The following is a 57,671-nucleotide window of genomic DNA, read 5'->3' on the forward strand; positions in this document are numbered from 1 at the left end:
TGCTCGTCAGCAGGCATAGGCACGTCGCTACCTCGGGGGGCTTTCACGGTAACGAAGCCGAAGAATCCGCGAAAGTCGCCGCGAGCACGCCGGAGACGCCGGCCGGCCCCGCCGGTGCGCCGTCCGGCCGGCGACCGGAAGCCCGGCAAGGGGCGCACGAGGCTGCATTTTTTTGGGTATCGTTCGCCCATCCTTCCGACAGCCACGAGCCCCGCCCGATGCGCCCCCGTTACCCGCTGCACATCCACATCTCGACGCTGTTTCTCGCGCTGATCATCCTCGTCGCCGGGGCCCTCGGCGGGATCGGCTACGGGCTCAGCCGCGAGCTCCTGGACACATCTGCTGCTGATCTGACCGCGCGAATCAGCGAGCACGCGCTGCTCGAGATGCGGCGCATCATCGAGCCTGCCGAGGTGGCCACGCGGCTGCTCAGCCTGCATCGTGCGGCGACCGCTGCTTCGTTCGAGGAACGCCTCGAAAGCATCGGCTTTCTGCGTCAGGCTCTCGACAGCTCGCCGGCGCTGTCCTCGCTGTACATCGGTGACGACGGCGGCAGCTTCTTCCTGCTCGGCCGGATCGGCCAGGGAAGCGCCACCGAGGCCGCCCGCGCGCCGGCGGGGGCCGCCTACGTCGTCCAGAGCATCGAGCGTCGAGGCGCCGTCGCGCGCGGTCGCTTCATCTATCTCGACCACGGGCTCAAGGTGCTCCGCGAGGACGACCGGCCCGATTATCCGGCGACCTACGATCCCCGGCAAAGGCCATGGTTCATCCAGGGGCTGCGCTCGCCGACACCGATCAAGACTCCGCCCTACCTGTTCTTCCCGAGCCAGAGAGTGGGTACGACGCTGGCGCTGCGCACGGCCAATGCCCGGGCTGTGGTCGGTGCGGACATCCTGCTGCACACCCTCGGCAAGACTCTGGCGAGCATGAAGGTCACCCCGGGCAGTGAAATGGCGCTGGTCAACCAGGACGGTTACCTGCTCGCCTACGAAGAACCCGACAGGATCCTGCTGAAAACGGCTCGGGCTGACGGCATGCCGACGCTGGCACGGCTCGACCAGGTCGGCTCGGCCGCGCTGGCGCCGCTGCTCGGCGCGCTCCGGCAGATCGACGACGCCACTCGGCGGGGTTCACGGTTCTCGGTCGACGGCCAGACCTGGCGGGCCTCGCTGAACGCCCTGAGCCTGGAAGGCATTCCCCCGCTCTACCTGGCCATCGCCATCCCCGAGAACGAGCTGATGGCCGGCGCACTGCGACTGATCCGGCACTCGGCAGCGGCGACGCTGCTCGTCCTGCTGCTCGCCTTCCCGTTGACCTGGCTGCTCGCGCGCAGCGTTTCCCGGTCGCTACGGAGTCTGGCGGGAGAAGCCGAGGCGATCCGCCACTTCGAGTTCGCCCACCCGATCGTCCTCGACTCTTCGATCAGGGAAGTCAGCGAACTGGCCATGACCATGGAAGGAATGAAACGGACGATCCACCGCTTTCTCGAAATTACTCAGACCGTTGCCGCCGAACAGAATTTCGACCGCCTGCTGCCCCGGCTGCTGATCGAGACCCTCAGGGTATCGGGCACGCATGCCGGAGTGCTGTACCTGGCCGACGACCAGGAGCTCAGGCCGGCTGCGGCGGTCGATGACCGGGGTAGGCAGATGCCTGCCGACCTGTCTGCGCTCGATGGCGCGAGTGCCGGACCCCTGCTCGGCGCCGCACTCGCCGACGGCATCGCCCGGGCAGCCCGCCTGACCAGCGAGGATCGCACCTGCCTGCGCATGCCGCCTGGCGAACTGCCAGACGCCACGCATGCCATCGCCGTGCCGCTGCGCAGCCGCAAGGGCGAACTCCTCGGTGTAATGCTCCTCTTCTGTGTCGGCCCGACGGACAGCGGCCAGCTCAGCTTTGTCCGGGCGCTGTCGGCGTCGGCTGCCGTGTCGCTCGAAAGCAAGTCCCTGATCAAGGCGCAAAAGGATCTCTTCGAGGCGTTCATCCAGCTGATCGCTTCGGCGATCGACGCCAAGAGCCCTTATACGGGGGGACACTGCGCCCGAGTTCCCGAACTGACCAAGATGCTCGCTCGCGCCGCCTGTGAGGCGACCAGCGGTCCGTACCGGGACTTTGCACTCGGCGAAGACGACTGGGAGGCTGTCCATGTCGCGGCCTGGCTCCACGACTGTGGCAAGGTGACGACACCCGAGTACGTGGTCGACAAGGCGACGAAACTGGAGACGATCCATGATCGAATCCACGAGATCCGCATGCGCTTCGAAGTGCTCAAGCGCGACGCGGAGATCCGCTGCCTGGAAGCCATTGCTCGCGGCGAGAGCGGGCGCGCGGCGCGCGACCGCCTGGACAGCGAGCTCCGGCAGATCGACGATGACTTCGCTTTCGTGGCCAGTTGCAACGAGGGTGGCGAGTTCATGGCCCCGGACAAGGTCACGCGTCTGCAGGCGATCGCCAGACGGACCTGGCTGCGTACGCTGGACGACCGAATCGGCATCGCGGAGGAGGAAAAACGCCGCAAGGCGCAGGCCCCGCGCATGCCCCTGCCGGTCGTCGAGCCCCTGCTGGCGGACAAGAGCGAGCACCGCGTACTGCGCCAGGAGCACGACCGGATTCCTGAAGACAACCGCTGGGGATTCCGGATGAAGGTTCCCGAACTGCTCTACAACCGCGGCGAGCTGTACAACCTGACGACAGGCCGCGGGACGCTCAGCGAGGAGGAGCGCTACAAGATCAACGAGCACATCGTGCAGACACTGATCATGCTCTCGCAATTGCCGTTTCCGCGTCACCTCCGGCAGGTCCCCGAAATCGCCGGCGGTCACCACGAAAAGCTCGACGGGACCGGCTACCCGCGCCGGCTGACCTCCGGGCAGATGAGCCCACTGGCGAGAATGATGGCCATCGCCGACATTTTCGAGGCACTGACTGCCGTAGACCGGCCGTACAAGAAGGGCAAGACGCTCTCCGAGGCGCTGGCGATCATGTCGCGCATGCAGCGCGAGCAGCACATCGATCCGGATCTGTTCGCCCTTTTCCTGCGTGCCGGCGTGCACGCCGAGTATGCCAGACGCTTCATGAGGCCCGAACAGATTGACGCGGTCGACGTCGAGGGCCTGCTCGCCGGCATCGGCCCGAATCCCGGCGTAGGCGAGCAACGGCCTGCAGCCGGACGATCGTGACTGCGACGCCGGATTGCTGAGAGCGGCCGACGAGAGGGCACATAAGCGGCCTCGCTCGTTCGCCTCGGCCGGCGACAGGCCGAGACGGTCTGGCGCGGCGTCGCCCGCGCCAGACGGCTCAGCCGGAGCCCTGCCGTGAGAGCTCAGTTAACGATCAGCAGGCTGTCATCCCATTTCGCGTGCTTCTCGAAGCCGAGCAGTTGCGCGATGGTCGCGGCGATGTTCGACAGGCCGGCCGCGGGGCTCGCCCTGAGCCCGAGTCGGCCACCCGTCACGTTGTCGTAGAGGATCAGCGGCACGGGATTCAGCGTATGTGAAGTCTTGGCCTTGAACGAACCATCGGCGTTCTCGGCCGGCCGCCCGGTCTTCCTGTCGATCTCGTACATCTCGTCGGCGTTGCCGTGATCGGCGGTGATCAGCGCGACCCCGCCGACCGCCTCGATGACCGGCAAGATCCGCGCCAACTGGAGATCGACGGCTTCGATGGCCATCGTCGCCGCCCGGAAGTGACCCGTGTGGCCAACCATGTCCCCGTTGGCGAAGTTGCAGCGCAGCGTCCGGTAGTTCCGGCTGCGCAGCGCCTCGATCATCGCGTCGGCGATCTCGGCTGCCTTCATCCACGGGCGCTGCTCAAACGGCACGATGTCGCTCGGCACTTCGAGATAGGTCTCGCCGTCGAACCTGTTCGAGCGATTGCCATTCCAGAAGTAGGTCACGTGCCCAAACTTCTGCGTTTCGGAACAGGCGAACTGGGTGATGCCCGATCGCGAAAACCATTCGCCCATGGTGTCCAGAATGGCTGGCGGGTCGACCAGGAAACGCTTGGGAAGCTTCAGGTCGCCGTCGTACTGGAGCATGCCGGCGTAGGTCACCCGCGGCACTCGCCGGCGATCGAACCTGTCGAAGCCCGACTCCTCGAAAGCACGCGTGATCTCGGTCGCCCGGTCGCCGCGGAAGTTGAAGAAGACGACCGAGTCGCCGTCCTCGATCGTCCCCACCGGCCGACCCTCGCTGGCGATGACGAACGGCGGCAGATCCTGGTCGTTCGTTCCGGGCAGACGCGCGCGCAAAGCCTCGATCGCCTGCGAGGCGCGGTCGTATTGCTCGCCCTCGCCGAGAACGTGGGTGCACCAGCCTTTCTCGACCATCTTCCAGTCTGCTTCGTAGCGGTCCATGGTGATGTTCATTCGTCCCCCGCCAGAGGCGATCCGGGCGTCGAAGCCGGCAGTGCTGACCTCGGCGAGGAAGGCCTCGAACGGCAGAACGTAATCGAGAGCGCTGGTTTTCGGGACGTCGCGCCCGTCGAGCAGGATGTGAATGCGCACCGCCGGCACGCCTTCTTCCCTCGCCCGCTGGACCATCGCCCGCAGGTGATCGATGTGACTATGGACGTTGCCGTCGGAAAACAGGCCAATGAAATGGATCACCCCGTGCCCGGCCGTGGCGCCGGCGACGATCTCCCGCCAGGCGTTTCCCAGCCAGATCGAGCCGCTAGCTATCGCGTCGGCGACGAGCGCCGCCCCCTGGCTATAGACCTGCCCGGCGCCCAGCGCGTTGTGACCGACCTCGGAGTTGCCCATGTCCTCGTCGGAAGGCATGCCGACGGCGATGCCATGGGCACGCAGAGTGATGTTCGGATACCTGGCGAAAAGACGATCGAGGGCCGGCTTCCGGGCAGCGGCAATCGCGCTGCCCACGTCATTCGGAGCGATGCCGTAGCCGTCCATCACGATCGTCACTACGGGACCCTGGATCCCTGGAAAGGACGCAGACTTCTGCAACATGATGAATTCCTGAGAAGGTAGGGGAGAGTGAAGGAACGCCGCGAGATCCTCGCGAGACCGCAGCATCAAGCTCAGTATACTGCATGGCCGACGCGGTTACCCGGCAGCGAGGTTGTCAGTGAATGCGCTGGGCGAGTCATCTGCGCCATCGGCGGCGCGCTGACGGATTGCTCGCCTGTCGATCTGACAGGGCTCATCGCTGACTCGCTCGCGCTGGGCATCCCGGCGTGCTGGCGACGACTTCTCACAACCCCGTTCAGGATCTCGGGACTTCCGGAATCCCGCCGCCTGGCGGTGCATGACCGAGGCGGTAGCGAATCCTCTTGCGTACGCGGACGCGAACGTGTGCCCCCTTGGCCTGGTGCAGCGGCCGTTGCTTCGACCGGACGCGGCGGCGCCTTCGCCGCTCGCGATAGCTGAAGACCAGCCAGCCAATCTTGCCGGCGAGCAACAACAGAACGAGCACCCAGAACAGCGGATACTGGATCACTTCGCCGAGGAACGCGAAGATTTCGCGAGTGGCCGTGGCCTGGGGAGGCAACGGCTGGCCAGCCATCGGTAGCGCCGCCCCTTGACCAGGCAACGCGCCGACGGCTTTGTCAAAGCGTTCGCCGAAGTCCACCGAGACGTCGGCGTAGCCGACGCTGACCCTGCTGCCAGTGGAGACATGGAAGCCCTCGACCCCGGCGACGGAGAAATTGACCCGGCCGTCGTCGGCTTTGCGGACATCGAGCGAGTCGGCAATTTCGCTGGCCAAGGTCTCCTGCAACTGTCGGATGGCCAGCGCGAGATCTTCCGCGGGCTGAGGAAGCAGACTCGAGGCAGCGGGGCTCGACCCCGCAGCAGGAGAAGGGTTCTTTCGCGAGGGGCGGCGGTTCTGCGGCCGCAGCGCAGCAGTCAGAGAATCGGCATCATCGAGACTGTCGAGCGAATGCCCCGTGTCGAAGGGCGCTCGCCCCAGCTCCGGTCCATCCGACCAATGGGCTTCATCCCGGCTGGGCAGGCCATCGATCGGTTGCAGCGGACCGGGTGACAGGTCCGCGACGCCCGCTGCCGAAAGTGTGGCGTCGGTGACCGCCTGCGGCGACGCTTCTGCGTCGGTGACCGGGTGCGCTTGACCGGGCCCCGCCGTGACCAGCATCAGCAGCATCCCGACGAGCAGCACCCCACGCCTTCGACCCCGACTCATCCCATCGCTTCCAAACCTTCACCCGATCCTGCCCTGATCTCGCACGAACGCCGCGGCTGGCCGTCGAAAGAGAATGCGGCTCAAGACCGCGGCCTCCTCGCCTCGGCCGCTGCAGCCTGAGCGGACCCGCAGCGCTCGCCCGGCTGTTGTTTGTCGACCGTACTGCCTACAATGGTAATCCAAAGGATGGCAGCGCGTCCCGGGAATTCCGTTGAGCGTCAGATTGAGCCCACCCATACCCACCGCCCCCGGGCTCCGACGAGCTCTCTGCGCCACAGCGCGCTTTTGCTGACCTGTCCGGAGAACTGCCGTGACACGGACTACTCAATCGGTCGGCCCGGTCGCCTGGCACGGCTTGCCCGCGGACGAAGCGGCAGATCGCCTGGCGGCCAGCTTCACCGACGGCCTCGCTGACGATCAGGTGGCCAGCCGCCGTGCGGCCCATGGCGAGAACCGGATCACCCCGCGCCCGGGCAGAAGCCCCCTGCTGCGTCTTGCGCTGCAGTTCGTGCAGCCACTCGTCCTGGTCCTGCTGGTGGCCAGTCTGGTCACCATGCTGCTCGGCGAGTGGGTCGACGCCAGCGTCATTTTCGGCGTCACGCTGATCAATGCCCTGATCGGGTTCATTCAGGAAGGTCGGGCCGAAAGCGCACTCGCCGCCCTGGCCCGCTCGGTGATCAGCGAAGTGACCGTGTTGCGCGGAGGCTCCAAACGGCGCCTTTCCTCGACTGAACTGGTCCCTGGCGATGTCGTTCTGCTGACTGCCGGAGACAAGGTACCCGCTGATCTGCGCCTGTTTCACACCCGGGAGCTGCAGGCGATGGAAGCTGCCCTGACCGGCGAATCGACCGCCGTGGCCAAGCAGGACGAGGCCCTGCCACACGACACGCTGCTTTCCGAACGCAGCAACATGGCTTATGCCGGAACGGTGATGATCAGCGGCCAGGGTTCCGGCGTCGTCGTCGCCACCGGCGATCATACCGAGACCGGCCGAATTTCGCGCTTGATTGCCGAGGCGCCGGACATGCGCACACCCCTCACACGCAAGATGGCCGCGTTCAGCAACTGGCTCCTGCTGGCCATCGGTCTGCTTGCCCTGCTCACCTTCGCCGTCGGCATCTGGCGGGGTGAATCGGTCTTCGCCATGTTCATGGCTGCGGTCGCGCTCGCCGTCGGCGCGATTCCCGAAGGGCTCCCGGCCGCGGTGACGATCACGCTGGCCATCGGTGTGTCGCGAATGGCCAGACGGCGGGCGATCATCCGCAAGCTGCCGGCGGTCGAGACACTGGGCAGCACGACGACGATCTGTTCGGACAAGACCGGGACGCTGACCGAGAACCAGATGACCGTTCGCGAAATCTACGCCGGCGGCGTACGCCTCGTGGTCAGCGGTAGCGGCTACTCTCCAGCGGGCAGGATTGGCGATGGAGCGGCGATCGACGGCGCCCTGCGCGAATGCCTCCTGGCCGGAGTACTGTGCAACGATGCCGGCCTGGGCAAGAGCAGCCGCTCCTGGGAAGTGGTCGGCGACCCGACCGAAGGAGCGCTGCTCGTCGTCGCACGCAAGGCTGGCCTGGACGAGCGGACGCTGCAGAAGATGTTCCGGCGCCTGGACGAGATCCCCTTCGACTCGGCCCGCCAGTACATGGCCACGCTGCACGACATCGAGGGCGTGCGCCTGGCCTACTTCAAGGGAGCGCTCGAGCAACTGCTCGCACGCTCGATCAGCATGCTCGACCGCAAAGGGCAGGCGACGGCGCTGCGTCGCGAGGAAATCGAACAGGTGGCGCGCAGCATGGCGGCCGAGGGTCTGCGCGTTCTGGCCGTGGCCCGCCTGGTCTCGCCATCACTCGAGGCCCTCGATGCGAAGAGCCCCGATCGGGGACTGCAGTTCATCGGGCTGGTCGGAATGGTCGATCCGCCCCGTCCGAAAGCCATCTCTGCGGTACGCACATGCCACTCCGCGGGAATCACGGTGAAGATGATCACCGGCGACCATGCCGTGACGGCGCTGTCGATCGCCCGCCAGTTGGGCATTACGCGCAGTGGCGAAGCAGCGCTCAGCGGCCGCGAACTGGCCGCGCTCGCAGACGACGAACTGCACGCCGCGGTCGCCCGGGTGAACGTGTTCGCGCGAGTCGACCCGGCACAGAAACTTCGCCTGGTCCGCGCACTGCAGAGCAACGGCGAGGTCGTGGCCATGACCGGTGACGGCGTCAACGACGCGCCAGCACTCAAGCAGGCCGACATTGGTATCGCCATGGGTCTCGGCGGCACCGAAGTCGCCAAGGAAGCGGCCGACATGGTCCTGACCGACGACGACTTCGCGACCATCGAGGCAGCGATCGAGGAAGGCCGTGGCGTCTACGACAACCTGGTCAAGTTCATCACCTGGACCCTGCCGACCAACTTCGGTGAAGGACTGGTGATCGTCGCGGCGGTCATCGCCGGCGCCACGCTGCCGATCACACCCTTGCAGATTCTGTGGATCAACATGACCACGGCGGTGTTCCTCGGCCTGATGCTGGCCTTCGAACCGATCGAGCACGGAGTCATGCATCGCCCGCCACGTCCGCCTTCCAGACAGATTCTCGACGCCGCGCTGCTCTGGAGGATCGTCCTGCTCGGCGTACTGCTCCTCGCCGGTTCCTTTGGTCTCTTTCTCGTCGAACTGGCCCAGGGCCACCCGCTGGCCGAGGCACGCACAGTGGCCGTCAATGTCTTCGTCGTCGTCCAGGCGATGTACCTGTTCAACTGCCGTTCATTGAAGTTCTCCGCGCTGCACATCGGTCTGTTCTCGAACCCGGCCGTCTGGTACGGCGTCCTGGTGATGGCCGTCCTCCAGGCGCTGCTCACCTACTGGCCGGTGATGAACCGCCTTTTCGCGACGGCGCCGATCGGGGGGCCCGAATGGCTCGAAATCCTGGCCGTCGGCACACTGGCGTACCTGATCGTCGGCGTCGAAAAGCACTGGCGCAATCTTCGCGCAGACCTGCTCAGGAAGCGTCCGCGAGCGGGGTCACGGTGACCGCGACCTCGAGTTCGTGCGTGTCTCCGCCGAGGATGACCCCGCGCAGCGGTGAAACGTCGGCAAAATCACGGCCCCAGGCCAGGGTGATATGCTGCACATCCGGAAGGAGGCAGTTCGTCGGATCGAAATCCACCCAGTTCCCTTCCCCGTCGCTTGGCGAATAGACCGAAACCCAGGCGTGCGAGGCGTCCGCGCCAACCATTCGCGGTTGCCCCGGCGGCGGATGGGTGAGCAGGTAACCGCTGACATAGCGAGCAGCGAGTCCCAGCGAGCGCAGACAGGAGAGCATCAGGTGCGCGAAATCCTGGCAGACGCCGCGCCGCTCGGCAAGTACCTCGAGAACCGGCGTGGCCACCGTGGTCGCCTCGGGATCGAAGCTGAACTCTTCATGGATGCGGCTCATCAGCGAGTGCACAGCCTCGAACAGCGGTCGGCCGGCGTCGAAACTCTCGCGTGCGTAGCGGGCGAATTCGCGTTTGACACGAACATGCGGCGATTCGAACTGGAAGCGGCTCGCTTCGAGCAGAACCGGCCGCGCGCCGTAAGCCAGCGCGTCGCGAACCGCCTCCCACGCTGGAGACACCGGCAGACAGGTATCGGGTTCGTCTGCGGCACACCGGTGCGTCCCCGTCCCGGAAGCCGACGAGGCACCTTCCGTCGAACGCGAAAAGACGTCGATCGTGCTCTCGGCGTGCACCTGCAGGTCATCGTGAGGGAATTCGAGGGCCAGTTCACGGACCGCATTGCCAAAGCAGTCGGTGCGCTCGCGCACCACGCTCGGCTCGGGCGAAACGCTGATCGCGTGCTCGAGGCAATGTTGCCAGCGACATTCGCGCGGGGTGAGATGGAGCAGCTGGCGCGAGAGGGAAACCGGGCTCTCGTAGCTGTAGCGCGTCTCGTGGAGAACGTGATAGCGGACGGCAGGATGCTTCATCCGGATCACGCGGCGAAGGTCTGCCGGCTGACGTCAGCGACGTGGCTGAAGTAACGCATGGCCAGCCGGTCGGACAACGAGGCAGCGGCAGTCGAGATCGCGTCGAGCAATTCGGCGAGATCCCGGCACGGATCGCAACCACGGCACTCGACAAAGCTCTGCCCCTCGTAGCGGCCAAGGTCGAACGCGTGTAGCCGGCCGAGATGGAGGCGCAGCGTCTCGTCTCGGGGACCGCCGAGCAGACGCGCCTGATTGTCCAGGTAGCGCACGAGAATCTGGACCTGGAAAGCGACCGAATGGGGGTTGCCTTCGTCGAAGACGATCAGGTCGAGCGTCGGCAGAAGCTGTGGCTGAGTCATGTAGCGCGAGCGGTAAGTGATGATGCTGTCGGTCAGTTCGAGCAGCCATTCCAGGCTTCCCGATGCGCGCGTCGACTCGAGGCGCAGGAATCCGGTAATCGCGCCGGCCAGGAAGATCAGACGCTCGATGCGCCGGCCGATGATCAGGAAACGCCAGCCGTCGTCGCGCGTCATGTTGTCCATCGCGAAACCGGCCAGCGACGACGAAGTGAGCAGGACCTGATCGAGAAAAGCCAGGGCGTCGCTGAGCTCGGGATGGGCACCATCGGCAACCGCCTCGCCGTACCGCTTGACCTGGCGTTGCAGGTAGTTGATCGCGTGCCAGTTGTCCAGCGAAAAGCGCTCGCGGACCTGTGTCGCGACCCACAGGAGGCGACGGATGTCTCCGGCAAGACCGGCACTCCATTCGTCGCTGCAGATCGCGGCGAGAACCCGGGTGGCTTGCGGCAAACGGGTATCGGCCACCGGTCGAACCCTGCCGCCCGTAACCTTTTTGTCGGCGTCCCTGGCCTCGACTTCCGGCAGGAGACGGAGCTCGGCAGCCAGATCGACCGCCGAGATCAACGCCGGCAGCGTATCGGCGCCTCCGTCGACGAGCCGGGAGAGTGCAACGCGGAGAAGACGCGAGGTCTTGTCGCAGCGCTCGGAGTAGCGACCAAACCAGTACAGGTTCTCGACGACGCGCGAAGACAGATTGCAGCCGCCGCGCACCAGGTCCGCCTTGCCGACCGACTGCTTGAGGAGACTGAAGGTATTCACCGCCTGCTCGGTCAGCACCCAGGTGTCCTTGCTCGAGCCACCGCGCTGCATCGAAATCACTCGAGCATTGGATGCGCCAGCGACCCGGGTCAGGCCGCCGGGCATCACCACGTGACCCGACGGTGTCGCTGCAACGAACACGCGCAGGCCGACGCCGCGGGGCAGCAGGCGGCGCTCGTGCTGCCTGCTCCAGGTCGGCGCCTGCGAGAAGTTGACCAGTTCCTGCGCGACGTAGGCCTGGGGACGCGCCATCAGACGCTCGATCATCTGCTCGCGCCGGCCGCCAGAGAGCTCATTGCCGAAGACCGGGTCAAAGCGCTGTGAAGGATACGAACCCTTGATCACCAGGCGATCGAGGTGCTCGATCGTGAACTCCAGCGCAGCTCGCTCGCCGCACCACCAGGTGGCCACCGACGGCATCGCCAGTGTCTCGCCGAGCAGCTTCTCGCAGGCACCCGGGAGAAATCCGGGGAGGGCGGGTGACTCGAGCAGGCCGCTCCCGAGCGCGTTGGCGACCAGAACGTTACCGGCGCGGACGGCCTGGAGCAGGCCGGGAATGCCAAGTGCCGAGTCGCTGCGCAGTTCGAGAGGGTCGCAGTAGTCGTCGTCGAGACGGCGCAGGATTGCATGGACTCGCCGCAGGCCACGCAACGTGCGGAGGAAGACACGTGCGCCGCGGACGGTCAGATCATGTCCCTCGACCAGCGGGAAGCCGAGATAGCGGGCCAGATAGGCGTGCTCGAAATAGGTTTCGTTGTATGGCCCCGGGGTCAGCAGGACGATCAGCGGCGCTTCGCTTGACGGAGCAGCCCATGAAGCGAGACTGTCCTGAAAGTCGCGGAAGAAGGAGGCGAGGTGCTCGACGTGGAGGTCACGAAACTGTTCAGGGAAGACGCGACCGACGATCGTCCGGTTTTCGAGCGCGTAGCCCGCACCTGACGGTGCCTGCGTACGATCGGCGATCACCCACCACTGGCCATCGGGTGAGCGCGCCAGATCGGCCGCATAGAGGTGCAGGTAGGTGCCGCCAGGCGGATGGATTCCCTGACACGGCCACAGATAGTTGTTATGACCGAAGACGAGCGCCGGCGGCAGGCTGCCGTCGTTCAGCAGGCGCTGGGAGCCGTAGAGGTCGCCGAGTACCGCGTTGAGCAGCCGGGCACGTTGAGTGACCGCGCTGGCCAGCTGCCGCCATTCATCGGCCGAGAGGATCAACGGCAGCGGATCGAGTTCCCACGGGCGGTCGGCGCCCTTTGGGTCGGCATAGACGTTGTACGTGACCCCGTTTTCGAGAATGCGACGCCGCGCGTAGTCGATCCGATGGCGCATCTGCTCAGTCGTGGCGGCCTCGAGATGAGCGACGAAGCCCTGCCACGATGGGCGAACACCACCGTCTTCGGCGAGCATTTCGTCGAAGCGGTCGGCCTTCCTCGGGTAACTCGAAAGCAGGGTAAGCGACATGCGCAATGCGGACGGGAGCAGGAATTTCGGTGCTCGGGGGTCTTGGGAGCGCCGCAAGTCTAGCGTAAACGGAACGGCGCATTCACCGTCGGCGGAGCGATCCTGCATTTCACCGGCCTGCGCTCAAGGGCGTCGGGCAAGACAGCTGCCGGCCGTAGCCAGTTCGGCGTGGCCGGCCTTGGCTGACCGGCAGAGACTCGCGCCGGCGGCTCCGGTGATCGAGCACAATCATGGATCGACAGGGCGGACTCCGGCACGACGACGGGCGAGGGTCGAAGGGAGAAAAGGAGGCAGGTCCCGGCATGGTGCTGGACTGCTGGTCAGCAGGGACTCGCCACGGCTGCCGGTCGCCCCGGGGACTCGGCGACACGCACCTGCAACTGTCGCAGCAGATCGGTCTCGAGCCGCACGCGTCCCGTGCTGTCCTCGAGCACCTGGCCGCTGATCAGGAACGTGTCTTCGACACGCTCCCCGAGAGTGGCGATCTTCGCTGTGTGGACGTTCGCCCGATGGCCGGCCAGTTCCCTGGCAATCAGGAACAGCAGGCCCGGACGATCGGCGGCGACAACGGTCAGCACGAACAGTTCTCCGCTGTCGTCGGACTCGAGGCTGACCAGCGGCTGGATGCTGACCACCGGCTCGATCGGAAAATGCCGCACCTGGCGCGACAACCGACCGTTCGCCGGTACGTCCACCGGAGCCCCTCCGGCCAGGCGATCGGCGAGTTCGTGCTCGATGTAGCTGATCATCTCGCGATCGTGTGCGCCGTCGCCGACCTCGAGGAGCACGAAGGTGTCGAGCGCATAGCCATGCCGCGTCGTGTGGATCCGGGCGTCGACAATGCTGTACCCGGCACGGCTGAGGAACCCGACCATGCGCAGGAAGAGATCCGGCTGGTCGGGCGTGTATACGAGCACCTCGAGGCCAGCAGCCTGCGGATTGAGACGAACGCTGACCACGGGCTTTCCGGATTCGAGCTGATCGTGCAGTACTCGCGCGTGCCAGGCGATCTCCTCTGCCGACTGGCGCAGAAAGTAGACGGTATCGAGTTGACTCCACAACCGGTCGTGCGCCCCTTCAGGCAAAGCGAGGTAACGCATTCGTCGCCTCGCTTCCCTCTGCCGACGGGCAATCACCCCGCTCGCAAGGAACGCCGATTCGTTCGACAGAAGTTGGCGCCGGGTGGCATCGAACAGCTGTTCGAGGAGTTGCCCTTTCCAGGTATTCCAGACCTTCGGGCTCGTACCGCGGATGTCGGCCACGGTGAGCAGGTAAAGCGCGGTCAGGTGTCGTTCGTCACCAACCGCCCTCGCAAAACGCGCGACGACGTCAGGGTCGCTGATGTCCTGCTTCTGCGCGACGCGCGACATCAGGAGATGCTGCTGGACGAGCCAGACGACGAGTTCGGCATCCTCCTCGTCAAGGCCGTGATCGAGACAGAAGTGTCGCGCGTCTTCGCCACCGAGTTCCGAGTGGTCGCCGCCGCGCCCTTTGGCAATGTCGTGGAAGAGGGCGGCAAGATAGAGGATCCAGGGTTTGCCGAGGTCGCTGATCAGGCGGCTGCACAGGGGATACTCGTGAGCAAACTCCTCGACAGCGAAGCGGTTCAGGTTGCGGATGACCTGCAGGATATGCTGATCGACCGTGTACACGTGAAACAGGTCGTGCTGCATCTGCCCGACGATTCGTCCGAAAGCGGGCAGGTAGCGGCCAAGGACTCCCGAGTCGTTCATCTGGCGCAGCAGTTGCGGCAGGGCCCGCCCATTCCTGAACAATTCCAGGAAGCGCGCACGATTCGCCGGGTTGCTGCAGAACTGATCGTCGACCAGCCGCCGCGCTCGCCACAGGGAACGCTGCGCTGCGGCACTCAGGCCCTTGAGTTCGGGAAGCCGCTGCAGCAGCAGGAATGCCTCGAGGATGGCCGAAGGGCGATTTGCAAAGAGCGCCTCGTCACCGATGTCGAGGAACTCATGGACTTTGCGGAAATCGGCGCTGATCGGCTGGGGGGAGCTGTCCGGCGACGGAAACAGCGCCGTCCCGATGTTCTGCAGAACGATCGCGTTGATCTGGGTCACCGCTTTCGCCCGACGGTAGTACTCCTGCATCAGCTGCTCGCTTGCCCGTCTGGTCTCGTTGGCGACGAAGCCCAGTCTCTCGGCGAGGGACGTCTGATACTCGAAGAGCAGACGGTCCTCACGACGCCCGACGAGCAGGTGGAGGTGTGTACGCAAGCGGCTCAGGAAGCCTTCCGACGCCTGCAGCAGCAGTTTCTCCTCGCGGGTGATGAAGCCCCGGGCCTCGAGGTCCTGCCAGCTGTGGCCAAAGCCTGCCGCATGGGCAACCCAGAGGATCAGTTGCAGGTCACGAAGTCCTCCGGGACCGTCCTTGCAGTTCGCCTCGAGGCTGTACGCGGTGTCACTGAACCGCTGGTGCCGATCGACCTGCTCGATCCGCTTGGTCTGGTAGAACGCAGGCGGATCGAGCGTTCTGGCGAGGATCGACTGGAAGCCGGCAAACAGGCGAGGATCACCCGCGACGAGACGCGCCTCGATCAGCGCGGTCTGCACGGTCGTGTCTCCCGCCACTTCTTCGACGCACTGCTCTATCGTCCGCACGCTGTGCCCGGTTTCCAGCCCGATGTCCCAGAACATGCAGACGAGTTGTTCAAGGCGCGCGACGAGCACGCTGTCCGGCCGTTGGGGAAGCAGAATCAGCACGTCGATGTCGGAGGCGGGGTAGAGTTCTCCCCTGCCATAGCCTCCGACACCGACCAGCGACAGCGACGCCGGAATCGCCAGTTCACTCCACAGTTCGCCGAGCACCGCGTCGACCAGCCGACAGCGCGCTCCGAGCAGCGACGCAGCGTCGTTGTCGGCGAGAAACCGTTCGCTGATCGCATGCTGGCCGTCCCTGAGCCGCGCGCGCAGGCGAGCGATCAGCGCCTGGCGTGCGGCGGTCTCGGTCTTCATCGCCGGGAGTTCCTCATCGGCAGCGGGAAAGCGAGGACAATTGCCTGGCCGGGGGCCCGCGACCAGTCACCCACCGACTGCCGCACCGACCCCACAACCCACGCCTGCGCTTCGCCCGGAGAGCGATCGTGGTGGCGAGCATCGGGCGCAGCGGTCATCGGGGAGCATCGCAGGAAATTGGCGGCCTTCATGTTCGATTCGCTCCGTCAGATCAACGCCCCCTGCGCAGCGATCGGCGCAGCGTCGCGTCTGCTGCCACGCCTGACGGCCGATCCGGCTGTCTGGGGTCTGTCAGTGACAGGCCGAAGCAAGTTGCATGCCGACCGAGGTGCGAGCGGAGGCAGGGAGCGAGGGGAGGATCCTCCGGGTACCGGCGAACCGCGCTCCGGCCGCGGACACTCGATGCGCGTCCGGCCAAGGTCGCGAACACGACGGGATGGCGGACAGCTGGACGCCTCGGCGAGCAGTCTACGCGTCAGGCAGGATCGCCACGCCTGGAAGTGGTCGTCCGCCGGTCAGGCCGGGCGACGCGCTCGGGCGGAAGGAATCGGGGACAACCGGCCAGTTTGGGTGTGATGCTGCACACGCCGCCGACCGGAACGGCAATCGATAACGATGAGCGTCGATTCCCCAAGAACGCAGCGCCGAGCACACGATTGGTGCGCAGAACGACGATCGAGTCCCCAGGAAGGGGCGCAGTCCGGTCAGAGCTCGTGAATGAATCGACCGCGCGGCCAATCCGCGGTCTTGCCCGCTCGCTCACTCATCGCCTGTCCATTTGATAGGCATCGTCGCTCGCTCCAGGAGGGAAAGGAAGGGACCTTGCCCTTCCCTGGCGCCGGCCATCTCGGCCAACTCGCGACGACTGCCTGACGACCTCTCAGCTCTTTCCCGCGCCGATCTTCGGTTCCTGACCGGCGATCAAACGTTGCAGGTTCTGCCAGTGCTTGCCGACCAGGGCCATGGCGATGATCCCGATGACCAGAACCAGAGCATTGCCCCCCCAGATCAGCAGGGCGTAGAGCGGAGCAGCCGTCGCCGCGACCAGCGCCGCCAGCGAGGAGTAGCGCAGCGCGATGGCAGTGGCCAGCCAGGTGGCGAGCACCGCCAGCCCGAGCCAGACGTCGATCGCCAGCAGCACGCCAGCGGCCGTCGCGACCCCCTTGCCGCCCCTGAATCCGAGGAATACCGGGTAGAGATGCCCGAAGAAGACCGCCAGTGCGACCAGGCCGACGACCTGGGGATCCAGACCGTAAGCCACCAGACATCGGTCAGCGAGGAAGACGGCAAGCCATCCCTTGCCGGCATCGCCGACCAGCGTGAGTGCGGCTGCCCCCCGGTGACCCGCACGAAGCACGTTCGTCGCCCCGGGGTTCTTCGAACCATAAGTTCGAGGATCGGCGAGCCCGAAAACGCGGCTCGCCAGCACGGCGAACGGGACCGACCCGAGCAGGTAGGCAGCGAGAACGGCAAACAGGGTAATCAGTGTCGTGGACATCGGAAAGCGAACGCGGAGTCGAGGATCCTCTGGGTTAGAATACGTGCGCTTTCTCCGCGGCAACCTGGCGCGCGTCGGCTCATTCTACACCGACCCGGAAGCCTGCGCCGAAGTCGTGGCCAGTGCTCGGCGATGGCCGGGCGACGGGATCGGCGATCGCTGACTGTGCTGCGCTCATTGGCCCGGTCCACGGCTGGCCGACGCGCCGGGTAACGCGACTGTCGCGCAGCGCGAGCTTCCAGGCGATTGCCCGTCGTCCGGTCGAACCCATACCCGCCAGCGTCGAGTCTTGCCAAGCTGCCCTCGATCCCTGCAAAGTCGCCACCCAATGGACATCATTTTCATCGACGACCTTCGCGCCACGACACTGATCGGCATTTATCCTAGGGAGCAGGCCATGCCGCAGACCGTCGAGATCTCGTTGCAGATCGGCACGACGACCGCCAGCGCCGGAGCCAGCGACGACATTCGCGACACGATCGATTACGCCGTCGTCGTCGACCGTCTGCGCGGCGAACTGGCCGTGCGGCAATTCAACCTTCTCGAACGACTCGCGGAACACGTCGCCACACTGCTGCTGGAAGATTTTGGCGCCACATGGGTGCGTGTCTCGGTCGCCAAGCTCGGGATGATGCGCGGCGTGCAGCGAGTGGGCGTAATCGTCGAGCGCGGTGCCCCGGCCTGAGCCGCGCGACCGCCCGCGCCTCCTGGCGAGCGTGTCCTAGCCGCCGGACAACGAGGAACCCGCCGGCGGAGTGTCCGACCGAGGTGCCGAGCCGTCGAACTCGCGAGCCTTGGCCGGAGAAATGATTTCCATCAGCGTCACGACCTTGACCACGCCACTCGTCGTCCGCGCCACCTGGACCGCCGAGTCGGCCTCCGACTGGGTCACGAGACCCAGTAGATAGACAACACCCGCTTCGGTCACCACCTTGACACGTACGGGATTGAACTTGCCCGAATCGACGAATCGAGCCTTGACCCGTGTGGTGAGGTAGGCATCGTTGCTACGTGTGGTCAACGAAGTCGGCGGGCCGACCGTGACCTCGTTGTAGACTCCCTGTACCAGAGGCAGGCTGGCGACCAGGCTCTCGACCTCGGTCTTCATTTCGAGCGACGCCACTTCGCCGGTGATCAACACCTTGCGGTTGTAGCTGGTGAAGTTGAGGTGCGCCCGGTCCCCGAATTGCTCGGTCGCCCGCGCGCTGGCCTTCCATTCCGTCGTTTCATCGTCGGTCTGCGTACCGAGCGAACGCCGGTCGACGGCAGCCATCGCTCCCCCCGTCGCGGCGCTTGCCGCGAGCACTGGCAGACAACCCTGAAGCACAGGCAGGACAAGCGCGCCGAGCAGCACGCCGACTGCCGACAGCCTGTTCACTCGTCGCTCCCCATCAGCAGGTGGTCTATGCCGTCGCACAGGCAGTGGATGACCAGCAGGTGGGTCTCCTGGACCCGCGCCGTGCGTTGGGCAGGCACGCAGACATGGACATCTGCCTCGCCAAGCATCTCACCGATGGTTCCACCCTCCCTGCCGGTCAGCGCAACGACTCGCAGCTCGTTGTCGTGCGCCGCGCGGATCGCCTCGACGACGTTTGGCGAGTTACCGGATGTGGAGATGGCCAGGAGCACGTCGCCAGACTGCCCCAGGGCACGCACCTGTTTGGCGAAGACTGCCTGATACCCATAGTCGTTGGCGATAGCCGAAAGAATCGAGGTGTCGGTGGTCAGGGCGATCGCCGCGAGTTCATGCCTCTCGATCTCGAAACGGCCAACGAGTTCGGCAGCGAAATGCTGAGCATCGGCAGCCGAACCGCCGTTCCCGCAGGCGAGAATCTTGCCATTGTTGAGCAGACAGCCAACCATCAGCTCGACGGCGCGAGCAACCGGCAAGGCGAGCAGTTCGGCCGCATCCAGCTTGGTCTGCGCGCTGTCCCGGAAATGCTGGGTAATGCGGGAACTGAGATCCATGGGCTCGATGGCGAAACGTCAGGAACGCGGGAATTCTAACATCAGAGAATCAGGAAGACTTCGAACTCGACGCGACGCCACGGATCGGGGTCCTTGCGGAGCTTCGAGACACGCGCCTCGACACGCTGTCCATCGTCGAGGGCTCGAGCCACGGCGCGGTTCTCGGCGCGCGGGACGTAGCCCAGTTTACGGCCGTTCCACTCGACGCGAACGGCGTTGACGTCGTGTGGGTTATCTGGTTCACGAACCAGCGCGAGCCGATCTCCTGTCCGCATCTGCGACCACAGGTCGCTGACTGCGTAATACTGGCTGCCCGCCAGCGGCGAACTCTGGACGAGGATTTTGACCGCCTCGCCAGCCAGCGCGCAGAAGCTTGCGAGAATGGCCAGAAGGCCACTGAGCTTACGAGAAAGCATCGCGCAGCCATTCGATGGCCGTTTCCGAAAGGCCGTCGAGAAGAACGCAGTCGAATCGGCATTCACGCTCCATGCTGCAACGCGTGGCCAAGTAATGACTCGCGGCGCAGATCACGCGCCGCTGCTTGGTCCCGGTGATGCTGGCTGCTGCGCCGCCGAAGTCCCGGTTCCGCCGTAGCCGGACCTCGACGAAGACGAGCACCTGCCGGTCGCCGCAGATCAGGTCCACCTCGCCGCCGCGACAGCGATAATTGCGGGCCAGGACGATCAGGCCTTGCGCTTCGAGAAAGCGGGCAGCGAGATCCTCAGCCAGCTGGCCCACCCGACCCGTTTGCCGGACCTGAGCTCGCGTCGCTTCCTTGCCATTCATCGGGAAACCCATCCATGACGGACGAATCACCCGCATTATACGTCGTTGCCACGCCACTCGGTCATCTCGGCGACCTGACCCAGCGTGCGATCGAAGTGCTCAGGCGCGTCGCCTGGGTGGCCGCGGAGGACACCCGTCACAGCGCGCCGCTGCTTCGTCATTGCGCTGCAAGCGCCCGACTGCTGCCCGCTCATGAGCACAACGAAGAGAGCGCGGCGCAACAGATCGTGGCCAGACTCGCTGGCGGCGAGTCGGTGGCCCTGGTGGTCGACGCCGGGACGCCGGGGATCTCGGACCCTGGCGCACGCGTCGTCAGCAGAGTGCGCGCCGCGGGCTACCGGGTCGTCCCGGTTCCTGGCCCCTGTGCAGCGGTGGTCGCGCTCTCCGCAGCGGGAGTCGACGCGAGGCACGTTCTCTTCTACGGGTTTCTGCCAAGCAAGGCCACGCAACGCGCGAACGCCCTGCGCGGACTCGTCCGGCTACCCTACACGCTGGTCTTCTACGAGGCGCCGCACCGACTGCTGGCGACGGTCGATGCTCTCGCTGAAGCTTTCGGGCCGGCACGTACACTGGTCGTGGCCCGGGAATTGACCAAGGTGTTCGAACAGATCCACAGCTGCCGCATCGGCGAAGCCAGGGCATGGCTGCTCGCTGACGCGAATCGCCAGCGCGGCGAGTTCGTGCTGATCGTTTCTGCAGCCGAGGCGACGATCGAGGATGCCGCAGGTGAAAGGGTGTTGAAACTGCTGCTCGGCGAGGGCCTGCCCCTGACTCGCGCCGTTCGTCTGGCACACGAGATCACCGGCGTGGCCAGGGGAACGCTTTATGCGACAGCCTTGCGCTGGCAGGAGAACGGCCCGTAGCTGCCCGGGCAGGACGGCTCGCGCGTGGCCCGTCCTTGCGGGCGGGAGTGGCGCTTCCGAACCGTCCGCCGATCCATTCTGCCGGCAAATCATCTAGAATTTCGGCATCCCCGCGGACCTCGAGACAGATGCAGATCACGCTTACCCGGCCCGATGACTGGCACGTCCATCTGCGCGATGGCCAGGCTCTGGCGACGACCGTGCCGCACACCGCACGCCAGTTCGCTCGCGCCATCGTCATGCCAAACCTGCGCCCGCCGGTGACCACCGTAGCGTTGGCTGCCGAATACCGCGCCCGCATCGTTGCGCATCTACCCAGGGACACTCGCTTCGAGGCTCTGATGACCCTCTATCTGACCGACGGCACACCGCCTGAAGAAATCCGGCGCGCGGCCGACAGCGGGTTCGTCCATGCCGTCAAGCTCTATCCGGCCGGAGCGACGACCCATTCGGATGCCGGGGTCACCGATCTGCAGCGATGTGCAGCCACCCTGGACGCGATGGCCGAACTTGGCGTCCCGCTCCTCGTCCATGGCGAGGTCACCGATCCCGAGGTTGACGTCTTTGACCGGGAGAGTGTGTTCATCGAGCGGATCCTGCAGCCATTGCTCTCCCGGCACCCAGGCCTGAGGGTCGTTCTCGAGCACATCACGACCAGCGACGCGGTCGATTTCGTCGCCGCTTGCGGCCCGGAAGTGGCCGCCACGATCACCGCCCACCACCTGCTGTACAACCGCAATGCCATCTTCGCCGGCGGGGTCCGCGCGCACTACTACTGCCTGCCGGTACTCAAGCGTGAAAGCCACCGGCGAGCGCTTCTGCGAGCGGCGAGTTCCGGTAGTCCGAAGTTCTTTCTGGGCACCGACTCGGCCCCACATGCGCGGAAGACCAAGGAAGCGGCCTGCGGCTGCGCAGGATGCTATACGGCTTACGCCGCCCTCGAACTGTACGCCGAGGCATTCGCCTCGGTCACCGCACTCGACCGCCTCGAAGCCTTCGCCAGCTTCCACGGTGCCGATTTCTATCGTTTGCCGAGGAACACCGATCAGGTGACGATCGAACGAAGCGACTGGCAGGCGCCGGAAAGCTACGACTACCTGGCAACCGAAAGTCTGGTGCCGCTGCGTGCAGGTGAGTGGCTGCGCTGGAAGATGCTCGGGTGAGCGTCGCCCGGAACTCCCGCCGGCAAGGCAGGCACGGTGCGGCCGACCGGTCGACAGGGCAGGCGGTCGGCCGCGACGGCGCGGGCCGGCCGACGGACAGGCGATTGCCGCTGGGCTCCGCTTGGTCGGTGATCCTCGTACTGCTGCTCGCCGCCTGCTCGGACCACCGTGCAGCCTTCGAGATCGAAGGGTCGGCCCAGCATTCGCTGACCCTGATTCGCGTGCAGACCTTTCCCTGGGAGAAGACCGCGCGCTATTCGCTCGTCGCCGCACGCCTTCCCGAATGCCAGAGACGACACGACCTCGGTGCCGGCGGTGCGGACAGCAGAGTCGAGGTGTACTCCCCGGGGAACGATGCCTGGATCCTCAGGCAGGGCAAGCGTATGTACGTCGTCGAAACGCGCACCTGCGAGGGTTTCGCCAGGCTCGAGGCCGAGCCCGAAGGTGGAACTGGCGCCCTCCAGGGAAGCTTCCAGATGCGCGGAGGCCAGTTCGTCTTCGTTTCGACGCCGAAGGCGGCAGAGGGCGCTCCACCGGAAACCCCTGCTGGACGGTGAACTCCGGCGACGCCCTCGCGTGCAGTGGACTCTTCGAGCCGATCAGGCCGCTGCTCAAAGAGATCGGTCCTCAGCCCGACGAGCTGATCCTCAATGCCCTGAGTTCAGCTCGCGGCATAGGTACTGGCAGCGGCCAGCCGGTCCGCTTCCGGCCTCCACGGCCCGACGGACTGGAGTATGAGCAGCGGATCTGGTTGCACGGTGAGGTGGCGACTCGCCCGGGAAACCCGCACGACCTGTTCAACGCGCTGGTCTGGCTGACTTTCCCGCTGACCAAGGCGGCCCTGAACGCCCGACACGTTCGCGCTGTGCCGGGCCGGAATGCTGCTCGCGGCCGCGAGCGCGACGCGATGACCCACTTCGACGAATGTGGTGTGATCGTCGTCTCGGCCGAACGTGGACTGCTCGAACTGATGCGCAGCTTCCAATGGAAAAGCCTGTTCTGGGAGCGACGAGACGACCTCCGGCGGCAACTGCGCTGCTTCGTCGTCGGCCACGCCCTCTACGAGCAACTCCAGCGCCCCTTTCGCGGGCTGACTGGCAAAGCCATCCTGTACGGCGAGGAAGAAGCGTGGCTCGAACGGCCGTTGGCCGCACAGGTCGCCGCCGTCGACCGCCGGCTTGCCGACCAACTTGCTGCTGGTGCGCACGGGGATCCGCGGCACTTTCAGCCGCTGCCGCTGCTCGGCCTTCCGGGAGTCACGCCGGAAAGCGAGAGCCCCGCGTACTACGACGATCCCTGGCAGTTCCGGGCAGGCCGCCGGCAGCCGACGTTTCCGGAGCCCGGTCGACAGCCCACCGCGCGATCCGGCGGCTGACCCGTTGGCCAGCAAGAAAGTGGCGGCGAGCAACCGGCTTGGCGTGGCGCCGGGTCGGACCAGGTGCACCGATCGTCGATTGAGTGGATAATCACGTCGGGAAGTCGGCCAGGCAGCCGCTGGGCAAGAAGGGGAAGACCCTTGGCGCCGAGAGGAAAGTCCGGGCTCCACAGAGCGGGATGCCGGCTAACGGCCGGGCACCGTGAGGTGACGGAAAGTGCAACAGAAAGCAAACCGCCGATGTCCTCGCCAAGGCGCAGGGCAGGCAAGGGTGAAACGGCGAGGTAAGAGCTCACCGCGGACGTGGTAACACGGCCGGCACGGCAAACCCCATCCGGAGCAAGGCCAAATAGGGAAGCACGGGCGTGGCTCGCGCTGCTTCCGGGTAGGCCGCTCGAGCGTGCTGGTAACAGCACGCCTAGAGGAATGGCTGTCCACGACAGAACCCGGCTTATCGGCCGGCTTCCCATCTTCATCGTCCGGCCAGCGCCGGCGTCTCCCTTTTTCCCTCGCTTTCCGATCGCCCGGCGACGCTGACCCGAGCAATTCGGGTGCCGCCAGCGTTTCCCTCCTGGCCGCTTGGGGGCCATTCTTTAGAACTCACTTTAACTAACCCGGGATCTGCGTTGTTTTATTGCGGGGATTGGCTCTTGAACGGTCTTCAGCAAGCACTCATAAGTGCTTGTCGTCATTGAGAAAACGAGTCGTGAACCTCTTGCCTTGACCGTTTCTTTGTCTTAAAGTGGGAATTCGTGGCGAATTGTGGGAGTCATGGCCCATCCATGGCTCAAGAGCAGGGAGAGAGCGGGCAGGATGTTTCAGGGTGCAGCAGCGTTGAGTCTTGATGCCAAGGGGAGGCTGGCCATTCCGGCCAGGCATCGAGAAGCGCTCGTCTCTGCCGCCGACGGGCGACTCGTCCTGACGGCCCATCCACACCGTTGCCTGCTCCTGTATCCGGAACCGGCCTGGGCCCCGATTCGCGACCGGGTGCTCGCGGCTTCGAGTCTCAACCTCCAGTCTGCAGCGATCAAGCGCCTGCTCGTCGGCAACGCTCGCGAAGAAGCGATGGACACTGCCGGCCGTGTGCTGATCGCCGCCGAGTTGCGTCAGTTCGCGCAGCTGGACAAGCAGGTCTGGCTGGTCGGCCAGGGAAGCCACTTCGAAATCTGGTCCGACGCCGGCTGGCAGAAGCAGCAGGAAGCAGTCTTCGCCCTTGGCGACCAGTTCCTGCCCCCAGACCTCGAAGACCTCGCGCTGTGACCGGGACCGGCGAACATCAGCCCGTGCTGCTGCGGGAGGCGGTCGACGCTCTGCAGGTCAAGGCGGAAGGAACCTACGTCGACGGCACTTTCGGCCGCGGTGGGCACGCACGAGCGGTTCTCGAAAGGCTTGGACCCGCGGGTCGGCTGCTCGCCGTCGACTGTGACCCACAGGCGGTGGCGATCGGCCGGGAAATCGCTGACCGACGACTGGTCGTCATGCACCATCGCTTCGGCGATCTGACCGGCGCGCTGAAGCTGGCCGGAATCGAGGTTGAGGAAAGCGTCGATGGCGTCCTGCTCGACGTCGGCGTTTCATCGCCCCAGCTGGACGACGCGCGGCGAGGGTTCAGCTTCCGCTACGACGCGCCACTCGACATGCGGATGGACACGACGCAGGGAGAGACGGCTGCCGAGTGGCTGCGCCGCGCCAGTGTGCGGGAGATCGCTGAGGTCATCAGGAGGTACGGTGAAGAACGGTTTGCTGTCCAGATTGCAGAGAAGGTTGTGGCTGCTCGGCGAGAGCAGCCGCTGGCCACCACGGGGCAACTCGCAGCCCTTGTACGCGCGGCCGTGCGGACCCGCGAGCCCGGCCAGGATGCGGCGACGCGTACCTTTCAGGCTCTACGGATTCATATCAATCAGGAACTCGAGCAACTCGCGCTAGTGTTGCCTCAGGCGATGACCGTACTCAAGCAGGGAGGCCGTCTGGTGGTGATCAGTTTCCATTCCCTCGAGGACCGCATCGTCAAGCACTTTCTGCGCAGCGAGGCGATGCCTGATCAGGCGTCGCGCCGACTGCCGTTGCGCGCCGCAGATCTTCCGCGCGCCCGACTGCGACTCGTCGGCAAACCGGCTCGAGCGAGCGCGGCCGAGGTGGCCGCCAATCCGCGCGCGCGCAGTGCGCTGATGCGCGTCGCCGAGAAGACCGTTCCGATGGCGGCCTGAGATGGTCCGTCTGAATGTCTTCCTGCTGCTCGCCGTGGTCGCCTGCAGCCTTGGCGTGGTCACCTCGCAACACAAGGCGCGCAAGGTCTTCCAGGCACTCGAGGCAGAACAGGAGCGGGCCCGCCAGCTCGAAATCGAATATGGACAGCTCCAGCTCGAGCTCTCGACCTGGGGAACCGCGCCGCGCATCGAGAAGATCGCGCGCGAGCGATTGAAGATGAGTACGCCGGACACTGCGCGGGTGGTCTCTGCGACTCCGGCAGGAGGACCTTCGCGATGATGCGATTCAAGGGAAAGGTGGCGCACCGGTTTGCTGAAAGCCCTTTGCTGCGGCTGAGTCTGCCACCGTGGCGCTCGCGCCTGCTCGCGCTGATGACTCTCGGGGCCTTTACCGTCCTGATCGGCCGCGCCTTCTATCTCCAGGTGCTGAACAACGACTTCCTTCAGGAGAAGGGCGAGTCGCGTTACCGGAGGGACATCGAGATCAGCGCCTCGCGCGGGCGGATCGCTGATCGTCACGGCGATGTCCTGGCCATCTCCACGCCGATGAAGTCCGTCTGGGCGATCCCCTCCGCGGCCTCGCTGACCCCCGAGCAGACGAGGCAGCTGGCCGCGCTTCTCGAAACCGACGTCCGGCATCTGACCGCCAAGCTCAATTCGGAGAGGACCTTCGTCTTCCTCGGGCGGCAGATCCCGCCGCCGGTCGCCGACCAGGTGGCCGCGCTCAAGCTGCCGGGAATCGGCCTGGACAAGGAATACCGCCGCTTCTACCCGACCGGCGAGATGACCGCGCACATGGTCGGCTTCACCGGCGTTGACGACAAAGGGCTCGAGGGAGTCGAACTCGCGTTTCACTCGCAGCTGCTCGGACAACCCGGAAGTCGCAGCGTGATCAAGGACCGCCGCGGTCAGATCGTCGAGGACGTCGGATCGACGAAGCCGCCACAGGATGGTCAGGACATCCGTCTGGCCCTCGACTCGAAGATCCAGTACCTCGCCTACAGCCACCTCAAGCAGGCCGTCGCCGAAAACGAAGCCAAGGCCGGCGGCGTCGTCGTGCTCGACGTCAGGACCGGTGAAGTGATCGCGCTGGCCAACTGGCCGACCTACAACCCGAACAACCGCGAGACTCTCTCGGGTGCACAACTGCGGAACCGGGCGGTGACCGACACCTTCGAGCCCGGATCGACGCTCAAGCCGTTCACCATCGCGCTGGGCCTCGAGAGCGGCAAGGTGCGCCCGGACACGATCATCAACTGCGCACCGGGACGTCTGACGATCGGCAACGCGACGATCTCCGACGCGCACCCGCACGGCGCCCTGAGCGTCGCCGAAGTCATCCAGAAGTCGTCCAACGTCGGCTCGGCGAAGATCGCCGCGATGCTCCCAGCGCAGAAGATGTGGGAGATGTTCAACGACGTCGGTTTCGGACAACAGCCCCGGCTCGGCTTCCCCGGTGAGGTCACCGGGCGCGTCCGACCGTGGAAGAACTGGCGCCCGATCGAACAGGCGACCATGGCCTATGGCCACGGGATTTCCGTGTCGCTGATCCAGCTCGCCCGCGCCTACTCGGTCTTTGCTCGCGATGGCGATCTCCCGCCGCTCTCGCTGACCCGCCTGGACTCGTCCGCACCAGCCGGCCAACAGGTGTTCAGCGCCAAGACCGCACGCAGCGTCCGAGCGATGCTCGAGATGGCCGTTCAGCCCGGAGGCACGGCGCCCAAGGCGCAGATCCCCGGCTACCGGGTGGCCGGCAAGACGGGCACGGCGTACAAGCTGGAAGGGCGTCACTACGCGAAGAAGTACATCTCCTCCTTCGTCGGATTTGCCCCGGCCTCTGACCCCCGGCTAATCGTCGCGGTCATGATCGACGAGCCGAGCGCCGGAAAACATTATGGCGGCGAAGTCGCGGCACCGGTCTTTGCCTCGATCATGAGCAGTTCCCTGCGCACGCTGGGCATTGCCCCGGACGCCCCGCTGCAGGTTGCACAGAGCCCGGCCGCCGCGAAGCCGCCGGCGGCCAAGGCCCGGCTCTGATGACCCGGACGACGGTCCTGGATCAGGCTGCCGGAGTCGCGCTGCAGCGACTGGCGGCGCTCGGTGTGACGCCTGCCGGCGTCACCGACGACAGCCGCAAGGTTGCCGCCGGCGACCTTTTCCTCGCCTGCCCGGGAAACCTCGTCGACGGCCGCCAGCACATCGACGAAGCGATCGCCCGGGGCGCGGTGGCAGTCTTCTGGGAGCAGGTCGATGGAACGGCAGGCGAAGGTCTCGCCGGGGATGACTGGCCGGTCGCCAGTCTCCCGATCAGCGGTCTGCGCGCCCTGCGCGGCCCGCTCGCGCACGCCGTTTACGGGTATCCAAGCGAACGGCTGTCGGTCGTTGCGGTCACCGGCACCAATGGCAAGACCAGCGCCACGCAATGGATCGCCGCCACCCACCCACGGCGGTGCGCGGTGATCGGCACGCTCGGTGCGGGCTTTCCGTCGACGATGGCCGAAACCGGTTTCACGACTCCGGAAGCCACAGCGCTGATGCGCCTGCTTGCCAACCTCGCCGGGCAGCAGGCGCAGGCCTGCGCGATCGAGGCCAGCTCGATCGGCATCGCCGAGGGCAGACTCGACGGGACGCGGGTCGACGTCGCGGTGTTCACCAATCTCTCCCGCGATCATCTGGACTACCACGGCGACATGGCGGCTTATGCTGCGGCGAAGGCGAGACTGTTTGCCTGGCCGCGGCTGCGCCTCGCGGTCATCAACCTCGACGATCCCTTCGGGCGCCAGCTTGCCGCGCAGAGCACGGCGAGCAAGATCATCGGCTACACACAACGCGACGAGCCCGACAACCGGCAAGGCACTGTCCGTGCCGAGGCCGTCGAGGAAGCGATCGACGGCCTGCGCTTTTGCCTCTGTACGCCAAACGGGCGCGCGTCGGTCGAGACGGGACTGCTTGGTCGCTACAACGTCTCCAACCTGCTCGCGGTCGCTGCCGTACTCCTCGACGCCGGGCTGAAGCCGCAGGACATCGCCGAGCGTTTCGCGCTGCTCGCCTCGCCAGCCGGCCGGCTCGAAAAGATCGGCGGCGACAACGAGCCGCTGGTGGTGATCGACTATGCGCACAGTCCGGACGCCCTGGAGAACGCGCTGAACGCCCTGCGTCCGGTCGCCGGCGCGCGGGGTGCTGGGCTCTGCGTCGTCTTTGGCTGTGGTGGCGACCGTGACCGCGGCAAACGGGCGCTGATGGGCGAAATCGCCAGCCGCTGCGCCGACCGCGTCGTACTGACCAGTGACAACCCGCGCAGCGAGGACCCGACAGCCATCATCGTCGAGATCGCCGCAGGCGCCCCATGCGCAGAAGTGGTCGTCGACCGGCGGGAAGCGATCAGGCGAACGCTGCTCACCGCACATCCGGCCGATGTCGTCCTGATCGCCGGGAAAGGGCACGAGGCGTACCAGGAGATCTCGGGGGTACGCCACGCCTTTTCCGACGCCGCCGAAGTACGCGCGGCTCTGGTGACCCGGCACGAGGTAGTGGAATGACCATCACCATGGATCTGTTCAGCGCGGCACGAGCTACTGCCGGCCAGCTGCTCGGCGAGAACGTGAGCTTCTGCGGCGTGTCCACCGACAGCCGGAGCATCGCTGCAGGCGAGCTGTTCGTCGCGCTCACCGGCGAACGCTTCGACGGGCACGACTATGTCGGCGCTGCCCGCGAGCGCGGGGCCGCTGCGGCCGTCGTCGAAGCGACGCTTCGCCGAACAGTCGTGCAGCCCGACCTGTCGTTGCTCGTCGTCGCCGACACGAAGCTATCGCTCGGAGCGCTGGCCGCCGACTGGCGCAGCCGTTTCGACCTGCCGCTGATCGCCATCACCGGCAGCAACGGCAAGACGACGACCAAGGAGATGATCGCCAGCATCCTGCGTATCGCGTTCGGCGAGAACGTGCTGGCCACGCGCGGCAACTACAACAACGACATCGGCCTGCCGCTGACACTGCTGCGGCTGGCCGACGGCGATGCTGCCGCAGTCGTCGAAATGGGCATGAATCGTCCTGGAGAGATCGCCTACCTCTCCGGAATCGCGCGCCCCAGCGTCGCGGTGATCACCAATGCACAACGCGCGCACCTCGCCGGAATGGGCACGCTCGAGGCGATCGCCGTCGAGAAGGGGACCATCTACACCGGACTCGACGAGAACGGGACGGCCGTCTTCTGCGCCGACGATCCGTGGGCGGAGATCTGGCGCGAGCAGTGTGCTGGCCTCAGGGTGATGACCTTCGCCTTCGACCGGCCGGCCGACGTCCATGGCAGGGCGCACACGCATGGCCTCGAGAGTCGGCTCGAAATCACCACGCCAGCCGGGCAGACCGAGGTTCTTCTCGCCCTGCCCGGCGCGCACAACGCGCGCAACGCACTGGCCGCGGCTGCGGCCTGCCTGGCTGCCGGTGCCTCGCTGGAAGCGGTGAGCGCCGGGCTCGGCCGCTTCCGGGGCATCAAGGGCCGCTTGCAGCGGCGCGCCGCCCTGCACGGGGCAGTGCTGCTCGACGACACCTACAATGCCAACCCCGATTCCGTGCGGGCCGGGATCGATGTCCTGGCTGCGACGATCGGCCGGAAGATCCTCGTTCTCGGCGACATGGGCGAGATCGGCGAGATGAGCGGCCAGTTCCATGACGAGATTGGTGGCTACGCGAAGAGCCAGGGAATCGACCGCCTATTCACGCTCGGCGAGGCGAGTGCCATCGCCGCCCACAATTTCGGTACGGGTGGCGAGCACTTCACCGACGTCGAGCAGCTGACTTCCGTCGTCGCGGCTCAGCTGGCAGCAGGCACGACGGTGCTCGTCAAGGGATCGCGTTTCATGCGTATGGAGCGCGTCGCCGATGCACTGAGCCTGCCGGAAGCAGCCGGGGAGGGCGTGTAATGCTGCTGTTGCTCGCCCAATGGCTGGCCCAGGACGTTCGTGCGTTCAACGTGTTCGGTTACATCACCCTGCGCACCGTCCTTGCCGCGATGACCGCGCTGGTCATTTCGTTCATCGCCGGACCAAGGTTGATCCGTTGGCTGGCCGCGAAGAAGATCGGTCAGGCGGTGCGCAACGACGGCCCCGAAACGCATCTGCTGAAGTCCGGAACGCCAACGATGGGCGGCGCGCTGATCCTCATCGCGATCACCATCACGACGCTGCTCTGGGGCGACCTCAGCAATCGCTACGTCTGGGTCGTCCTCGTCGTGACCATCGGCTTCGGCGGGATCGGCTGGTACGATGACTGGCAAAAGGTGGTCCATCGCAACCCGCGCGGCCTCCCGGCGCGCTGGAAGTACTTCTGGCAGTCGCTGCTCGGCCTCGCCGTGGCCATTTATCTGGGCCTGACGGCCAACGTGCCCGCCCAGCTCGAGCTGATCGTCCCCTTCTTCAAGAGCATTGCCTATCCGCTCGGGGTGATCGGATTCATCGTTCTGAGCTATCTCGTCGTCGTCGGCACGAGCAACGCGGTCAACCTCACCGACGGCCTCGACGGACTGGCGATCATGCCCACCGTCATGATCGCTGCGGCGCTGGCCATCTTTGCCTATGTCGCCGGCCACGCCGTCTACGCGCGATACCTGCTGATCCCGTACATCCCCGGCGCCGGAGAACTGGCGATACTGCTCGGAGCGATGGCCGGCGCGGGGCTCGGCTTCCTCTGGTTCAACGCGTATCCCGCCGAAGTGTTCATGGGCGACGTGGGGGCGCTAGCCCTTGGCGCGGCGCTCGGCACCGTGGCGATCATCGTTCGTCAGGAGATCGTCCTGGCGATCATGGGCGGCATCTTCGTCGCCGAAACGCTCTCGGTCGCCGCGCAGGTGCTCTACTACAAGCTGACGCACGGTCGACGGATCTTCCGCATGGCGCCTCTGCACCATCACTTCGAGCTCGGCGGCTGGAAGGAAACCCAGGTCGTCGTACGCTTCTGGATCATCACGATCATGCTCGTGCTGGTCGGTCTATCCACGCTCAAGCTGCGCTGACGTGGATCTTCAGGGCAAACTCGCGCTCGTCCTCGGCCTCGGCCAGAGCGGACTGGCCATGGCCAGATGGCTGTCCCGCCAGGGAGCCCGTGTGCGCGTCGCCGACAGCCGCGAGCAGGCACCCCGGCTCGCCGCGCTGCGCGAGACGGTACCCTCGGCGGCGATCGCCACGGGTGGCCTCACCCTTTCGGCTTTCGCCGGGGTCGATCTGATCGCCGTGTCGCCCGGGGTGTCGATCCATCACCCGCTGGTCCAGGACGCTCTAACTCACGGGATTCCGGTGGTTTCCGAGATCGAGCTTTTCGCCCGGGCGCTGCGCGAGCTCGCGCCGCAGACACCGGTACTGGCAATCACTGGCAGCAACGGCAAGACGACGACGACCGCGCTGACCGGCTCGCTCTGCTGCGCGGCCGGGAAAAACGCTGCGCTGGCCGGCAACATCAGCCCGGCGGCACTCGACGCGCTGATGGCCGCGATCGACCGCCGCGAAATGCCCGAAGTCTGGGTCCTCGAACTGTCGAGTTTCCAGCTCGAGGCGACATACACGCTGAACGCCACCGCGGCAACCCTGCTCAACATCAGCGAGGACCACCTCGACCGGCACGCCGGTCTCGACGCCTACACCGTGGTCAAGGCGCGCATCTTCGCCGGCGACGGGGTGATGGTGCTCAACCGTGACGACCCACGCAGTCTGGGCTGCGCTCGGCCCGACCGAACAGTGGTCACTTTCGGGCTCAATCCGCCGCCCGGCCCCGCCGACTACGGGGTCGCCGACGGCTGGATCGCGCGCGGCAGCAAGCGGCTTCTGAGACTTGCCGACCTGCGCCTGGTCGGCCTGCACAACGCGGCCAACGCGCTGGCCGCGCTCGCTCTCTGCGAGACGATCGGCATCGAGCCGGAGTCGGTGGCGACCGCGCTGGCAGAATTTTCCGGACTTGCCCATCGTGTCGAGCAAGTCGCCGAAGTACGCGGCGTCAGCTACTTCGACGATTCGAAGGGCACGAACGTCGGCGCAACGCTGGCGGCGATCCAGGGGCTCGGGCGACCGCTGATGATCATCCTCGGGGGCGATGGCAAGGGCCAGGATTTTGCGCCGCTGCGCGCAGCGATCGCCGACCACGCGCGCGGGGTGGCGCTGATCGGGCGTGATGCCGGCCTGATCGCCGCGGCGATCGCGGACTCGCGCGTGCCGATGCGTTTCTGCGCGGACATGCGCGAAGCGGTGCACTGGTGCGCCGCCGAGGCGCGGCCGGGCGACGTCGTGCTGCTCTCGCCGGCCTGCGCAAGCATGGACATGTACCGCGATTACGCTCACCGGGCACAGGTCTTCGCCGAAGCGGTCAGAGAACTGGAGGCCGCCTGATGTTGCGCACGCTCGATACGCCCCGCCGCCTGCCGTCGGAAATCGATCTGGTCCTGCTCTGGAGCACGCTGATGCTCCTGTTCATCGGCCTCGTGATGGTCTACTCGGCGTCGATGGCGACCGCCGAAGCGGGTCGAATGACCGCCAATCAGCCAGCGTACTTTCTCGTCCGGCACGCGGCCTTTCTGGCGCTGTCGCTCGTCGCATCCGCCTTCGCCTTTCAGGTTCCCCTCGCCGTCTGGCAGCGCTGGTCGCCGTGGCTTTTCGTCGGCGGTCTGGTGCTCCTCGCGCTGGTGCTCGTCCCGGGAATCGGCCGCGAGGTCAATGGCGCGCGTCGCTGGCTCCCTCTCGGGGTTCTCAATCTGCAGCCTTCGGAACTGATGAAGCTTTTCGCGGTGCTCTACGCGGCCGACTATACGACGCGCAAGATGCCCCACATGCACGACCTCAAGAAGGCCTTTCTACCGCTCGCGGGCGCGATGGTCCTCGTCGGCATCCTGCTGCTCAAGGAGCCCGACTTCGGGGCTTTCGTGGTGATCATTTCAGTCGCCATGGGGATCCTCTTCCTCGGCGGCATGAGGGCGCGCCTCTTCGTCGTCCTGATCGTCGTCCTCGCGGTGGCCTTTGCCGCCCTGATCATCATTTCGCCCTATCGCCGCGACCGCATCTTCGGCTTCATGGATCCGTGGGCAGACGCCTTTGGACGAGGTTACCAGCTCTCCCATGCGCTGATCGCCTTCGGCCGTGGCGAACTGTTCGGCGTGGGACTCGGCGCCAGCGTCGAGAAACTATTCTACCTGCCCGAGGCGCACACCGACTTCCTGCTTGCGGTGATCGCCGAGGAACTCGGCTTTGCCGGCGTGCTGGTGGTGATCATCCTCTTCGGTCTGCTGATCCAGCGAACCTTTGCCATCGGCCGCCAGGCGGTGGCACTCGACCGCCTCTATTCGGCGCTGGTCGCTCAGGGGATAGCGCTCTGGCTGTCTGTCCAGAGCTTCATCAACATGGGCGTCAACATGGGCCTGCTGCCGACCAAGGGCCTGACCCTGCCGCTGATGAGCTTCGGCGGCTCAGGCATCCTGGCCAATTGTCTGGCGCTCGCAGTGCTCCTCAGAATCGACTGGGAGAATCGTCAGTTGATGCGCGGAGCCAAGCTGTGAGCGCACGGATCAGCCTATGGAGCAGGCCGACGCACTCGGCCAGCACGCGCCGTCGGGAGGGTGCTGGCCGATGATCAGGACCCTGCTGGTGATGGCCGGCGGCACCGGCGGCCACGTCTTCCCCGGACTGGCCGTTGCCGACCTGCTGCGCAGCCGCAACTGGCACGTCGTCTGGATGGGCGCACGCAGCGGCCTCGAAGCTCGGATCGTTCCACCGCATGGCTATGAAATGGCCTGGGTCCGCTTCGCCGCGCTGCGCGGCAAGGGCCTGTTGCGCAAGCTGCTGCTCCCCCTGCATCTCCTCTCGGCGTGCGCACAGGCATTATGCGCGATTCGCCGCGTTCGCCCCGACGTGGCGCTCGGCATGGGCGGCTACGTCAGCTTCCCGGGGGCGTTGATGGCCGTGCTTTGCGGCTGCCCGCTGATCATCCACGAGCAGAATTCGATCGCCGGTCTCGCCAACCGCGTCCTCGCCCGCTTCGCCCGGCGGGTGGCCAGCGGCTTTCCGGACGTCCTTCCCGATGCGCTCTGGGTGGGCAATCCGTTGCGCCCCGAAATGAGTAGCCTGCCGGCGCCGGCCGACCGCCTAGCTGGACGCAGCGGCCCGCTGAACCTTCTGGTCCTGGGAGGCAGCCAGGGGGCCGCCGCGCTCAACGAAGTCGTCCCGCGCGGGCTGGCGCTGATCGATGGCGCCGAACGCCCGCGGGTCCTTCATCAGGCCGGCACTCGGCATCTCGAGCGGCTGCGTGACGAGTACCAGGCTGCCGGAGTCGAAGCAGACTGTGTTGCGTTCATCGAAGACATGGCTGCTGCCTACGCCTGGGCCGATCTGGTGATCTGTCGCGCGGGCGCGCTGACCATCGCCGAACTGGCGGCTGTCGGCGTAGCCAGCGTCCTGGTTCCGTTCCCGTACGCCGTGGACGACCATCAGACGCGGAATGCGCGCTTCCTGTCCGAGGCAGGCGCCGCGATCCTGCTGCCCCAGGACCGCCTGACCCCGCAGGCCATCTGCGAGATCCAGCGTCTCGCGCGCGCCGAGCTCCTGCAGATGGCCCTCAGGGCGCGCGAGCTGGCCAGGCCCAAGGCGACCGGCGAACTCGCCCGGATTTGCGAGGAAGTCGCTCGATGAAGCACAAGGTCAAGGCGATCCATTTCGTGGGCATCGGTGGCGCCGGGATGAGCGGCATCGCCGAGGTTCTGGTCAACCTCGGCTATTCGGTAAGCGGCTCGGATCTCTCCGAGAACTCGGCGACGCGGCGGCTGTCGGCACTCGGTGTGCGCACCTTCATCGGACACGCCGCCGAGAACATCGCCGAGGCTGACGCCATGGTCGTCTCCTCGGCGGTCAGCTCGGACAACCCCGAGCTCATCGCCGCGCGCAGCCGCAGGATCCCGGTCGTTCCGCGAGCGCAGATGCTCGCCGAGTTGATGCGCCTCAAGCAGGGAATCGCGGTCGCCGGCACCCACGGCAAGACCACGACGACCAGCCTCGTCGCGTCGATCCTTGGCGAAGGCGGAATGGACCCGACCTTCGTCATCGGCGGCCGGCTCAACGCCGCCGGAGCCAACGCCCGCCTTGGGTCGGGCGACTTCCTGGTCGCCGAGGCCGACGAATCGGACGCTTCGTTCCTTTTCCTCTCGCCGGTGCTCTCGGTGGTCACGAACATCGACGCCGACCACATGGATACCTACGGTCACGACTTCAGCCGGCTCAAGCAGGCCTTCGTCGACTTCCTGCAGCGCCTGCCGTTCTACGGAGTCGCCGTGCTCTGCGCCGATGACTCCAACGTCCGTGAGATCATGCCGCTGGTCAGCAAGCAGATCGTCACTTACGGCTTCGATGCTTCGGCGAGCCTCTATGCCGACAAGGTTGAAGCGCAGGGCGGCCGGATGCGCTTCGACTGCGTACGGGTGAACGGCAGCGTCAGCCGCCTGCCGGTGACCCTGAACCTTCCCGGACGACACAACGTGCTCAATGCCCTGGCGGCGATCGCCGTGGCCAGCGAGCTCGGCGTAGCCGATTCGGCGATCGTCAGGGCTCTCGGCGAATTCAGGGGCGTCGGACGACGATTCCAGAGTTATGGCGAGGTGAGGCTCCCGAATGGCGGGCGAATCAGCCTGATCGACGATTACGGTCACCATCCCGCCGAGATGCGCGCCACGCTGGCCGCAGCCCGAGGAGCGTTTCCGGGACGCCGCTTGCTCCTGGCTTTCCAGCCACACCGCTACAGCCGCACGCGCGATTGCTTCGACGACTTCGTCAAGGTCCTGAGCACCGTCGATGCCCTCGTCCTCGGCGAGGTTTACCCGGCCGGCGAGCCGCCGATCGTGGCCGCCGACGGTCGATCGCTCGCGCGAGCCTTGCGCGTTGCCGGAAAGGTCGAGCCGATCTTCGTCGAAGCGGTCGACGATCTGCCGCAGGCGATACGCGATGCGGCCCGCGACGGCGACGTGGTGGTGACCATGGGCGCCGGCTCAATCGGCAGGATTCCTGCCAGACTGGTCGAGGAGGGGAAGGCGGCATGAACGTCGTGTCCCGGGGCGAATTCGGCAAGGTGGCGGTGCTCTTTGGCGGCCGTTCGGCCGAGCGTGAGGTGTCCCTGAGCAGCGGCTCGCGCGTGCTCGAGGCCCTGCTCCGCCAGGGAGTCGACGCGCACGCCTTCGATCCGGCTGAGCGCAGTCTCGACGCACTCGGTCGGTTCGACCGGGCATTCATCGCCCTGCACGGACGCCACGGCGAAGACGGAACGATCCAGGGCGTACTCGAACTGATGGGCATTCCGTACACCGGCAGCGGGGTGATGGCGTCGGCTCTGGGCATGGACAAGTGGCGGACCAAACTGCTCTGGCGGGCCGCCGGAGTAGCCGTGCCCGACTACGTGATGCTCGCCGCAGAGAGCGACTTCGCACGGGTCGAAGCGGAGCTTGGACTGCCGTTGTTCGTCAAGCCTGCCTGTGAAGGTTCATCGATCGGCATCACCAAGGTCAGTCGGCCCGGCGAACTCGCCTCGGCCTATGCTGCGGCCGCCCGATACGATTCGCTGGTCATTGCCGAGCGCGCGATACTCGGCGGCGAGTATACGGTGGCCATACTCGGCGAGCAGGCCCTGCCGATGATCAAGATCGAACCGGCCAGCGACTTCTATGATTACCAGGCCAAGTACCTGCGCGACGACACGGCCTACCTCTGTCCCTGCGGGCTTCCCGAGAGCCGCGAGCAGCAACTCCGACGGCAGGCCCTTGAGGCCTTCCGCATCCTTGGCGGAAGGGGTTGGGGACGCGTAGACCTGCTGCTCGACGTGCCCACTGATGAGGGCCCGGCGGCGGCGTACTTCCTCGAGGTGAATACCTCGCCGGGGATGACCGACCACTCGCTGGTCCCGATGGCCGCACGAGCCGCTGGCCTGACTTACGATGAACTGGTGCTGCAGGTCCTGGCACTTGCCACCCTCGGATGACGCATGTGGCACAGACCGCACCTGCTGACAGCCCTCGCAGACCTGCTCTACCTGGCAGGATTCGCGGCGTTGCTCGCTGCCGCAGTGGTCTGGGGAGCACCGCGCTGGCGGCTCTTCCCACTCACCGAGGTCGAGGTCACGCACGAGTTGCAGGAGACGAGGAGGAGCGAGATCGAGGAAGTGCTGGCACCCGTCCTGCGCGGCAGTTTCTTCACCGTGGACATCGAGGCTCTACGCCGGTCGCTCGAGAGCCTGCCGTGGGTACGTCGTGCCGAGTTGTGGCGCAGGTGGCCCTCGCGAGTCGAGGTGCGGATCGAGGAGCATCGTGCGGCGGCACGCTGGGGCGAAGGCGACGGTCAGTTGGTGAATACCTATGGTGAGGTGTTTCCCGCGCTTCTTTCGCGCGAACAGCAGCTGCCACGGCTCAGCGGTCCGGCCGGCTCGTCCGGGGAAGTGTTGCGACGCTACGCCGAGTTCGCCGAGATGCTCGGACCAACCGGTCGCTTGCCGGCCCAGGTGCTGCTCTCTCCGCGCCTGGCGTGGCTTCTCCGGCTGGACGATGGCATGCTTGTCGAACTCGGCCGCGAACAGAGCAAAGCGCCGATACGGACGCGCCTGCAGCGTTTCGTCGACTACTATCCAACCGTCTCCAACGCTCGCTTCGGGCGTCCGGCGGCAGTGGACATGCGGTATCCGAACGGTTTCGCATTGCGCCTTCCGGCCAGTGCAGCTCACGATGTCAAGGGAAAGAAATGAGCAGGGATAGCAAGGATCTGATCGTCGGACTCGATATCGGCACATCCAAGATCGTCGCTCTGGTCGCCGAACTGACCTCCGAAGGACGAGTGAACGTGATCGGCATGGGTTCCCAGGAGTCCAAGGGTCTCAAGAAGGGCGTCGTGGTCAATATCGAGGAAACGGTCGCGACGATCTCGCGCGTGCTCCAGGAGGTTGAACTGATGGCCGACTGCAAGGTGCGCGACGTGTATACGGGGATCGCCGGCAGCCACATCCGCAGCTTCAACTCGAACGGGATGGTGGCCATCAAGGACAAGGAAGTGACCCCGATGGACGTCGAGCGGGTCATCGAAACCGCACGCGCGATGCCGATTCCCGCCGACCAGGAGATCCTGCACATCCTCACCCAGGAGTTCATCATCGACGATCAGGATGGAATTCGCGAGCCGATCGGGATGAGCGGATTCCGCCTCGAGGTCAAGGTGCACATCGTCACCGGCGCCGTGTCCGCGGCGCAAAACATCGTCAAGTGTGTGCGGCGCTGTGGCCTCGAAGTGAATGACCTCGTTCTGCAGCCGCTCGCCTCGAGCTGTGCCGTCCTCTCGGAAGACGAGAAGGACCTCGGGATCTGCCTGATCGACATCGGTGGCGGAACGACCGACCTGGCCGTATGGACGCAGGGAGCGATCCGCCACACTTCAGTGATCCCGATCGCCGGGGACCAGATCACCAACGACATCGCCATGGCCCTGCGCACACCGACCCGTGAAGCCGAGGACATCAAGCGCAAGTACGGCTGCGCGCTGGCGCATCTCGCCGACCCCGAGGACGTGCTCGACGTCGCCGGGCTCGACGACCGCCCTTCGCGCAAGCTCTCGCGGCGCGCGTTGGCCGATGTCATCCAGCCGCGCGTCGAGGAGCTCTACGAGCTGGTCCAGGCCGAGCTTCGCCGGTCCGGCTTCGAGGACGTCCTCTCGTCGGGAATCGTCCTGACCGGCGGCGCCTCGGTGATGCCGGGGATGATCGAACTCGGTGAGGAAATCTTCCACATGCCGGTTCGCCTGGGGGTACCCAAGTACCAGGGGGCACTCGCCGACGTCGTACAGAGCCCCCGTTTCGCGACCGCCTGCGGCTTGCTTCTCGAGGCTCAGGCGCAGCGCAAGCGCGGTCTGAAGGTACGCGAGACCAGGGACGTCAAGCAGGTCTTCGGGCGCATGCGCTCGTGGTTTGAAAAGAACTTCTGATCCGGCCCACGACACGGGCTGGCAACTCTTCCGTTTGACCATTGAACTTTTTTCTTGCAGAGGAGGCGACAATGTTTGAAATCATCGACATCGAAGAAAGAGAAGACGACCGGGACACGGTCATCAAGGTGATCGGCATCGGTGGGGCCGGCGGTAACGCCGTCGATCACATGATCCGTGAGGGGGTCAATGGCGTCGACTTCATCACCGCGAACACCGATTCACAGGCCCTCGGCCGGAGCATCGCGATGAACAAGCTGCAGCTTGGCAAGAGCGGGCTGGGCGCTGGTGCCAAGCCGGAAGCCGGGCGCGGTGCGGCTGTCGAAGCCCGTGATGCGATCGCCGATTCGCTGAAGGGTGCGCACATGGTGTTCATCACCGCCGGCATGGGTGGCGGAACCGGCACCGGCGCGGCCCCGATCGTCGCCGAAGTGGCGCGGGAACTCGGCGTGCTCACCGTCGCGGTGGTCACCAAGCCGTTCGGCTTCGAAGGCAAGCGCCTGAAGATCGCCGAAGTCGGTATCGCCGAACTGCAGAAACACGTCGATTCGCTGATCGTCATCCTCAATGACCGGCTGATGGACGTCCTCGGCGACGACGTGTCGATGGACGACGCATTCAAGGCAGCGGACAACGTGCTGCGCAACGCGGTCGGCGGCATCGCGGAGATCATCAACTTTCCCGGCCTGGTCAACGTCGACTTCGAGGACGTACGCACCGTCATGGGCGAAATGGGCATGGCGATGATGGGCTCGGCCAACGCGGCAGGCGTCGATCGTGCCCGCATCGCTGCCGAGCGCGCGGTCTCGTCGCCACTGCTCGAGGGTGTCAATCTGTCGGGTGCCAAGGGCGTCCTGGTGAACATCACCGCGACCCGATCGCTCAAGATGCGGGAAGTCAACGAGGTGATGAATACCGTCCGCGCATTTGCCGCAGACGACGCGCACATCATTTTCGGCGCGGTCTACGACGACAACATGGGCGAGGAGATCCGCGTCACTGTCGTGGCCACCGGGCTCGGGCAGGCACAGGCCAGACGCCAGCCCTTCGAGGTGGTCAACCGCTCGCAGGGAACCGGCACCGATGGCCCCTTCGTCAGCGGAGCGAGCATCGACTACGCGACTCTCGACAACATCCCGGCGATCGTCCGCAAGGGACGCAGCGCGACCGTCGAAGCCCTGGCGAACAGCGGCGTCGACCGGTACGACATCCCCGCGTTTCTCAGGAAACAGGCGGACTGATCGCGCTGCACGCCTCCTCGACTGCAGGAACTGGCGGATTCCCGCACGAAGCGTGCTAGAATTCGCCGGTTCCATCGTTTATTCAGGCAGATGCTCAAGCAAAGAACACTCCGGGCGCTGGTCCGTGCGGTCGGTGTCGGCCTGCACTCGGGGGCCAAGGTGACGATGTGTCTGCGGCCGGCAGCGGCCGGGACCGGCATCGTCTTTCGCCGCGTCGACCTCGATCCGGTCGTCGATGTCCCCGCCTCCGCTCTGCTGGTCAGCGATACACGCATGTGCTCGTGCCTCGAGCGGCAGGGCGCCAGGGTGGCGACGGTCGAGCATCTGATGTCGGCTCTTGCGGGACTGGGTATCGACAATGCCTTTGTCGACCTCGACGCAGCCGAACTGCCGATCCTCGATGGATCTGCATCGCCTTTCGTCTTCCTGATCAGGTCCGTCGGTATAGAAGAGCAGCCAGTCGCCAAGCGCTTCATTCGCGTCACCCAGCCGATCGAGGTTCGCGAAGGCGACCAGGAAAGCGGTCAGAAATGGGCGCGCCTCGATCCCTACGAGGGCTTCCGCCTGTCGTTTTCGATCGGTTTCAATCATCCGGCGATCGATCGCACCGCGCAACAGCTGACCATCGATTTCGCCGACAATTCGTACGCCCGAGAGGTGGCTCGAGCACGAACTTTCGGCTTCATGCACGAAGTCGAATGGCTTCACGAGAACGGTCTCGCGCAGGGCGGAGGCCTCGAAAACGCGCTCGTCCTCGACGAATTCCGCGTACTCAACGCGGAGGGTCTGCGTGACAAAGACGAGTTCGTCAAACACAAGCTGCTCGACGCAATCGGCGATCTCTACCTGCTGGGTCACCCCCTGCTGGCCTCCTTCACCGCCCACAAGTCCGGGCATGCGCTGAACAACAGCCTGGCGCGTGAATTGCTCGCCCGACCGGAGGCTTGGGAATTCACCAGCTTCGAGGACCGCGAGCAGGCCCCACAAGCGATTTCCCGCTGGCTGATCTCACCGGCCCACTAGGCAGATGTGGCTGCTTCGCCTGCTCGGCATACTGACCGTGATCGCGGTCGCGGGCGGTATCGTCGCCTATCTGTTCACACGCGACGGCCGCTACCTGCAGTTCTCGTGGCGCCTTTTCCGCTATTCGCTGATCGTCGCGCTGCTCGTCTTTGCCCTTCTGATCGTCGAGCGACTGGCGCTCATTCCTGCCTGATCGCGCGCTGCAACAGGCTTTCCAGAGCCGCGCGCAGTGGCGAAGGCGGCAACGACTCGCTGAGTGCCCTCAGGCGGTCGCAGGCCGACGGGCTGAGCGGCCTGCCGCATGGTGGGCTGCCGACCACCCCGAAGACTGCCGACCGGGCCTGCACTCTGACGTGCACTGTCGTGCAGTCGTAGCCGTTCCTGGTCAGTTCCGTGGCCACGCTCGGCGCCATCTGACGCAACTTCGCAGCGACCGCGCCCGTTTCGGCGAGGACGACCAGTGTCCGGCTCTGTGCCCGGTAGTTGGCAACCCTGCTCGAGTCGGCAAGATGGCCCGGAACGACCCGTCGATAGACAGCGGCGAGTTTGCGGAGCAGGGCTGCGTGCGCGAGGAGAGGTCCGGCAGCCTCGGTGGCTGCGAGGTAGTCTCGCAGGGAGTCGGCCATCACCCGACCCCGTCGGCCGAAGACGGCTCTGCAACTCGGCCAGGCTGGAACACCACCCGCCCGGCTCCCGCCAACCGGCGGCAGCCAGCAGTCGGGCCGCGCGACAGACAGGCAGCATGCCTTACCCAAGCCCTGCGCAGCGCTCGGCCGTTCGGTCGATCGTCTTCGCATTCGATCACGTCAGGATCTCTGTCGTGGCCGGTTCATCCGGGCTGAGCCGTTCGTACACCACGAAGTCGAAGTCCGGCCCCTGTGGGCGGCCGTCGACCTCTTGCCCACCACCAGGCCGCCGCGAGACTTCCCGCCACACGGCGCCGGAAATCTTCGGGAAGAAGCGGTCTGCGGCGCTCCGCTCGTGCACCTCGGTCAGGTAGAGCCGCTGCGCGACGCCGATCGTCTGCTCGTAAAGGTCGGCACCGCCGATGACCAACACCTCGGCCGCATCCGCGGCGACCCGCAGCGCCTCGCCGATCGACCCGACGACGACCGCCCCGTCGGCGACATACGACGAATTCCGGCTGAGCACGATGTTCCGCCGGCCGGGCAGTGGCCGAAACGCTCGTGGCAGCGACTCCCAGGTCTTTCTCCCCATGAGGACCGCCTTGCCGAGAGTCAGCGCCCGAAAATGCCGGAGGTCCTCGGGAAGGTGCCAGAGGAGGCGCTGTTCCCGGCCGATCCCGAGATCGCTCCCGACCACCGCGATCAGCGAGAGCAGCGGCATCGACAGAAACTCCCTTTGCCTGCCCCGGTCATCCGACGTCCAGGCTACACCGAGACGGCTGCAGCAATGTGCGGATGGGGGTCGTAACCGTCAAGCGTGAAGTCCTCGAACCGGAAGGCGAAGAGATCCCGCACCTCGGAATTGAGGCGCATCGTCGGCAGCGCACGCGGCGAGCGCGCGAGCTGCAGCCTGGCCTGGTCGAAATGATTGCTGTACAGATGAGCGTCGCCGAGCGTATGGATGAAATCACCCGGCCGATAACCACAGACCTGGGCCAGCATCAGGGTCAACAACGCATACGAAGCGATATTGAAAGGGACTCCGAGGAAGACGTCGGCGCTGCGCTGGTAGAGCTGGCACGAAAGAGCCGGGCGCCGGTCCGGATCGGCCGGCAAGGGCACCGCGACGTCGAACTGAAAAAGTACGTGGCACGGCGGCAGAGCCATCCGGTCGACATCCCCGGGATTCCAGGCCGTGACGAGGTGTCTGCGCGAATCGGGATTGGCCTTCAGCGACTCGACCAGGCGGGCAATCTGGTCGATCTCGCGGCCGTCGGTGGCCCGCCAGTGCCGCCACTGATGACCGTAAACCGGGCCGAGGTCGCCCTTCTCGTCGGCCCATTCGTCCCAGATCCGCACCCCGTTGTCCGTCAGGTAGCGAATGTTGGTCTCGCCTCTGAGGAACCAGAGCAGTTCATGGATGATCGAGCGCAAGTGCAGCTTCTTCGTCGTCAGCAGCGGGAAGCCCTCGGCGAGCACGAAGCGCATCTGCCAGCCGAAGATCGAACGGGTCCCGGTCCCCGTGCGGTCGGCCTTCGGTCTGCCATATTCGAGAACGTGACGCACCAGGTCGAGATACTGTTGCATCGCCCCCACCTACCGTGTGCAAACCCGGATTGTAAAGTAAACTTGTGCTCAAGCCGGGGCCGCTGCACCACCCGCGGACACCCGGATCTCCGGGTTCGCTGCCGGCCAGTCACCCCGAACCGCAATGCGGCGTTCGCACCGCGATAGCGTGATGAGGCTGGTTCCAGATGATCCTCCGACTGTTTCCGCAGCGCCCCGACCATCCTCTGGCCGATGGCAAGGAATTGAAACGGATCCTTGGCGAACTGCATGTCGAGCGGCCGGCCAACGCCATCGAGGAGGTAACCAGCTGGATCGAGTCGCTGCGCCAGGCTCCCGACTTTCGTGTCGATTTCTATTTGGACGTCCTGCGGCAACTCGACGAGGTCGCTCAGCCCCACCTCCGGCACCTGCTCCGCGACTACTTTCAAGCCCGGATCTCGCCTGTCGAGCGACAGCGTCTCTGGACGCTATGCCACGGCTATTGGCGCGAAGCCTCGGCCGGTTACGCGCTGGCCGTCGATGGCGCGCGGCTGGCCCCCGCCGGCAGAGCAGGCGACGCGCTCCGGGCCCTTCTGCCCATCGCTGCGACACGACTGCAGGGTGCCCGCTGCGCGCGTGTCAAATGGCTGGCCTATCGCCACGAAATGCCCGATGAGGATTTCTGGCGTTCGCTCGGGCAGACCTACCTCGCCGCCGAGCAATCGGCCTACTCTGCGAAGCCGACTCCGCTCTACCCCGGGCAGCAGGGCCTGACCAGTGTTGCCCAGCAGACCGTGTCGGCGGTCGTCTTCAGCATCTCGGCGACCGATCGTCTGCCGCCTCTGCAAGTCGAACTCGCCGATCGGCTGATCACCCATTGTCTGCCGGGCTTCGCGCTGCTGCCAGGCTGGCGTCCCGAGTGCGTCTACTGGATCGACACGGCCAGCGGCGTCGCACCCGTACGGCTGGCCGTGCAACCCGGACCACCCAGGCCAAGCCTCCGCTTCCTCTCCTCGGCACCGGCGTGCGCGGCGCTCGGCGAACTGATCCGGCTGCTCGAGCACGGCGAACTCCCGCCGGGCATCAATCTCGGCGGGCAATACCCGGCGCGGGTAATCCTTCCGGTTGCCCGTCATCTGGCCGAGTACTGGAACCCGACCCCCCCGCGGCGGCGCCATCAGCGGCACGCAGTCCGGACGCGGATGGCCGTCATCGTTGGCTTCGAGGCCAGTTACGCGATCTTTTCGGCCAACCCCCCGCGCCCGCCCGACTACGCCGGGACTCACTCCTGGGTGGTCGAAAACGTCAGCCTGGGCGGATTCCTGGCCATCCGGGAAGAAATCGGCCCCGACACGATCGGGATCGGTTCCTTGCTCTGCATGCAGGCCGAGGGCGGCGACAACTGGTTGCTCGGCCGCGTGCAGCGCCTGGTCCGTGCCCCTGGCGGACCGTCGAGAGTCGGTATCCAGGTGCTCTCGCGGCACGCACAGAGCGTCGAACTCAGGCCGCGACGCAGCGGCTTTGCAGCAGCGCTGCCCGGAATCTGGCTCCGCGAAGCGGTCGAGCGCGGAGTCCTGCGCATCGTCCTGCCGGCGGACGGCTTCAAGGTCCGCGAGTCGATGGATCTCGGCCTGCCCGAGAGGACTCGCGTGCTGACGCCGCTGGACCTCGAGTCGACCGGGAGCGATTACGAAATCGGTCGCTTCCGCGAATAGCCGCCGGCTGCCCATGCGCTCACCGAAACCTCGCTATGTGCCCGTCGGGGAGCCCGACGCCTGCGGGCGGAAGACGACAACTGCTCGGCCGTCGCACGGCCGACGGGTTCTGCCGGACCAATCGTCCGACCTCACGCCGGCTCAGGACCGGCGAACGGCGGACGCCGGTCTGAACGACCGGACCACTTCGGCCGCGGTTTCGACGTACGGCCCACCGAGCAGATCGAGGCAGTAAGGTACCGCCGAAAAGATGCCGTCGACGATCACCGTGCCTTCGGCAGTCCGAACCCCTTCGAGCGTTTCGCGTATCGCCCTGGGCTGACCCGGCAGGTTGAGAATCAGCGCCTTGCCACGCGCGACCCCGACCTGTCGCGAAAGGATCGCGGTGGGCACGAAATGGCGGCTGATGCGCCTCATTTCTTCGCCAAAACCCGGGAGCACCCGGTCGGCAACCGCAAGCGTGGCTTCCGGCGTCCGGTCACGCGGCGCCGGACCAGTCCCGCCGGTTGTCAGGACCAGGTGACAGCCCTGCCGATCGACCAGTTCGATCAGCGTCTCTTCGATCAACGGCTGCTCGTCGGCAATCAGGCGACATTCGCAGCGCCAGGGACTGCTCAACGCGCGGCCGAGCCATTCCTCGAGAACCGGAAGCCCCTGATCCGGGTAGCTGCCGCGCGCAGCACGGTCGCTGATCGACACGAGGCCGACCTGCAATTCATTGCTCGGCCCGCCGCTCGTCGTCGTCCTCCCCTGCGTCATTGCTCTCGGCGATCCCCCTCAGCGCGCGGAAAAGCTCACGGTAGTTGCGCGGCGGCCTGCCCTCGGCACGCTCGTTCACCGCCGCCCGGCGCAGCGACTTGAGCCGCTGCAGATCGGCTCCGGGCCAGGCCTGAGCGATCCGTTGAAGCGCTCGCTCGTCAGCCAGCAAGTCATCGCGCAGCGCTTCGACGCGATGCAGTTTCGCTTGCTCGTGCCTCGACTCGCCGCGCACGGCAGCCAGTGCCTCGCGGATCGGCTCGGGGTCCACCTCACGCATCAGCCGGCCGATGTACTGCATCTGGCGACGCCGGGCATCGTCGTGTCTCGCCAGGCGTCGCGCCTGCCTGATCGCGCCGAGCAGGTCCTCCGGCAGATCGAGCACCTCGAGCCGGTCGTCGGCGACCTCGACCAGTTGCTCGCCAAGTCGCTGGAGTTCGATCATCGACTTCTTGCGCCTGGTCTTCGACGGCTGAGCGCTTGCCGAATCGGGCGAGGTCACCAAACCCAGTTCCTTTCGCTGCCCCGGGGAAACGGCCCATCGCGCGCCCGATACGGTGGCCATCGTCGCGCGCCGGGCGGTATGATAACGCCTTTCTCCGCCCGGTAGCCGATCGCCACCGGGAAACTCCCCGGTCCTTGCCATGCAATCACGCTTCAGTCACTCCCTCGACCGACTTCGCGATCTCGCCCGCGACGGACTCGCGCACGCTGCTGGACAAGGCGCAAGCGGCTGCGAGGTCGACGTCTCGGACGGCTTCGGACAGACCGTGACCGTGCGCCGCGGAGACGTCGAGACGATCGAGTACAACCGTGACAAGTCGATTTCGGTGACCATCTATCTCGGCCAGCAGAAAGGCCAGGCGAGCACCTCGGACTTCTCGCCGGCCGCGTTGCGCGAGACCGTCGAGGCGGCGCTGAACATCGCCCGCTTCACCGCCTCGGACCCCTGTGCGGGTCTGCCGGATGCCGAACTGCTGGCCATCGACGCGAATCTGCGGCCGTCGCTGGACCTCTATCACCCCTGGTTGCTGTCCGTCGACGAGGCGATCGAGCTGACCCGTCGTTGCGAACAGGCGGCCTTTTCGGCCAGCCCGGAGGTCACCAACTCCGAAGGAGCCACCGCTTCTCTCCAGGAGGGTCAGTTCGTCTTTGCCAACAGCCTGGGCTTCGTCGGTGGCTACGCCACGTCCCGGCACTATCTGTCGTGTTCGGTGATTGCCGGCAAGGACGAGAACATGCAGCGCGACGACTGGTACGCCGTGGCACGCGACGCGCCGGCGCTCGGCTCGCCCGAAGAGATCGGTCGAAAGGCCGCCGAGCGAGCGTTGTCGCGGCTCGGTGCCCGCCAACTCAAGACTTGCCGGGTTCCCGTGCTCTTCGAGGCGCCGATCGCCTCTTCACTCGTCGGCCACTTCGTCCATGCAGCGAGCGGCGGCAGTCTCTACCGCAAGACGTCCTTCCTCACCGACAGCCTGGGCAAGCGCATCTTTTCACGCAAGGTGAACATCAGCGAGCGCCCACACCTGCCGCGAGCGCTGGCCAGCAGCTATTTCGACAACGACGGTGTGGCAACCGCAGAGCGCGAGGTCGTCGTCGATGGCCGGCTCAATGGCTACTTCCTGAGCGTCTACAGCGCCCGCAAGCTGGGCATGCAGACGACTGCCAACTCGGGTGGCTGCCACAACCTGATCGTTCACCCGGGCCGACGTGACCTCTCCGGCCTGCTCAAGAAGATGGGCCGTGGTCTGCTGGTCACCGAACTGCTCGGCCAGGGGGTCAATTACGTCACCGGAGACTATTCGCGCGGAGCCGCCGGATACTGGGTCGAGGGTGGGGAGATTGCCTACCCGGTCGAGGGAATCACCATCGCCGGCAACCTGCGCGACATGTTCCGCAACATCGTCGGCGTCGGCAACGACGTCCTCGTGCGCAGCGCCAGGCAGGTCGGCTCGATCCTCGTCGAAGAAATGAAGGTCGCCGGCAACTGACCTGCCGGGACTCGTCGCCCGATACCGGGGCAAGACAGCCTGCGCCTGCCCCGGTATCGACCTCGGGAAACCGCCCGGCCCGGGCCGGACAGGCCCGTAACGACCCGCAGCGCCAGCGCGGCCGGGCGGCCCCTCTGCTCTCCGGCGGCGACTTCCCCGGCGCAGACAAATCCCTGTTTCAGCAAAGGCTGCCTTCGCTATAATCGGCGCGCTATCCCGTGACAAGAACCTGAAAGGAGACTGATTGTGGAAAGACGTTCGTTTCTGAAGAATGCTGGAGTCGGTCTGGCCACCGGCGCGGTGGCGATGCCGGCGATTGCCCAGAGCGCTCCGACCATCAAGTGGCGTCTGGCTTCGAGCTTTCCGAAAAGCCTGGATACGATCTACGGTGGAGCCGAACACATGGCCAAACGAGTCGCCGAGGCCACCGGCGGGAAGTTCCAGATCCAGGTCTTCGCGGGCGGCGAGATCGTTCCCGGACCGGCCGTGTTCGACGCGGTCAAGGACGGCACCGTCGAAATGGGCCACACGGTCTCCTACTACTTTTTCGGCAAGGATCCCACCTACGCACTCGAGACAGCCGTTCCGTTCGGAATGACCAACCGCCAGATGGACGCCTGGATGCGCTACGGCAACGGCGGCAAACTGCTCGGCGAGTTCTTCGGTCGTTCGAATATCATGCCCATTCCCTGCGGCAACACCGGAACCCAGATGGGCGGCTGGTATCGCAAGGAGATCAAGACGGTCGCCGACATCAAGGGTCTCAAGATCCGGATCGGCGGATTCGCCGGTGCGGTGCTCAGCAAGCTCGGTGCGGTGCCGCAGCAGATTCCCGGCGGTGACATCTATCCCGCCCTCGAGAAGGGGACGATCGATGCGGCCGAGTGGATCGGTCCGTACGACGACCAGAAACTCGGCTTCAACAAGGTTGCCAAGTATTACTACTATCCGGGCTGGTGGGAGGGCGGCCCGCAGGTTTCTGCCTACGTCAATACCAAGAAGTGGGCCGAACTGCCCAAGGAGTACCAGGCGATCCTGCTGATCGCCTGCGCCGACGCGCACGTAGACATGATGGCCAAGTACGACGCGAGGAACCCGACGGCGCTCAAGCAGCTCGTCGGATCGGGAACCCAGCTGAGACAGTTCCCCAAGGAAGTGATGGACGCCTCGTACAAGGCGGCGATGGAACTCTACGCCGAGACGTCGGCCAAGAACCCCGACTTCAAGAAAGTCTACGACGACTACAAGAAATTCATGGACGACCAGAACCTCTGGTTCCGCGTCGCCGAAGGCAGCTACGCGAACTTCATGTACAGCAAGCGGTAGCGGTCGCTTCGGGTAGCGGCGGGCCACTGCAGGAGCCCGCCGGAGAAGGCCAGACCGGCCGAGAAAGGAGGCGAGGGCCTCCGTTCTCGCCTTCCGGCTGAGCGCAGCGAGCCGGCTTCCACTCCCCTGGCAGGCACCCGAAACCGTGGGCAGCGGAGCCCGTGCGACGACCCGATCGTCGGCCTTGCGGCTATTTGGCCTGATCCTGCTTCATCGACTCGCGAATCGCCTTGCTCGCCGGGTCTTCCGCGTCGGCCGGCGCCGCCCTGCCCTCGTCGATCCCGGGCGGTAAGGGCGACGCACCGTAGTCCGAGGTCGGCACGTCGATCTGCACCGAGTCGAGGTCGACCTTGACGTCCTTGTCGAGCCCGATGGTGACCAGTTCCGGAACGAAGATCAGGATGGCGACCATCAGGATCTGGATGCACACGAAGGGAATCGCCCCCCAGTAGATGTCGCCGGTCTTGACCGACGCTGGGGCGACCGAGCGCAGGTAGAAAAGCGCAAAGCCGAACGGCGGATGCATGAACGAGGTCTGCATGTTGACCGCGAGCAGAACGCCGAACCAGATCAGGTCGATGCCGAGTGCCTGGGCGACCGGGCCGAGCAGCGGGACGACAATGAACGACAACTCGAAAAAGTCGAGAAAGAAGGCGAGCAGGAAGACCAGCACGTTGACCACGATGAGGAAGCCGACTTCACCGCCGGGCAGCCCGATGAGCAGATGCTCGACCCACTTGTGCCCGTCCACGCCGTAGAAGGTCAGCGAGAAAACGCGGGCACCGACGAGGATGAATACGACGAAGGTGGTCAGCTTGGCCGTCGATTCCATCGCCTGCCTGAGCAGGACCCAGCTCAGTCGCCTGCGCCCCACGGCCAGCGCCAGGGCGCCGGTCGCCCCCATCGCGCCGCCCTCGGTCGGCGTCGCGATGCCCAGGAAGATCGTCCCGAGAACGAGGAAGATCAGGAACAGCGGCGGCACCAGCGTGGTGCATACACGCATCAGCAGCCGGCCGCCGCGCAACGTTCGCGCTTCAGGCGGCAATGCCGGCGTCCAGCGTGGCCGGAACACCGCCACCAGCGCGATGTACCCCACGTAGAACATCGTCAGCGTGAAGCCCGGGATGAACGCACCGGCGTACATGTCGCCGACGCTCTTGCCGAGCTGGTCGGCCATGATGATCAGCACCAGCGAAGGCGGGATGATCTGGGCCAGCGTTCCCGAGGCCGCGATGACCCCAGTGGCGACCCTCGTGTCGTAACCGTAACGGAGCATGATGGGCAGCGAGATCAGGCCCATCGAGATCACCGAGGCGGCGACGACGCCGGTGGTCGCGGCGAGCAGCGCGCCGACGAAGATCACCGCGATGGCCAGCCCGCCGCGCAGCGGCCCGAAGAGCTGGCCGATCGTGTCGAGCAGGTCCTCGGCCATTCCGGAGCGCTCGAGGATCAGCCCCATGAAGGTGAAGAAGGGAATCGCCAGCAGCGTGTCGTTGTTCATGATCCCGAAAATGCGGTCGGGCAGCGCCTGGAACAGCTGCGGGCCGAGCAGGCCGAGCTCGATGCCGATCAGCCCGAAGACGATGCCGTTGGCCGCCAGTGCGAACGAGACCGGAAAACCGACGAGCAGGAAGACGACCATCGACGCGAAGATGATCGGGGCCATGTTGGCGATCAGGAAGTCGCTCATCAGAGATCTTCCTTCTGCGCCTTGATGGCCAGCGCCAGTTCTTCCTCGGCAGTCGGCTTGTGGGCCCTTTCGTTCGGGTCGGGGCAGAGACCCTTGAGGAAACCGATCCTCTTGATCAGTTCGGAGAGCGCCTGGATGACCAGCAGCAGGAAACCCATCGGGACGAGCAAACGGACAGGCCAGACAACCAGTCCGCCGGCGTTGCTCGACTGCTCATTGTTCACGAAGGCGAGCACGAAGATCGGCCACGACATGACCATCACCGCGACGGCCATCGGCAGGAGGAAGAAGACCAGCCCGAAGATGTCGATCCGCGCCTGCGCGCGCCGCGAAAGCTTTCCGGAAATGATGTCGATGCGCACGTGTTCGTTGCGCATCAGCGTATAGCCCGAGCCAAGCAGGAAGATGGCCGAGAACAGGTACCACTGGATCTCGAGGAAAGCGTTCGAGCTGTAGTTGAAGGTATAGCGGACGACCGCATTGGTCGCCCCGATCAGCGTGACGATCAGCACGAGCCAGATGATCGCCTTGCCGACGCGCTCGGTCAGCGCGTCGATCAGCCTGGACAGCCTGAGTAATCCATTCACTGGACAGCCTCCTCCATCGACAAGTGTCTCTCCTCCTTGCCCCGGGCGCTTGCGCCTTGCCTCATTACGGGCAATTCCCCGGGGCTGGACCGCCGGACACGATCGCTCGCACGCCAGTGTCGGAAGCCAAGAATCGATTATGGCACATCTTGACAACCTTCGAGAAAGCTGGCCGGTCGCCCGGCAATTCCCGCCCGGCGGCTCAAAGTCATCCGGAATCACGGCCTTGCCGCGAATCCAAGGGGCTTCGCGGCGGTCCTGCGACAGTTGGAGCGCGACGCCCGCGCACTGCTTGACCGTCTGCGGCGTCGCTCCGGCGGCGAGGCTCGGCGTGCGCGCGACATCGGAATAAACTGTGCACCCGCCGCCCCTGTGCCGGAGACACCAAGTGCATGACGAGCTCGCCGAAGTCCGCGATTTCCTGGCTCAATGTCCGCCATTCGACAGCCTCGACCCGGATGGCCTGGCGGCGCTGACCCGGCGTTTCGTCATTCGCTACCTCCGGCGCGGGGCCAGCTTCCCGCCGGAGGGGCAGCCGTGCCTCTGGTTGGTCCGCCAGGGCGCCGTCGAGCTGCGCACCGTCGACGGCGAACTGGCGCGCCGAATGGCCGAGGGCGATGTGCATGACGCGGCGTGTCTGCCGGACTCGCCCGAGATCGGCTGGGCCGGCCATGCCGTCGAGGACACGCTGGTCTACGGGCTGCCTCGCGGCGACCTCGAGCGGCTCTGGGAAGAGCACCCCGATTTTCGCCAGCAGTCGCTGAGCAAGCTCGTCGAACGGCTCCGCCGCGCCCGACGGCGAAGCGAAGCCGCCGTCGAACGTGACCTCGGCAGCCTGCCGCTGGCCAGCCTGATCGGCCGTGCGCCGGTCTGCGCGTCGCCAGCCGCAACGATCCGCGAAGCGGCGACACAGATGACCCGCGAGCGCGTTTCAGCGTTGCTGGTCGTCGATCGGGATCGCCTCTGCGGGATCGTCACCGACCGCGACCTGCGCAGCCGCTGCCTGGCCAGCGGGCTGCCGGACAGAACGCCGCTGTCGGTGATCATGACCCCCGACCCGTGCACGCTGCCCCCGGATGCGGCCGGCTTCGACGCCGTGCTGACGATGACCCGCAAGGGCATCCACCACCTGCCGGTGGTCGACGGCCAGCAGTTGCTCGGCCTGGTCAGTAGTACCGACCTGCTGCGCGCGCAGCGGATCAGCAGCGTGCATCTCGCCGACCGCATCCATCGCGCGACCGACCTCGCCGAACTGGTCGTGCGGTGTGCGGAGCTGCCCGAACTCTGGCTGAATCTCGTGCGCCGCGGCGAAGGCGCGGTGGTCCTCGGGCGGGTCGTCTCGGGGATCGCCGACGCTCTGGCTTCGCGCCTGCTGGTGCTCGCCGAACGGCGTCTCGGCCCGCCGCCAGTCGGCTACGCGTGGATCGCCTTCGGCTCGCAGGGACGCCACGAACTCTCGCTCAACTCCGACCAGGACAACGCCCTGGTTCTGGCCGACGAATTCGAACCGGAGCAGCACGCGGCCTACTTCACCCGCCTCGCCCACGAAGTCTGTGGTGGCCTCGCAGCCTGCGGCATCCAGCCGTGCTCGGGCGAAATGATGGCCACCAACCCGCAGTGGCGCCAACCCGTCGCCGCGTGGAGCCGGCTGTTCGGCGACTGGATCGATCACCCGGACCCGCACAAGGCGCGCCTGGCGTCGAATCTCTTCGACTTCCGGACCGTTCACGGCGACGATCAGCTGACCGCTCCGCTGCGCGAACAGATCGCCCGGCGCTGCACGCAGCATCAGACGCTGCTCGCACACCTGGTCGTCAACACCTGCGCCGCCCCGCCTCCGCTCGGCTTCTTCCGTCAATTCGTGGTCATCGGCGACGGCGAACACCAGGGGGAACTGGACATCAAGCGGCATGGCCTCCTGCAGATCGTCGATCTGGCGAGGATCCACGCCCTTGGCAACGGCATCCGCGAGACCGGAACGGTCGGCCGACTGCGCACCGCTGAAGGCACCAGGCTGCTGAGCCGTGAAGGTGCCGAGACGCTGGCCGCGGCGTTCGAGTTCCTGCTCGGATTGCGTACCCGCCATCAGCAGGAGCAGATCGGCAAAGGGCTGCGACCTGACAACTTCGTCGCCCCGGCGACGCTCGGCGCTGCCGAAAGACACCACCTGCGCGACGTCTTCGTGGCCGTCGCCAGACAGCAGAAGGCCCTGCTGCTGGCCTTTCCGCACGCCGCCAGGTCATGAAGCCGGCCGGCCCGGGGCTCGCGACGGCGGTGCTTGCGCTGCGCCGCCTCTGGCACCGCCACCGCCTGCGCGCCCGATCCGCATCGCCGCTGCTCACCCATCTGGCGGCACCGCTCGCCGATCGCCGGCAGGACTGGCGGCAGGCACGCTACCTCGCGCTCGACCTCGAGACCACCGGCAGCGACGCGCAGCGCGACGACATCCTGAGCTTTGGCTGGGTCTGCCTCGACGGACCGGAGATCCGTCTCGACAGCGCACGCCACCGACTGGTCCTGCCACGTGGCCTGCTCGACGAAGCCAGCGTCAGCGTCCACCGGATCACCGATGACCGCGCCGCGGGTGGCCAGAGGCTCGAAGATGTGCTCGCCGAGTTCCTCGAAGCGCTCGCCGACCGCGTGCTGATCGCCCACTACACACCGACCGAATTGCGCTTCATCGACGCGGCGTGCCGGGCGTGCTTCGGCGGACCCTTCCTGCCGCTGGCCATCGACACGCTCGACCTGGCCCGCCGCACGATGCCCGGACCCGAACGTGGCAGCCTGCGCCTCGCCGCGCTGCGGGCCCGCCACCACCTCCCTCGCTACGCGATGCATCACGCGCTGTCCGACGCGCTGGCTGCCGCAGAACTCTTTCTCGCGCAGGCGGCGAAGGCTTCGGCTCAGGGCCGCAGGACCCTCGGCGACTTCCTGCTCGGCTGACGCCGTCGATCCCCCCGCGACCTGCGCCACTCCCAGGTCGCCCGGCAAGTGATCGTCTTCGCTCAGAAGTAGCGCCACCAGAGGTACACGTGACAGATCGCCACGTGCACCAGCATCAGCGGAAAGGCGACCCTCGTGTAAGTGCCGAAGCGGAAGGGAATGCCGTTGCGCTCGGCGATTCCGGCGACCGTCAGGTTGGCACTCGCGCCGATCAGCGTGCCGTTGCCACCCAGACACGCGCCGAGCGACAGGCACCACCACAGTGGCAGCAAGCCCTCGGCACCGCCGAAAGCCGGGGCCATCGACTTGATCAGCGGGATCATCGTCGCGACGAAGGGGATGTTGTCGACGATCGCCGAGAGAACCGCCGAGGCCCAGAGGATGCTGAATCCGGTCGTCGCGAAATCGCCCCCGGTAGCGGCGAGGAGCTGGTCGGCGAGTAGCCGCAGCAGGCCGGCATGCTCGACGCCGGCGATGACGATGAACAGGCCGATGAAGAAGAAGATGGTGATCCACTCGACCTCGTTGAACACCTTGACGACGCTCTCGGACTGCTCCTCGGCCGACTTGCCGAGGTTGTCGAGCATCATCAGCAGCGCGGCTCCAGCCATGCCGATCGTCCCCGAGTCGAGCCCCAGCGGCCGGGCGAGGACGAAGAGGACGATCACCAGAGCGAGCACCGCGCCAGCCAGCTTGAGCAGCCGCGCATCGGTGATTGCGTCCCTTTCGTTGAAGGCCATCACCCGGGCGCGCAGCTCCGCCGAGGAGAGCATCTTTCGACCCCAGATCAGATGCATCGACACGATGTGCACCGCCAGGACGACGACGATCACCGGCGTCAGGTGATAGACGAAGTCGTTGAACGACAGGCCGACCTGCCCGCCGATCAGGATGTTCGGCGGGTCGCCGATCAGCGTCGCCGTGCCGCCGATGTTCGAAGCGAGGATCTGTGAAAAGAGGAACGGATAGGGATTGACCTTGAGCGCTTCGGTGATGATCAGCGTCACCGGCACGACGAGCAGCACGGTCGTGACGTTGTCGAGGAACGCCGAGACGACGGCAGTGACCACCGCGAGCATCGCCAGGATCCCCGCCGGGCTGGCCCTGACGAGCTTCGCCGACCAGATCGCCAGGTACTCGAAGACGCCGCACTTGCGGGTGATCGAGACGATGATCATCATTCCGACGAGCAGCCCGATCGTGTTGAAGTCGATCCCGGCAACGGCCTGCTCCTGGGTCAGCAGGCCGAGCATGATCATCAGCATCGCGCCGAGCAGCGCGACGATCGAGCGGTTCAGGCGCTCGCTGATGATCACCCCGTAGGTCGCGATCATCAGCAGCGTCGCCAGCCACAGCGGGCTCATTCCAAGGATCTCGGCAGGTGCGGTCGCAGGGATCATTTGAGCCTCCCGAGCCGGGCAAGAACGTCCCAGACAGTGACGACCCCGAGTAGTCGGCCGCCGTCGACGACCGGCAGGACCGTCCTTTCGCGATGCAGGTAGCGGATCACCTCCATCAGCGGGTCTTCGGGGCCGACGACCGGCGCTTCGGGATCGCAGTGCAGCCGGACCGGGTCTTCGGCCACCGCATCGATTCTTTCCTGGAGAGTCTGCAGCGTGTCCTGGATGAAGCCTCCCTGAATGTGGGCGAGGGGGTGCTGAGCGTCTTCGCGGCGCAGCGCTCGCGGCATCGCCAGGGCGACCAGCCGACTGCGCGGCAACATCCCGACGTAGCGACCGTCGCGTTCGGCAATCGGCAGCGCAGGCACGCGATGGCTGACCATCGTCTCGAGCGCCAGGCGCAGGCTGTCGTCAGGCTTGAGAACGGCCGGCGGGATCGACATGATCGACCGGCAGAGGGAATCGGGATCGCTTTTCATGGGGTCTCCGGTGGCACGGCCAGCCGCGTCGAACGACCCGCCGAACTGGCGGGACGACCGCGCGAACCGGCAACAGGGAAAAGAGAGAAGCGAAGAGGGAATAAGATCAGTATGCGGGGCCTTCCGACGGGCTGTCAAATCGGTAGTCCGGCGGGTCCGCAGCGCTTGCCCCCAGGAAACGGGATCAGGGCCGAGGGGCTTCGACGCGGTGCCAGGCAGCATAGAGGGCCGGCAGGAAGAGCAGCGTGAGCAGCGTCGCGACGATCAGTCCGCCCATGATCGCCACGGCCATTGGCCCCCAGAACACGCTTCGCGTCAGCGGGATCATCGCCAGGATCGCCGCGGCGGCGGTCAGCGTAATCGGCCGGAAGCGGCGCACGGTCGAACCGACGATCGCCTCCCAGGGTGGCTTCCCGGCCTTCTCGTCCTGCTCGATCTGGTCGACGAGGATCACCGAGTTACGCATGATCATTCCCGAAAGTGCGATCACCCCGAGGTTGGCGACGAAACCGTACGGAACCTGAAAGATCAGCAGCGCCAGCGCCACGCCGATCAGCCCGAGCGGAGCGGTGAGCAGCACGAGCAGCGTACGCCCGAAGTTCTGCAGCTGGATCATCAGCAGGGTCAGGACGCCGACGAACATCAGCGGCATCACCGCCTTGATCGACTCCTCTCCCTTCGCCGACTCTTCCGTGGCTCCCCCGGCCTCGATGCGGAAACCGGCCGGCAGGCTGGCGCGAATCGCGGCGAGCTGCGGCTCGATCTGGGCGGTCACCGCGGGTGCCTGCATCCGGTCGCGGACGTCGGCACGAACGCTCACCGTGGGCAGGCGATTACGCCGCGCGATCA

At 66.0% G+C, this 57,671-nt stretch carries 49 protein-coding genes and 1 other RNA gene (1 of these 50 running past the window's edge); 30 read left to right on the top strand and 20 right to left on the bottom strand.

What is annotated here, in order from left to right:
* Nucleotides 1-218 precede the first annotated feature (218 nt).
* Complete coding sequence (locus NFW05_RS13155) at nt 219-3,179, top strand: HD domain-containing phosphohydrolase (protein WP_295307580.1); 2,961 nt, start codon at nt 219-221, stop codon at nt 3,177-3,179.
* 143 nt (nt 3,180-3,322) lie between these two features.
* Here NFW05_RS13155 and gpmI read toward each other — a convergent pair whose 3' ends face one another.
* Together gpmI and NFW05_RS13165 are read right to left on the bottom strand one after the other, a co-directional pair.
* Nucleotides 3,323-4,963 (bottom strand): 2,3-bisphosphoglycerate-independent phosphoglycerate mutase, encoded by a 1,641-nt coding sequence (gpmI, locus tag NFW05_RS13160; protein ID WP_295307582.1) that lies wholly within the window; start codon nt 4,961-4,963, stop codon nt 3,323-3,325.
* Between the two features lie 256 nt (nt 4,964-5,219).
* Nucleotides 5,220-6,152, bottom strand: a complete 933-nt coding sequence (locus tag NFW05_RS13165) for a hypothetical protein (protein ID WP_295307585.1) — start codon at nt 6,150-6,152, stop codon at nt 5,220-5,222.
* A gap of 310 nt (nt 6,153-6,462) precedes the next feature.
* Here NFW05_RS13165 and NFW05_RS13170 point away from each other — a divergent pair, with 310 nt between their 5' ends.
* Nucleotides 6,463-9,180 carry an HAD-IC family P-type ATPase gene (locus NFW05_RS13170; protein ID WP_295307588.1) on the top strand — a complete coding sequence of 906 codons (2,718 nt, stop codon included), beginning with the start codon at nt 6,463-6,465 and terminating at the stop codon, nt 9,178-9,180.
* Here the strand turns inward: NFW05_RS13170 and NFW05_RS13175 are convergent.
* From NFW05_RS13175 to plsY, 4 genes are all read right to left on the bottom strand, one after another.
* Complete coding sequence (locus NFW05_RS13175) at nt 9,149-10,117, bottom strand: transglutaminase family protein (protein ID WP_295307591.1); 969 nt, start codon at nt 10,115-10,117, stop codon at nt 9,149-9,151. The genes NFW05_RS13170 and NFW05_RS13175 overlap by 32 nt on opposite strands.
* A 5-nt stretch (nt 10,118-10,122) precedes the next feature.
* The gene (locus NFW05_RS13180) at nt 10,123-12,696 is read right to left on the bottom strand and encodes a circularly permuted type 2 ATP-grasp protein (RefSeq protein ID WP_295307594.1); all 2,574 of its coding nucleotides are present in this window, start codon (nt 12,694-12,696) and stop codon (nt 10,123-10,125) included.
* A gap of 320 nt (nt 12,697-13,016) precedes the next feature.
* The gene (locus tag NFW05_RS13185; protein WP_295307597.1) at nt 13,017-15,665 is read right to left on the bottom strand and encodes a [protein-PII] uridylyltransferase; all 2,649 of its coding nucleotides are present in this window, start codon (nt 15,663-15,665) and stop codon (nt 13,017-13,019) included.
* 880 nt (nt 15,666-16,545) lie between these two features.
* Nucleotides 16,546-17,163 (bottom strand): glycerol-3-phosphate 1-O-acyltransferase PlsY, encoded by a 618-nt coding sequence (plsY, locus tag NFW05_RS13190; protein WP_295307600.1) that lies wholly within the window; start codon nt 17,161-17,163, stop codon nt 16,546-16,548.
* A 328-nt stretch (nt 17,164-17,491) separates the two neighbouring features.
* Here plsY and NFW05_RS13195 point away from each other — a divergent pair, with 328 nt between their 5' ends.
* Nucleotides 17,492-17,848 carry a dihydroneopterin aldolase gene (locus tag NFW05_RS13195; protein WP_295307603.1) on the top strand — a complete coding sequence of 119 codons (357 nt, stop codon included), beginning with the start codon at nt 17,492-17,494 and terminating at the stop codon, nt 17,846-17,848.
* 36 nt (nt 17,849-17,884) lie between these two features.
* On the opposite strand, the gene NFW05_RS13200 is transcribed toward NFW05_RS13195, so the two are convergent.
* The 4 genes from NFW05_RS13200 to NFW05_RS13215 are packed head-to-tail and all read right to left on the bottom strand — an operon-like array spanning nt 17,885 to nt 19,917.
* Nucleotides 17,885-18,541 (bottom strand): BON domain-containing protein, encoded by a 657-nt coding sequence (locus NFW05_RS13200; RefSeq protein WP_295307606.1) that lies wholly within the window; start codon nt 18,539-18,541, stop codon nt 17,885-17,887.
* Nucleotides 18,538-19,131: a phosphoheptose isomerase gene (locus NFW05_RS13205; RefSeq protein WP_295307609.1), complete on the bottom strand. Its 594-nt coding sequence runs from the start codon at nt 19,129-19,131 to the stop codon at nt 18,538-18,540. The genes NFW05_RS13200 and NFW05_RS13205 overlap by 4 nt, the downstream gene beginning before the upstream one ends.
* 41 nt (nt 19,132-19,172) lie before the next feature.
* Nucleotides 19,173-19,547, bottom strand: a complete 375-nt coding sequence (locus NFW05_RS13210; RefSeq protein WP_295307612.1) for an HIRAN domain-containing protein — start codon at nt 19,545-19,547, stop codon at nt 19,173-19,175.
* Nucleotides 19,534-19,917 (bottom strand): YraN family protein, encoded by a 384-nt coding sequence (locus tag NFW05_RS13215; protein WP_295307615.1) that lies wholly within the window; start codon nt 19,915-19,917, stop codon nt 19,534-19,536. The genes NFW05_RS13210 and NFW05_RS13215 overlap by 14 nt, the downstream gene beginning before the upstream one ends.
* 14 nt (nt 19,918-19,931) lie before the next feature.
* On the opposite strand from NFW05_RS13215, the gene rsmI reads away from it, so the two are divergent.
* From rsmI to NFW05_RS13325, 22 genes are all read left to right on the top strand, one after another.
* Entirely contained in the window at nt 19,932-20,780 is an 849-nt protein-coding gene (rsmI, locus tag NFW05_RS13220) for a 16S rRNA (cytidine(1402)-2'-O)-methyltransferase (protein WP_295307618.1), read from the top strand.
* A gap of 128 nt (nt 20,781-20,908) precedes the next feature.
* Complete coding sequence (pyrC, locus tag NFW05_RS13225) at nt 20,909-21,943, top strand: dihydroorotase (RefSeq protein WP_295307621.1); 1,035 nt, start codon at nt 20,909-20,911, stop codon at nt 21,941-21,943.
* 104 nt (nt 21,944-22,047) lie between these two features.
* Nucleotides 22,048-22,500: a hypothetical protein gene (locus tag NFW05_RS13230; RefSeq protein WP_295307624.1), complete on the top strand. Its 453-nt coding sequence runs from the start codon at nt 22,048-22,050 to the stop codon at nt 22,498-22,500.
* A complete protein-coding gene (locus NFW05_RS13235) occupies nt 22,497-23,318 on the top strand; it encodes a DUF3025 domain-containing protein (RefSeq protein WP_295307627.1) in 822 nt (273 codons plus the stop codon). Before NFW05_RS13230 ends, NFW05_RS13235 begins: the two co-directional genes overlap by 4 nt.
* 100 nt (nt 23,319-23,418) lie before the next feature.
* Nucleotides 23,419-23,788, top strand: an RNA gene (rnpB, locus tag NFW05_RS13240) — RNase P RNA component class A.
* 343 nt (nt 23,789-24,131) lie between these two features.
* Entirely contained in the window at nt 24,132-24,578 is a 447-nt protein-coding gene (mraZ, locus tag NFW05_RS13245; RefSeq protein WP_295307630.1) for a division/cell wall cluster transcriptional repressor MraZ, read from the top strand.
* Nucleotides 24,575-25,525 (top strand): 16S rRNA (cytosine(1402)-N(4))-methyltransferase RsmH, encoded by a 951-nt coding sequence (gene rsmH / locus NFW05_RS13250; protein WP_295307633.1) that lies wholly within the window; start codon nt 24,575-24,577, stop codon nt 25,523-25,525. Before mraZ ends, rsmH begins: the two co-directional genes overlap by 4 nt.
* 1 nt (nt 25,526) lies before the next feature.
* Entirely contained in the window at nt 25,527-25,805 is a 279-nt protein-coding gene (gene ftsL, locus NFW05_RS13255; protein WP_295307636.1) for a cell division protein FtsL, read from the top strand.
* Nucleotides 25,802-27,562 carry a penicillin-binding protein 2 gene (locus tag NFW05_RS13260; RefSeq protein WP_295307639.1) on the top strand — a complete coding sequence of 587 codons (1,761 nt, stop codon included), beginning with the start codon at nt 25,802-25,804 and terminating at the stop codon, nt 27,560-27,562. The genes ftsL and NFW05_RS13260 overlap by 4 nt, the downstream gene beginning before the upstream one ends.
* Nucleotides 27,562-29,064: a UDP-N-acetylmuramoyl-L-alanyl-D-glutamate--2,6-diaminopimelate ligase gene (locus tag NFW05_RS13265; protein WP_295307641.1), complete on the top strand. Its 1,503-nt coding sequence runs from the start codon at nt 27,562-27,564 to the stop codon at nt 29,062-29,064. Before NFW05_RS13260 ends, NFW05_RS13265 begins: the two co-directional genes overlap by 1 nt.
* Nucleotides 29,061-30,446: a UDP-N-acetylmuramoyl-tripeptide--D-alanyl-D-alanine ligase gene (gene murF / locus NFW05_RS13270; RefSeq protein ID WP_295307644.1), complete on the top strand. Its 1,386-nt coding sequence runs from the start codon at nt 29,061-29,063 to the stop codon at nt 30,444-30,446. The genes NFW05_RS13265 and murF overlap by 4 nt, the downstream gene beginning before the upstream one ends.
* On the top strand, nt 30,446-31,534 hold the full coding sequence (gene mraY / locus NFW05_RS13275; protein ID WP_295307646.1) for a phospho-N-acetylmuramoyl-pentapeptide-transferase: 1,089 nt from the start codon (nt 30,446-30,448) through the stop codon (nt 31,532-31,534). The genes murF and mraY overlap by 1 nt, the downstream gene beginning before the upstream one ends.
* A 1-nt stretch (nt 31,535) precedes the next feature.
* Nucleotides 31,536-32,897, top strand: coding sequence for a UDP-N-acetylmuramoyl-L-alanine--D-glutamate ligase (gene murD / locus NFW05_RS13280; protein ID WP_295307649.1), 1,362 nt, complete (start codon nt 31,536-31,538; stop codon nt 32,895-32,897).
* The gene (gene ftsW / locus NFW05_RS13285; RefSeq protein ID WP_295307652.1) at nt 32,897-34,057 is read left to right on the top strand and encodes a putative lipid II flippase FtsW; all 1,161 of its coding nucleotides are present in this window, start codon (nt 32,897-32,899) and stop codon (nt 34,055-34,057) included. The genes murD and ftsW overlap by 1 nt, the downstream gene beginning before the upstream one ends.
* A gap of 73 nt (nt 34,058-34,130) precedes the next feature.
* Nucleotides 34,131-35,186: an undecaprenyldiphospho-muramoylpentapeptide beta-N-acetylglucosaminyltransferase gene (gene murG / locus NFW05_RS13290; protein ID WP_295307803.1), complete on the top strand. Its 1,056-nt coding sequence runs from the start codon at nt 34,131-34,133 to the stop codon at nt 35,184-35,186.
* Entirely contained in the window at nt 35,183-36,583 is a 1,401-nt protein-coding gene (gene murC / locus NFW05_RS13295) for a UDP-N-acetylmuramate--L-alanine ligase (protein ID WP_295307655.1), read from the top strand. The genes murG and murC overlap by 4 nt, the downstream gene beginning before the upstream one ends.
* Nucleotides 36,580-37,515 (top strand): D-alanine--D-alanine ligase, encoded by a 936-nt coding sequence (locus tag NFW05_RS13300; RefSeq protein WP_295307658.1) that lies wholly within the window; start codon nt 36,580-36,582, stop codon nt 37,513-37,515. Before murC ends, NFW05_RS13300 begins: the two co-directional genes overlap by 4 nt.
* Nucleotides 37,516-37,518: 3 nt before the next feature.
* The gene (locus NFW05_RS13305) at nt 37,519-38,271 is read left to right on the top strand and encodes a cell division protein FtsQ/DivIB (protein WP_295307661.1); all 753 of its coding nucleotides are present in this window, start codon (nt 37,519-37,521) and stop codon (nt 38,269-38,271) included.
* Nucleotides 38,268-39,497: a cell division protein FtsA gene (gene ftsA, locus NFW05_RS13310; RefSeq protein WP_295307664.1), complete on the top strand. Its 1,230-nt coding sequence runs from the start codon at nt 38,268-38,270 to the stop codon at nt 39,495-39,497. The genes NFW05_RS13305 and ftsA overlap by 4 nt, the downstream gene beginning before the upstream one ends.
* 71 nt (nt 39,498-39,568) lie before the next feature.
* On the top strand, nt 39,569-40,738 hold the full coding sequence (ftsZ, locus tag NFW05_RS13315) for a cell division protein FtsZ (RefSeq protein ID WP_295307667.1): 1,170 nt from the start codon (nt 39,569-39,571) through the stop codon (nt 40,736-40,738).
* A 90-nt stretch (nt 40,739-40,828) separates the two neighbouring features.
* Nucleotides 40,829-41,761 (top strand): UDP-3-O-acyl-N-acetylglucosamine deacetylase, encoded by a 933-nt coding sequence (lpxC, locus tag NFW05_RS13320; RefSeq protein WP_295307670.1) that lies wholly within the window; start codon nt 40,829-40,831, stop codon nt 41,759-41,761.
* 4 nt (nt 41,762-41,765) lie between these two features.
* Nucleotides 41,766-41,954: a hypothetical protein gene (locus NFW05_RS13325; protein ID WP_295307673.1), complete on the top strand. Its 189-nt coding sequence runs from the start codon at nt 41,766-41,768 to the stop codon at nt 41,952-41,954.
* Here the strand turns inward: NFW05_RS13325 and NFW05_RS13330 are convergent.
* The 3 genes from NFW05_RS13330 to NFW05_RS13340 all read right to left on the bottom strand — a co-directional run bounded on the left by NFW05_RS13330 (nt 41,941) and on the right by NFW05_RS13340 (nt 43,974).
* Entirely contained in the window at nt 41,941-42,387 is a 447-nt protein-coding gene (locus NFW05_RS13330) for a DciA family protein (RefSeq protein WP_295307676.1), read from the bottom strand. The genes NFW05_RS13325 and NFW05_RS13330 overlap by 14 nt on opposite strands.
* Before the next feature lie 175 nt (nt 42,388-42,562).
* Nucleotides 42,563-43,108 carry a dihydrofolate reductase gene (locus NFW05_RS13335; protein WP_295307678.1) on the bottom strand — a complete coding sequence of 182 codons (546 nt, stop codon included), beginning with the start codon at nt 43,106-43,108 and terminating at the stop codon, nt 42,563-42,565.
* 44 nt (nt 43,109-43,152) lie between these two features.
* A complete protein-coding gene (locus tag NFW05_RS13340) occupies nt 43,153-43,974 on the bottom strand; it encodes a thymidylate synthase (protein WP_295307681.1) in 822 nt (273 codons plus the stop codon).
* A gap of 167 nt (nt 43,975-44,141) precedes the next feature.
* Here NFW05_RS13340 and NFW05_RS13345 point away from each other — a divergent pair, with 167 nt between their 5' ends.
* Nucleotides 44,142-45,650 (top strand): hypothetical protein, encoded by a 1,509-nt coding sequence (locus tag NFW05_RS13345; protein WP_295307683.1) that lies wholly within the window; start codon nt 44,142-44,144, stop codon nt 45,648-45,650.
* Nucleotides 45,651-45,791: 141 nt separating this feature from the next.
* Here NFW05_RS13345 and mog read toward each other — a convergent pair whose 3' ends face one another.
* Both mog and yjgA read right to left on the bottom strand, forming a co-directional pair.
* On the bottom strand, nt 45,792-46,409 hold the full coding sequence (gene mog, locus NFW05_RS13350; protein ID WP_295307686.1) for a molybdopterin adenylyltransferase: 618 nt from the start codon (nt 46,407-46,409) through the stop codon (nt 45,792-45,794).
* Entirely contained in the window at nt 46,366-46,908 is a 543-nt protein-coding gene (gene yjgA, locus NFW05_RS13355; RefSeq protein WP_295307688.1) for a ribosome biogenesis factor YjgA, read from the bottom strand. Before yjgA ends, mog begins: the two co-directional genes overlap by 44 nt.
* Nucleotides 46,909-47,050: 142 nt before the next feature.
* Here yjgA and pmbA point away from each other — a divergent pair, with 142 nt between their 5' ends.
* Together pmbA and NFW05_RS13365 are read left to right on the top strand one after the other, a co-directional pair.
* Nucleotides 47,051-48,397 carry a metalloprotease PmbA gene (gene pmbA / locus NFW05_RS13360; protein WP_295307691.1) on the top strand — a complete coding sequence of 449 codons (1,347 nt, stop codon included), beginning with the start codon at nt 47,051-47,053 and terminating at the stop codon, nt 48,395-48,397.
* Nucleotides 48,398-48,643: 246 nt separating this feature from the next.
* The gene (locus NFW05_RS13365) at nt 48,644-49,723 is read left to right on the top strand and encodes a TRAP transporter substrate-binding protein (RefSeq protein WP_295307693.1); all 1,080 of its coding nucleotides are present in this window, start codon (nt 48,644-48,646) and stop codon (nt 49,721-49,723) included.
* Between the two features lie 190 nt (nt 49,724-49,913).
* Here NFW05_RS13365 and NFW05_RS13370 read toward each other — a convergent pair whose 3' ends face one another.
* Nucleotides 49,914-51,413 carry a TRAP transporter large permease subunit gene (locus NFW05_RS13370; RefSeq protein ID WP_295307696.1) on the bottom strand — a complete coding sequence of 500 codons (1,500 nt, stop codon included), beginning with the start codon at nt 51,411-51,413 and terminating at the stop codon, nt 49,914-49,916.
* Nucleotides 51,413-52,000: a TRAP transporter small permease subunit gene (locus NFW05_RS13375; protein ID WP_295307698.1), complete on the bottom strand. Its 588-nt coding sequence runs from the start codon at nt 51,998-52,000 to the stop codon at nt 51,413-51,415. The genes NFW05_RS13370 and NFW05_RS13375 overlap by 1 nt, the downstream gene beginning before the upstream one ends.
* A gap of 388 nt (nt 52,001-52,388) precedes the next feature.
* Here NFW05_RS13375 and NFW05_RS13380 point away from each other — a divergent pair, with 388 nt between their 5' ends.
* Both NFW05_RS13380 and NFW05_RS13385 read left to right on the top strand, forming a co-directional pair.
* Complete coding sequence (locus NFW05_RS13380; protein WP_295307701.1) at nt 52,389-54,245, top strand: DUF294 nucleotidyltransferase-like domain-containing protein; 1,857 nt, start codon at nt 52,389-52,391, stop codon at nt 54,243-54,245.
* Entirely contained in the window at nt 54,242-54,943 is a 702-nt protein-coding gene (locus NFW05_RS13385) for an exonuclease domain-containing protein (protein WP_295307704.1), read from the top strand. Before NFW05_RS13380 ends, NFW05_RS13385 begins: the two co-directional genes overlap by 4 nt.
* A 62-nt stretch (nt 54,944-55,005) precedes the next feature.
* On the opposite strand, the gene NFW05_RS13390 is transcribed toward NFW05_RS13385, so the two are convergent.
* From NFW05_RS13390 to NFW05_RS13400, 3 genes are all read right to left on the bottom strand, one after another.
* Nucleotides 55,006-56,343 (bottom strand): ArsB/NhaD family transporter, encoded by a 1,338-nt coding sequence (locus tag NFW05_RS13390; RefSeq protein ID WP_295307706.1) that lies wholly within the window; start codon nt 56,341-56,343, stop codon nt 55,006-55,008.
* On the bottom strand, nt 56,340-56,822 hold the full coding sequence (locus tag NFW05_RS13395; RefSeq protein WP_295307709.1) for a CBS domain-containing protein: 483 nt from the start codon (nt 56,820-56,822) through the stop codon (nt 56,340-56,342). The genes NFW05_RS13390 and NFW05_RS13395 overlap by 4 nt, the downstream gene beginning before the upstream one ends.
* Nucleotides 56,823-57,006: 184 nt before the next feature.
* Nucleotides 57,007-57,671 carry the 3' portion of an efflux RND transporter permease subunit gene (locus NFW05_RS13400; protein ID WP_295307712.1) on the bottom strand. It continues 2,419 nt past the right edge of the window, so 665 of the gene's 3,084 nt are visible here — the last part of the coding sequence; its start codon lies beyond the right edge, outside the window; the stop codon is at nt 57,007-57,009.

This window comes from Accumulibacter sp. (genome assembly GCF_023806625.1).
Lineage (GTDB): Bacteria > Pseudomonadota > Gammaproteobacteria > Burkholderiales > Rhodocyclaceae > Accumulibacter.

Coding starts and splice junctions, on each gene's coding strand:
- NFW05_RS13390 (WP_295307706.1), bottom strand. CDS start 56,343: ATGATCCCTGCGACCGCACCTGCCGAGATCCTTGGAATGAGCCCGCTG.
- NFW05_RS13395 (WP_295307709.1), bottom strand. CDS start 56,822: ATGAAAAGCGATCCCGATTCCCTCTGCCGGTCGATCATGTCGATCCCG.
- plsY (WP_295307600.1), bottom strand. CDS start 17,163: ATGTCCACGACACTGATTACCCTGTTTGCCGTTCTCGCTGCCTACCTG.
- murC (WP_295307655.1), top strand. CDS start 35,183: ATGAAGCACAAGGTCAAGGCGATCCATTTCGTGGGCATCGGTGGCGCC.
- NFW05_RS13175 (WP_295307591.1), bottom strand. CDS start 10,117: ATGAAGCATCCTGCCGTCCGCTATCACGTTCTCCACGAGACGCGCTAC.
- ftsA (WP_295307664.1), top strand. CDS start 38,268: ATGAGCAGGGATAGCAAGGATCTGATCGTCGGACTCGATATCGGCACA.
- NFW05_RS13155 (WP_295307580.1), top strand. CDS start 219: ATGCGCCCCCGTTACCCGCTGCACATCCACATCTCGACGCTGTTTCTC.
- mraY (WP_295307646.1), top strand. CDS start 30,446: ATGCTGCTGTTGCTCGCCCAATGGCTGGCCCAGGACGTTCGTGCGTTC.
- lpxC (WP_295307670.1), top strand. CDS start 40,829: ATGCTCAAGCAAAGAACACTCCGGGCGCTGGTCCGTGCGGTCGGTGTC.
- NFW05_RS13335 (WP_295307678.1), bottom strand. CDS start 43,108: ATGCCGCTGCTCTCGCTGATCGCGGTGGTCGGGAGCGATCTCGGGATC.
- NFW05_RS13330 (WP_295307676.1), bottom strand. CDS start 42,387: ATGGCCGACTCCCTGCGAGACTACCTCGCAGCCACCGAGGCTGCCGGA.
- NFW05_RS13385 (WP_295307704.1), top strand. CDS start 54,242: ATGAAGCCGGCCGGCCCGGGGCTCGCGACGGCGGTGCTTGCGCTGCGC.
- NFW05_RS13195 (WP_295307603.1), top strand. CDS start 17,492: ATGGACATCATTTTCATCGACGACCTTCGCGCCACGACACTGATCGGC.
- NFW05_RS13345 (WP_295307683.1), top strand. CDS start 44,142: ATGATCCTCCGACTGTTTCCGCAGCGCCCCGACCATCCTCTGGCCGAT.
- NFW05_RS13210 (WP_295307612.1), bottom strand. CDS start 19,547: ATGCTTTCTCGTAAGCTCAGTGGCCTTCTGGCCATTCTCGCAAGCTTC.
- NFW05_RS13260 (WP_295307639.1), top strand. CDS start 25,802: ATGATGCGATTCAAGGGAAAGGTGGCGCACCGGTTTGCTGAAAGCCCT.
- NFW05_RS13300 (WP_295307658.1), top strand. CDS start 36,580: ATGAACGTCGTGTCCCGGGGCGAATTCGGCAAGGTGGCGGTGCTCTTT.
- mog (WP_295307686.1), bottom strand. CDS start 46,409: ATGACGCAGGGGAGGACGACGACGAGCGGCGGGCCGAGCAATGAATTG.
- pmbA (WP_295307691.1), top strand. CDS start 47,051: ATGCAATCACGCTTCAGTCACTCCCTCGACCGACTTCGCGATCTCGCC.
- ftsW (WP_295307652.1), top strand. CDS start 32,897: ATGTTGCGCACGCTCGATACGCCCCGCCGCCTGCCGTCGGAAATCGAT.
- murF (WP_295307644.1), top strand. CDS start 29,061: ATGACCATCACCATGGATCTGTTCAGCGCGGCACGAGCTACTGCCGGC.
- NFW05_RS13370 (WP_295307696.1), bottom strand. CDS start 51,413: ATGAGCGACTTCCTGATCGCCAACATGGCCCCGATCATCTTCGCGTCG.
- NFW05_RS13165 (WP_295307585.1), bottom strand. CDS start 6,152: ATGAGTCGGGGTCGAAGGCGTGGGGTGCTGCTCGTCGGGATGCTGCTG.
- pyrC (WP_295307621.1), top strand. CDS start 20,909: ATGCAGATCACGCTTACCCGGCCCGATGACTGGCACGTCCATCTGCGC.
- rsmI (WP_295307618.1), top strand. CDS start 19,932: ATGACGGACGAATCACCCGCATTATACGTCGTTGCCACGCCACTCGGT.
- ftsL (WP_295307636.1), top strand. CDS start 25,527: ATGGTCCGTCTGAATGTCTTCCTGCTGCTCGCCGTGGTCGCCTGCAGC.
- NFW05_RS13215 (WP_295307615.1), bottom strand. CDS start 19,917: ATGAATGGCAAGGAAGCGACGCGAGCTCAGGTCCGGCAAACGGGTCGG.
- NFW05_RS13325 (WP_295307673.1), top strand. CDS start 41,766: ATGTGGCTGCTTCGCCTGCTCGGCATACTGACCGTGATCGCGGTCGCG.
- NFW05_RS13265 (WP_295307641.1), top strand. CDS start 27,562: ATGACCCGGACGACGGTCCTGGATCAGGCTGCCGGAGTCGCGCTGCAG.
- NFW05_RS13180 (WP_295307594.1), bottom strand. CDS start 12,696: ATGTCGCTTACCCTGCTTTCGAGTTACCCGAGGAAGGCCGACCGCTTC.
- NFW05_RS13205 (WP_295307609.1), bottom strand. CDS start 19,131: ATGGATCTCAGTTCCCGCATTACCCAGCATTTCCGGGACAGCGCGCAG.
- ftsZ (WP_295307667.1), top strand. CDS start 39,569: ATGTTTGAAATCATCGACATCGAAGAAAGAGAAGACGACCGGGACACG.
- NFW05_RS13340 (WP_295307681.1), bottom strand. CDS start 43,974: ATGCAACAGTATCTCGACCTGGTGCGTCACGTTCTCGAATATGGCAGA.
- mraZ (WP_295307630.1), top strand. CDS start 24,132: ATGTTTCAGGGTGCAGCAGCGTTGAGTCTTGATGCCAAGGGGAGGCTG.
- gpmI (WP_295307582.1), bottom strand. CDS start 4,963: ATGTTGCAGAAGTCTGCGTCCTTTCCAGGGATCCAGGGTCCCGTAGTG.
- NFW05_RS13305 (WP_295307661.1), top strand. CDS start 37,519: ATGTGGCACAGACCGCACCTGCTGACAGCCCTCGCAGACCTGCTCTAC.
- NFW05_RS13185 (WP_295307597.1), bottom strand. CDS start 15,665: ATGAAGACCGAGACCGCCGCACGCCAGGCGCTGATCGCTCGCCTGCGC.